The organism is Flavobacterium sp. (genome assembly GCF_024710485.1).
Taxonomy (GTDB): Bacteria; Bacteroidota; Bacteroidia; order Flavobacteriales; family Flavobacteriaceae; genus Flavobacterium.
On sequence record NZ_JANJUQ010000030.1, the window covers coordinates 1 to 57,281 of the forward strand.

58 protein-coding genes and 1 tRNA gene (1 of these 59 running past the window's edge) are annotated in these 57,281 nt (G+C 39.2%); 19 read left to right on the forward strand and 40 right to left on the reverse strand.

From position 1 onward, the window contains the following. Both Q0M21_RS06650 and Q0M21_RS06655 read right to left on the reverse strand, forming a co-directional pair. A partial coding sequence (locus tag Q0M21_RS06650) for a rhodanese-like domain-containing protein (RefSeq protein ID WP_295336014.1) occupies positions 1-470 on the reverse strand: 470 nt, incomplete at its 3' end. Positions 471-509: 39 nt separating this feature from the next. Further along, positions 510-1,589 carry a DNA replication/repair protein RecF gene (locus Q0M21_RS06655; RefSeq protein ID WP_295336016.1) on the reverse strand — a complete coding sequence of 360 codons (1,080 nt, stop codon included), beginning with the start codon at positions 1,587-1,589 and terminating at the stop codon, positions 510-512. A gap of 252 nt (positions 1,590-1,841) precedes the next feature. Here Q0M21_RS06655 and Q0M21_RS06660 point away from each other — a divergent pair, with 252 nt between their 5' ends. The 6 genes from Q0M21_RS06660 to Q0M21_RS06685 all read left to right on the forward strand — a co-directional run bounded on the left by Q0M21_RS06660 (position 1,842) and on the right by Q0M21_RS06685 (position 7,944). Next, entirely contained in the window at positions 1,842-2,630 is a 789-nt protein-coding gene (locus tag Q0M21_RS06660; RefSeq protein WP_295336019.1) for a tetratricopeptide repeat protein, read from the forward strand. A 73-nt stretch (positions 2,631-2,703) separates the two neighbouring features. Beyond that, complete coding sequence (gene ribH / locus Q0M21_RS06665; protein ID WP_295336022.1) at positions 2,704-3,198, forward strand: 6,7-dimethyl-8-ribityllumazine synthase; 495 nt, start codon at positions 2,704-2,706, stop codon at positions 3,196-3,198. A gap of 156 nt (positions 3,199-3,354) precedes the next feature. Beyond that, complete coding sequence (mutL, locus tag Q0M21_RS06670; protein WP_295336025.1) at positions 3,355-5,202, forward strand: DNA mismatch repair endonuclease MutL; 1,848 nt, start codon at positions 3,355-3,357, stop codon at positions 5,200-5,202. Next, positions 5,199-5,960, forward strand: coding sequence for a rhomboid family intramembrane serine protease (locus Q0M21_RS06675; RefSeq protein ID WP_295336028.1), 762 nt, complete (start codon positions 5,199-5,201; stop codon positions 5,958-5,960). Before mutL ends, Q0M21_RS06675 begins: the two co-directional genes overlap by 4 nt. Before the next feature lie 2 nt (positions 5,961-5,962). Then, the gene (locus Q0M21_RS06680; protein ID WP_295336031.1) at positions 5,963-6,826 is read left to right on the forward strand and encodes a rhomboid family intramembrane serine protease; all 864 of its coding nucleotides are present in this window, start codon (positions 5,963-5,965) and stop codon (positions 6,824-6,826) included. 68 nt (positions 6,827-6,894) lie between these two features. Continuing rightward, complete coding sequence (locus Q0M21_RS06685; protein ID WP_295336034.1) at positions 6,895-7,944, forward strand: endonuclease/exonuclease/phosphatase family protein; 1,050 nt, start codon at positions 6,895-6,897, stop codon at positions 7,942-7,944. Here Q0M21_RS06685 and Q0M21_RS06690 read toward each other — a convergent pair. The 15 genes from Q0M21_RS06690 to udk all read right to left on the reverse strand — a co-directional run bounded on the left by Q0M21_RS06690 (position 7,941) and on the right by udk (position 26,169). Beyond that, on the reverse strand, positions 7,941-8,555 hold the full coding sequence (locus Q0M21_RS06690; RefSeq protein WP_295336037.1) for a WbqC family protein: 615 nt from the start codon (positions 8,553-8,555) through the stop codon (positions 7,941-7,943). The genes Q0M21_RS06685 and Q0M21_RS06690 overlap by 4 nt on opposite strands. 70 nt (positions 8,556-8,625) lie before the next feature. Beyond that, complete coding sequence (gene lepB / locus Q0M21_RS06695) at positions 8,626-10,359, reverse strand: signal peptidase I (RefSeq protein WP_295336040.1); 1,734 nt, start codon at positions 10,357-10,359, stop codon at positions 8,626-8,628. 71 nt (positions 10,360-10,430) lie between these two features. Continuing rightward, positions 10,431-11,135 carry a 4-hydroxy-tetrahydrodipicolinate reductase gene (gene dapB / locus Q0M21_RS06700; protein ID WP_295336042.1) on the reverse strand — a complete coding sequence of 235 codons (705 nt, stop codon included), beginning with the start codon at positions 11,133-11,135 and terminating at the stop codon, positions 10,431-10,433. After that, complete coding sequence (locus Q0M21_RS06705) at positions 11,135-11,692, reverse strand: DUF5683 domain-containing protein (RefSeq protein WP_295336044.1); 558 nt, start codon at positions 11,690-11,692, stop codon at positions 11,135-11,137. Before Q0M21_RS06705 ends, dapB begins: the two co-directional genes overlap by 1 nt. Beyond that, entirely contained in the window at positions 11,692-12,591 is a 900-nt protein-coding gene (locus Q0M21_RS06710; protein ID WP_295336046.1) for a ParB/RepB/Spo0J family partition protein, read from the reverse strand. Before Q0M21_RS06710 ends, Q0M21_RS06705 begins: the two co-directional genes overlap by 1 nt. A 3-nt stretch (positions 12,592-12,594) precedes the next feature. Next, positions 12,595-13,362, reverse strand: coding sequence for a ParA family protein (locus Q0M21_RS06715; RefSeq protein WP_290873863.1), 768 nt, complete (start codon positions 13,360-13,362; stop codon positions 12,595-12,597). A gap of 159 nt (positions 13,363-13,521) precedes the next feature. Beyond that, positions 13,522-14,403, reverse strand: coding sequence for an SDR family oxidoreductase (locus Q0M21_RS06720; RefSeq protein WP_295336050.1), 882 nt, complete (start codon positions 14,401-14,403; stop codon positions 13,522-13,524). Between the two features lie 34 nt (positions 14,404-14,437). Continuing rightward, entirely contained in the window at positions 14,438-15,565 is a 1,128-nt protein-coding gene (locus Q0M21_RS06725; RefSeq protein WP_295336052.1) for a methionine aminotransferase, read from the reverse strand. 72 nt (positions 15,566-15,637) lie between these two features. Further along, entirely contained in the window at positions 15,638-16,771 is a 1,134-nt protein-coding gene (locus Q0M21_RS06730) for an efflux RND transporter periplasmic adaptor subunit (RefSeq protein ID WP_295336055.1), read from the reverse strand. Between the two features lie 2 nt (positions 16,772-16,773). Beyond that, positions 16,774-21,120, reverse strand: a complete 4,347-nt coding sequence (locus tag Q0M21_RS06735; protein WP_295336058.1) for a CusA/CzcA family heavy metal efflux RND transporter — start codon at positions 21,118-21,120, stop codon at positions 16,774-16,776. 71 nt (positions 21,121-21,191) lie between these two features. Further along, entirely contained in the window at positions 21,192-21,581 is a 390-nt protein-coding gene (locus Q0M21_RS06740) for a hypothetical protein (RefSeq protein ID WP_295336061.1), read from the reverse strand. A 117-nt stretch (positions 21,582-21,698) separates the two neighbouring features. Continuing rightward, entirely contained in the window at positions 21,699-23,822 is a 2,124-nt protein-coding gene (gene scpA / locus Q0M21_RS06745; RefSeq protein WP_295336064.1) for a methylmalonyl-CoA mutase, read from the reverse strand. Between the two features lie 2 nt (positions 23,823-23,824). Then, positions 23,825-25,186, reverse strand: coding sequence for a methylmalonyl-CoA mutase subunit beta (locus Q0M21_RS06750; protein ID WP_295336066.1), 1,362 nt, complete (start codon positions 25,184-25,186; stop codon positions 23,825-23,827). Between the two features lie 9 nt (positions 25,187-25,195). Continuing rightward, entirely contained in the window at positions 25,196-25,549 is a 354-nt protein-coding gene (locus Q0M21_RS06755; RefSeq protein ID WP_290873840.1) for a septum formation initiator family protein, read from the reverse strand. 11 nt (positions 25,550-25,560) lie between these two features. Further along, complete coding sequence (gene udk / locus Q0M21_RS06760; RefSeq protein ID WP_295336070.1) at positions 25,561-26,169, reverse strand: uridine kinase; 609 nt, start codon at positions 26,167-26,169, stop codon at positions 25,561-25,563. A gap of 141 nt (positions 26,170-26,310) precedes the next feature. Between udk and Q0M21_RS06765 the strand changes: the two genes are divergently transcribed. Next, positions 26,311-26,385, forward strand: a tRNA-Pro gene (locus Q0M21_RS06765). A 609-nt stretch (positions 26,386-26,994) separates the two neighbouring features. Next, positions 26,995-27,942, forward strand: coding sequence for a thioredoxin-disulfide reductase (trxB, locus tag Q0M21_RS06770; RefSeq protein WP_295336073.1), 948 nt, complete (start codon positions 26,995-26,997; stop codon positions 27,940-27,942). 52 nt (positions 27,943-27,994) lie between these two features. On the opposite strand, the gene Q0M21_RS06775 is transcribed toward trxB, so the two are convergent. The 5 genes from Q0M21_RS06775 to Q0M21_RS06795 form a co-directional block, all read right to left on the reverse strand. Further along, positions 27,995-28,831 (reverse strand): DUF2807 domain-containing protein, encoded by an 837-nt coding sequence (locus Q0M21_RS06775; RefSeq protein WP_295336075.1) that lies wholly within the window; start codon positions 28,829-28,831, stop codon positions 27,995-27,997. A 99-nt stretch (positions 28,832-28,930) separates the two neighbouring features. Then, on the reverse strand, positions 28,931-29,671 hold the full coding sequence (locus Q0M21_RS06780) for a DUF2807 domain-containing protein (RefSeq protein WP_295336078.1): 741 nt from the start codon (positions 29,669-29,671) through the stop codon (positions 28,931-28,933). A 2-nt stretch (positions 29,672-29,673) separates the two neighbouring features. Continuing rightward, positions 29,674-31,401 carry a PspC domain-containing protein gene (locus Q0M21_RS06785; RefSeq protein ID WP_295336081.1) on the reverse strand — a complete coding sequence of 576 codons (1,728 nt, stop codon included), beginning with the start codon at positions 31,399-31,401 and terminating at the stop codon, positions 29,674-29,676. A 5-nt stretch (positions 31,402-31,406) separates the two neighbouring features. Further along, on the reverse strand, positions 31,407-31,736 hold the full coding sequence (locus Q0M21_RS06790; protein ID WP_121314380.1) for a PadR family transcriptional regulator: 330 nt from the start codon (positions 31,734-31,736) through the stop codon (positions 31,407-31,409). A gap of 92 nt (positions 31,737-31,828) precedes the next feature. Then, positions 31,829-32,284, reverse strand: a complete 456-nt coding sequence (locus Q0M21_RS06795) for a DUF4870 domain-containing protein (RefSeq protein WP_295336084.1) — start codon at positions 32,282-32,284, stop codon at positions 31,829-31,831. A 199-nt stretch (positions 32,285-32,483) separates the two neighbouring features. Here Q0M21_RS06795 and Q0M21_RS06800 point away from each other — a divergent pair, with 199 nt between their 5' ends. The 7 genes from Q0M21_RS06800 to Q0M21_RS06830 all read left to right on the forward strand — a co-directional run bounded on the left by Q0M21_RS06800 (position 32,484) and on the right by Q0M21_RS06830 (position 38,950). Further along, positions 32,484-32,936, forward strand: coding sequence for a DUF4442 domain-containing protein (locus tag Q0M21_RS06800; protein ID WP_295336087.1), 453 nt, complete (start codon positions 32,484-32,486; stop codon positions 32,934-32,936). Between the two features lie 77 nt (positions 32,937-33,013). Then, a complete protein-coding gene (locus Q0M21_RS06805; RefSeq protein ID WP_295336089.1) occupies positions 33,014-33,919 on the forward strand; it encodes a TIGR01777 family oxidoreductase in 906 nt (301 codons plus the stop codon). A 274-nt stretch (positions 33,920-34,193) separates the two neighbouring features. After that, on the forward strand, positions 34,194-34,763 hold the full coding sequence (locus Q0M21_RS06810) for a nucleotide exchange factor GrpE (RefSeq protein ID WP_295336092.1): 570 nt from the start codon (positions 34,194-34,196) through the stop codon (positions 34,761-34,763). 63 nt (positions 34,764-34,826) lie between these two features. Continuing rightward, entirely contained in the window at positions 34,827-35,948 is a 1,122-nt protein-coding gene (gene dnaJ, locus Q0M21_RS06815) for a molecular chaperone DnaJ (RefSeq protein ID WP_295336094.1), read from the forward strand. Between the two features lie 244 nt (positions 35,949-36,192). Next, positions 36,193-37,113 carry an ABC transporter ATP-binding protein gene (locus tag Q0M21_RS06820; protein ID WP_295336097.1) on the forward strand — a complete coding sequence of 307 codons (921 nt, stop codon included), beginning with the start codon at positions 36,193-36,195 and terminating at the stop codon, positions 37,111-37,113. A 101-nt stretch (positions 37,114-37,214) separates the two neighbouring features. Continuing rightward, positions 37,215-38,522 (forward strand): ABC transporter permease, encoded by a 1,308-nt coding sequence (locus tag Q0M21_RS06825; RefSeq protein ID WP_295336101.1) that lies wholly within the window; start codon positions 37,215-37,217, stop codon positions 38,520-38,522. Beyond that, positions 38,519-38,950, forward strand: coding sequence for a nuclear transport factor 2 family protein (locus tag Q0M21_RS06830; RefSeq protein ID WP_295336104.1), 432 nt, complete (start codon positions 38,519-38,521; stop codon positions 38,948-38,950). The genes Q0M21_RS06825 and Q0M21_RS06830 overlap by 4 nt, the downstream gene beginning before the upstream one ends. 4 nt (positions 38,951-38,954) lie before the next feature. Here the strand turns inward: Q0M21_RS06830 and Q0M21_RS06835 are convergent, their stop codons facing one another. Continuing rightward, positions 38,955-40,382 carry an L-serine ammonia-lyase gene (locus Q0M21_RS06835; RefSeq protein ID WP_295336107.1) on the reverse strand — a complete coding sequence of 476 codons (1,428 nt, stop codon included), beginning with the start codon at positions 40,380-40,382 and terminating at the stop codon, positions 38,955-38,957. A 60-nt stretch (positions 40,383-40,442) separates the two neighbouring features. Further along, the gene (locus Q0M21_RS06840; protein WP_295336109.1) at positions 40,443-40,754 is read right to left on the reverse strand and encodes a potassium transporter KefB; all 312 of its coding nucleotides are present in this window, start codon (positions 40,752-40,754) and stop codon (positions 40,443-40,445) included. A 119-nt stretch (positions 40,755-40,873) separates the two neighbouring features. Between Q0M21_RS06840 and Q0M21_RS06845 the strand changes: the two genes are divergently transcribed. Further along, entirely contained in the window at positions 40,874-41,647 is a 774-nt protein-coding gene (locus Q0M21_RS06845) for an oxygenase MpaB family protein (protein ID WP_295336112.1), read from the forward strand. Between the two features lie 113 nt (positions 41,648-41,760). Beyond that, positions 41,761-43,218, forward strand: coding sequence for a DASS family sodium-coupled anion symporter (locus Q0M21_RS06850; protein WP_295336115.1), 1,458 nt, complete (start codon positions 41,761-41,763; stop codon positions 43,216-43,218). Between the two features lie 7 nt (positions 43,219-43,225). Here the strand turns inward: Q0M21_RS06850 and Q0M21_RS06855 are convergent, their stop codons facing one another. The 6 genes from Q0M21_RS06855 to Q0M21_RS06880 form a co-directional block, all read right to left on the reverse strand. Further along, the gene (locus Q0M21_RS06855) at positions 43,226-43,390 is read right to left on the reverse strand and encodes a hypothetical protein (RefSeq protein WP_295336118.1); all 165 of its coding nucleotides are present in this window, start codon (positions 43,388-43,390) and stop codon (positions 43,226-43,228) included. Between the two features lie 83 nt (positions 43,391-43,473). Continuing rightward, positions 43,474-44,106, reverse strand: a complete 633-nt coding sequence (locus tag Q0M21_RS06860) for a hemolysin III family protein (RefSeq protein WP_295336120.1) — start codon at positions 44,104-44,106, stop codon at positions 43,474-43,476. 5 nt (positions 44,107-44,111) lie between these two features. After that, positions 44,112-44,573: a hypothetical protein gene (locus tag Q0M21_RS06865; protein ID WP_295336123.1), complete on the reverse strand. Its 462-nt coding sequence runs from the start codon at positions 44,571-44,573 to the stop codon at positions 44,112-44,114. Positions 44,574-44,577: 4 nt separating this feature from the next. After that, a complete protein-coding gene (locus tag Q0M21_RS06870) occupies positions 44,578-44,982 on the reverse strand; it encodes an META domain-containing protein (protein WP_295336126.1) in 405 nt (134 codons plus the stop codon). A 46-nt stretch (positions 44,983-45,028) separates the two neighbouring features. Beyond that, positions 45,029-46,006, reverse strand: coding sequence for a YitT family protein (locus Q0M21_RS06875; protein ID WP_295336130.1), 978 nt, complete (start codon positions 46,004-46,006; stop codon positions 45,029-45,031). 78 nt (positions 46,007-46,084) lie between these two features. Then, a complete protein-coding gene (locus tag Q0M21_RS06880) occupies positions 46,085-46,558 on the reverse strand; it encodes a hypothetical protein (RefSeq protein WP_295336133.1) in 474 nt (157 codons plus the stop codon). Between the two features lie 164 nt (positions 46,559-46,722). On the opposite strand from Q0M21_RS06880, the gene yaaA reads away from it, so the two are divergent. Beyond that, complete coding sequence (gene yaaA, locus Q0M21_RS06885; RefSeq protein ID WP_295336136.1) at positions 46,723-47,481, forward strand: peroxide stress protein YaaA; 759 nt, start codon at positions 46,723-46,725, stop codon at positions 47,479-47,481. Between the two features lie 56 nt (positions 47,482-47,537). Here the strand turns inward: yaaA and Q0M21_RS06890 are convergent, their stop codons facing one another. Next, positions 47,538-48,458, reverse strand: a complete 921-nt coding sequence (locus Q0M21_RS06890) for a ClpXP adapter SpxH family protein (protein ID WP_295336138.1) — start codon at positions 48,456-48,458, stop codon at positions 47,538-47,540. Between the two features lie 316 nt (positions 48,459-48,774). Here Q0M21_RS06890 and Q0M21_RS06895 point away from each other — a divergent pair, with 316 nt between their 5' ends. Further along, positions 48,775-49,134, forward strand: coding sequence for a helix-turn-helix domain-containing protein (locus Q0M21_RS06895; protein WP_295336141.1), 360 nt, complete (start codon positions 48,775-48,777; stop codon positions 49,132-49,134). An 84-nt stretch (positions 49,135-49,218) separates the two neighbouring features. Here Q0M21_RS06895 and Q0M21_RS06900 read toward each other — a convergent pair whose 3' ends face one another. The 9 genes from Q0M21_RS06900 to trpB form a co-directional block, all read right to left on the reverse strand. Then, positions 49,219-50,040, reverse strand: coding sequence for a hypothetical protein (locus Q0M21_RS06900; protein WP_295336144.1), 822 nt, complete (start codon positions 50,038-50,040; stop codon positions 49,219-49,221). 50 nt (positions 50,041-50,090) lie between these two features. Continuing rightward, complete coding sequence (locus Q0M21_RS06905) at positions 50,091-50,528, reverse strand: VOC family protein (protein WP_295336147.1); 438 nt, start codon at positions 50,526-50,528, stop codon at positions 50,091-50,093. Positions 50,529-50,905: 377 nt separating this feature from the next. Beyond that, the gene (locus Q0M21_RS06910; RefSeq protein ID WP_295336150.1) at positions 50,906-51,256 is read right to left on the reverse strand and encodes a hypothetical protein; all 351 of its coding nucleotides are present in this window, start codon (positions 51,254-51,256) and stop codon (positions 50,906-50,908) included. Between the two features lie 101 nt (positions 51,257-51,357). Beyond that, the gene (locus Q0M21_RS06915; RefSeq protein WP_295336152.1) at positions 51,358-52,944 is read right to left on the reverse strand and encodes an MDR family MFS transporter; all 1,587 of its coding nucleotides are present in this window, start codon (positions 52,942-52,944) and stop codon (positions 51,358-51,360) included. 104 nt (positions 52,945-53,048) lie between these two features. Then, positions 53,049-54,128 carry an HlyD family secretion protein gene (locus tag Q0M21_RS06920; protein ID WP_295336155.1) on the reverse strand — a complete coding sequence of 360 codons (1,080 nt, stop codon included), beginning with the start codon at positions 54,126-54,128 and terminating at the stop codon, positions 53,049-53,051. A gap of 10 nt (positions 54,129-54,138) precedes the next feature. Next, entirely contained in the window at positions 54,139-55,461 is a 1,323-nt protein-coding gene (locus Q0M21_RS06925) for a TolC family protein (RefSeq protein ID WP_295336157.1), read from the reverse strand. A gap of 41 nt (positions 55,462-55,502) precedes the next feature. Then, a complete protein-coding gene (locus tag Q0M21_RS06930) occupies positions 55,503-56,144 on the reverse strand; it encodes a TetR family transcriptional regulator (protein WP_295336160.1) in 642 nt (213 codons plus the stop codon). A gap of 151 nt (positions 56,145-56,295) precedes the next feature. Further along, the gene (gene trpA / locus Q0M21_RS06935; RefSeq protein WP_295336163.1) at positions 56,296-57,057 is read right to left on the reverse strand and encodes a tryptophan synthase subunit alpha; all 762 of its coding nucleotides are present in this window, start codon (positions 57,055-57,057) and stop codon (positions 56,296-56,298) included. Between the two features lie 3 nt (positions 57,058-57,060). Beyond that, positions 57,061-57,281: the end of a tryptophan synthase subunit beta gene (gene trpB, locus Q0M21_RS06940; protein ID WP_295336166.1), read on the reverse strand. The gene runs 967 nt beyond the window's last position; only the last 221 of its 1,188 coding nucleotides appear in the window; its start codon lies off the right edge, out of view — the gene reads right to left on this strand; its stop codon occupies positions 57,061-57,063.

Here is a 57,281-nt window from a genome sequence, read left to right on the forward strand (position 1 = left end):
AAATTGATGAGTACTTTTTTATCGGAAGCTACTAATTTTTGATAATCGTCAACAGTCATGCCACCGGTTTTAGCCGTTTGTCCGGCTTTTGGCATACCGGCTGTAGTCCATTTCATGATGCCGCCTTCCAAGTTGTACACTTCGGTAAAGCCCATGGCGACTAATTTATCAGCGGCTTGAGCACTTCTTCCGCCTACTTTACAATACACGAAAATGGGTTTCGATTTATCGTATTTTGCCGCTTTGGATTCAAAATCAGCACTGTTGATGTTAACGTTATCGGCATTTTCTAGATGTTCAACGCCAAATTCTTCCGGAGTTCTAACATCGAGTAATTGCGGTTTTTCGGTGTTTTTTAATTTTTCAGCATACGCTTTAACATCAAGGGTTTGCACCGGTTTTGTGGCTTGGCCTTGGCAACTTAAAAATAAAAAACTGATGAATAATAGGGAAAATAATCTGGTTTTCATGATAAAAAATTTTTAGCTAAAGTACAAAATACCGCTGCATTAAAGGTTAAATATTTTATAACTCTGATGGGTGGTTTTTACAATATTTTCGGTGCGTTCCGGATGCGTGTCGGAGATGAATAGTTGACCAAACTCGTCGTTATTCACCATAGCTACAATTTTGCTCACGCGAAACTCATCCAGTTTGTCGAAAATATCATCAAAAAGCAAAATCGGTTTCTCGCCACTTTGTTTTTTGACGAAATCGAATTGGGCCAGTTTTAAAGCGATTAAAAACGATTTTTGTTGTCCTTGTGAACCAAACTTTTTAATAGGGAAGTGGTCGATTTCAAACGACAAATCATCTTTGTGAATGCCGACGGAAGTATATTGTAAAGCTCGGTCTTTGCTGAGGTTTTCTTCCAATAATGTCAGCGTATTTTTTTCGAACAAATCACTTTGATACACCAATTGAACGGTTTCGGCCGAATCGGAAATCGTTTGATGATACGCGTTGAAAATCGGCACAAAGTCAGCCAAAAACGCTTTTCGCTTTTCAAAAATAACTTGCCCTAAAGTCTCCAGTTGTTCATTATATATAGACAAAGTGTCTTTTTCAAAAACGTGATTCAAAGCAAAATACTTCAACAGCGCATTGCGTTGGCTTACGATTTTGTGGTACTGAATCAACTGTTGTAAATAACTGCTGTCTAACTGCGAAATCACGCTGTCAATAAATTTGCGTCTTGTTTCACTGCCTTCAATAATCAAATCTCGGTCGGCCGGCGAAATAATGACCAATGGTATGAAACCTAAGTGATCGGAGAACTTTTCGTAGAGTTTGCCGTTGCGTTTGAGGATTTTCTTTTGGCCTTTTTTCAAGCTGCACAGTATTTGCTCGGTACGATTGTTTTTCTCAAACTCGCCGTCTACCACAAAAAAATCTTCGCCGTGTTTGATGTTCTGTACGGCCAGCGGGTTAAAATAACTTTTCCCGATGGCCAAATGATACACGGCATCCAAAATATTAGTTTTTCCGATGCCGTTTTTCCCTACGAAGCAATTGATTTTAGCATCAAATTCGAAGGTGGCATCAGCAAAATTCTTGTAGTTCAGGACTGAAAGGCGTTTTAAAAACAATTCGGTATCGCTTGAATTAAGGTTAAATAATTGGTTTACTGTGATTTGTTTTCTTTTTGAAGCACTTAAAGAAAGTCCTGCAAATTATTCAAAATTATTGATAAAAAGAATGAACGTTAGAATTCTTTAGCGGTTGTTCTTTAGTAAGCGATTCAAAAACGAGTATTTTCTACTTAAAAAAATATTAAATCGATTTTTTTTATGGGAGTTTGAATAAAAATTTTATTTTTGCGCACACTAAATTAAAAATAAATGGCAACTTTTAACAAAAGAGGATATAAAGCACCAAAAGAAAAAGCGGAAAAAGTAGACGAAACTTTCATTGAAGATGTAAATATTGATGAAAAAGACAGTACTACGGCTAAAGCATTCGATACCTTAGATCAATCGGCTTCTAAAGCAGAAGATTTTATTGCTAAAAACCAAAAAGTAATTTTAGGTGGTTTGTTGGCAGTAGTAGTGGTATTGGTGGGTTATTTCGCTTATGACAAATTTATTGCTGAGCCTAACCAACAAGAAGCTGCTGATGAGTTATTCGTAGCCCAACAAAATTTCCAAAAAGCCGTTGATGGTGATGTGAAAGCGGATTCTTTGTTCAATTTGGTATTGAATGGTTCTGAAGGAAAATTTGGTGTACTTAAAATTGCAGAAGAGTATTCTGGTACTGATGCCGCTAACCAAGCTAATTTCATGGCCGGTATCGCTTACTTGAACACCGGTAAATATGCAGAAGCTATTGCTAGTTTGGAAAAATTCAACTCTAAAGATGTTACGTTAAGCATTTTGGCTAAAGGCGCTATCGGCGATGCTTACGCACAACAAAACAAGCAAAAAGAAGCGTTAGAGTTTTATGTGAAAGCTGCTGATGCAAGTCAGACTAACGATTTTACCAGACCAAGATATTTGATGAAAGCCGGTAAAACTGCTTTAGCAATGGGTAACAAAGCTGAGGCGTTGAAATATTTCACCGACATCAAAGAAAATTTTGATGCCACTCCTGAAGCACAACAAGTAGATGCTTTAATCGGATTAGCACAATAAATTTCAATTCAATAATACAGAAAAAGGATTAAGGAGTTATCTTTAATCCTTTTTTAGTTTAAAAGCATTAATTATGGCGACAGCAAATAAAAACCTTTCTAATTACGATAAAACCCAATTACCCAACGCGAAAGATTTCAAGTTTGGTATCGTGGTTTCAGAGTGGAATGATCATATCACCAACGGCCTGTACCAAGGAGCTGAAGCGGCTTTGTTGGATTGTGGCGCTTTGCCTGAGAATTTGATTCGTTGGAATGTACCCGGAAGTTTTGAACTTATTTACGGAGCGCAACGCATGATAGTTACGCAAGAAGTAGACGTTGTAATCACGATAGGTTGTGTGATCAAAGGCGAAACTATGCACTTCGAATTTGTATGCGAAGGTGTAACCCAAGGCATCAAAGATTTAAACGTACAAACCGATGTGCCGGTGATTTTTTGTTTGCTAACGGATAACAACGAACAACAATCTATCGACCGAAGTGGTGGTAAACATGGTAATAAAGGGACAGAAGCCGCCATTGCTGCCATTAAAATGGCTGATTTGCGCAGCAAAACGATGCAATAGATTCCCTTTTCGGATGTAAATGATAAGCCTATTCTTTTGTGAATAGGTTTTTTATTTTTAGGGAATGATTAACTATAAATCCCCGTACTTTTTCCTTAAATTTGCTTTGTTTGGGTGGTTGCCCAAGTCCTTAATTCAAAACACTGAAACTAAATAATGTCGAGTATCATTCAATTGCTTCCGGATCATGTGGCCAATCAAATTGCGGCCGGTGAAGTAGTGCAAAGACCGGCTTCGGTAGTCAAAGAGTTGTTGGAAAACGCTGTAGATGCCAAAGCTACCGATATCAAACTCATCATCAAAGATGCCGGAAAATCACTAATTCAAGTGATTGATAATGGCGTTGGGATGAGTGTCACTGATTCGCGTTTGTGTTTTGAACGTCACGCCACTTCCAAAATCCGCCAAGCAGAAGATTTATTTTCATTGCATACTAAAGGTTTTCGTGGTGAAGCATTGGCTTCCATCGCGGCTATTGCGCATGTGGAAATGAAAACCAAACAAGACCAAGAAGAATTAGGAACGCACATCGTGATAGAAGGCGGCAAGTTTATGTCGCAAGAACCGGCAGTGTCGCCCAAAGGGACTTCGTTTGCAGTCAAGAATTTGTTTTTTAATATCCCGGCACGTCGCAATTTCTTAAAATCGGAAACCGTAGAGCAGCGTCATATTGTAGATGAGTTCCAGCGTGTAGCGATGGCGCATCCGAACATCCATTTTACAATGTATCATAACGGTAGTGAGATGTTCAATTTGCCGATATCGAATTTCAGACAGCGCATCGTCAATATTTTTTCTGGGAAAACAAATGAAAAATTAGTGCCTGTTAAAGAAGAAACGGACATTTTAAGTTTACAAGGATTTGTGGGGAAACCCGAATTTGCCAAGAAAAACCGCGGCGAGCAATTCTTCTTTGTCAACGATCGATTCATCAAAAGCGGTTATTTGCATCACGCCGTTATGGCAGCTTATGAAGGTTTGCTGAAAGACGGTTCGCAGCCGAGTTATTTCCTGTATTTGACGGTTCCACCGCATACCATCGATATCAACATTCATCCTACCAAAACCGAAATCAAGTTTGATGACGAACACGCATTGTATGCCATTTTGCGTTCGGCCATCAAGCACAGTTTAGGACAATTTAATGTGGCGCCGGTGTTGGATTTCGACCGAGATCCGAATTTGGACACGCCTTATCAATACCAAAATAAGGAAGCGGAATATCCAACTATTCAGGTAGACCGCAGTTACAATCCGTTTGCTGAAGACAAGCCGAGTAAGTCGTTTTCAACACCATCTTATAAAAAGTCGGAAGCCCAGCCTAATTGGGAAAGTTTGTATGTTGGGTTGAAACAAGCCGGACAAGAATTGGCGGAAATGACTTTTGAAAATGATGCTGTTACGTCTTCTTTGTTTGAAGAAAATGAAGTGGAGCAGGAAGTTAAACGTACGTATCAAATTCATAAAAAATACATTGTCAGTCCGATTAAGTCCGGGATGGTTATCATCAACCAAAATAGGGCGCATGAGCGAGTTTTATACGAAGCATTCCTGACCAGTATGACAGTACACCAAGCGTCGAGTCAGCAATTATTGTTTCCGCTCCAGTTGTATTTTTCGGCACCCGAAATGGAGTTGTTGGCCGAATTACAATCGGCTCTAGAAAACACCGGATTTGTGTTTGAAGCCATGGCAGATGATCATGTATTGATTTCCGGTTTACCTGTCAATGTGACCGAAAGCGAGATTGCGATTGTTTTGGAAGAGTTATTGCGTGACTTGCAAGACGGTATTCCGGACAGTAGTTTTTCGCAAAATGACACCATCGCTAAGTCGATGGCGCGCAGTTTGGCTATCAGAACCGGAACCTATTTAACCGAAAAGGAACAGGAAAACTTGGTACACAACCTATTTGCTTGCAAAGAACCAGATGTGTCGCCATTTCAAAAACCAACTTTCATCACTATGAGTGTGGAAGATTTAGATAAAAAATTCAGCGTATGATGCGAATGACCGAGACTGTTAAGCAGTTACTGATTATCAATGTTATTTTTTATATCGGCTCCAATTATGTAGGCGATATGACTTATCAATTGTTTGCACTTTTTTCTCCGGATAATCCCAATTTCAACTATTGGCAACCTCTGACAAGTATGTTTATGCATGCGCGTTTTCCAAATTTGATGCATATTGTTTTTAATATGTTTGCTTTGGTTTCTTTCGGTAGTGCTTTGGAACACTTTTGGGGTGCGCGAAAATTTTTGTTTTTCTACATTTCTTGTGGATTGGGAGCGGCTTTATTACACATGGGTGTGAATTATTACCAATACCATCACGCTTTGGAAATTTTGCAAGAAGCCAATGTTCCTGCAGAAGTTATTACTACTATTGTAAAAGAAGGAAGGTACAGCAACGCTTTATTGGAGATTATTTCTTTATCAGATTTAGAAGCCATGTACCACGCTTACAATACACCAGCTGTTGGAGCATCCGGTGCTATTTACGGTTTATTGATTGCTTTTGCTTTCATGTTCCCGAATGCCGAATTGATGATGTTATTTATACCGGTGCCAATTAAAGCTAAATATTTTGTGCCGGGTTTGTTGGTATTGGATTTGGTTCTAGGCTTTAAAGGCAGCTCTATTTTTGGCAGCGGCGGAACAGGAGTAGCGCACTTTGCACACTTAGGAGGTGCTTTAACCGGATTTATTATGATGTGGTATTGGAAGAAAAATTCATTCAATAGAAATCGTTGGGATTAGCTATGAGTATACTCGAAGACCTTAAGTTACAATACAAAATCGGTGGCATTGCCAATAAAATGATTTATTGGAATGTAGGCCTATTTATCTTGTCGATTCCGTTGTTTTACCAATTTGCAAGTGGTTTTTTCGATTATCCTACTTGGTTGGCCGTTTCCTCCGAACCCATGGAAGCCTTGTACAAACCTTGGTCACTTATCACTTATGCTTTCTTCCATCAGGGTTTTATGCATTTGTTTTTTAACATGATGGTCTTGCATTTTTCGAGTCGTTTGTTCCTGACTTTTTTTACCCAAAAGCAATATTTAGGCTTGTATTTGTTGAGCGCCTTTTTTGCGGGTTTGGTTTATGTATTGAGTTTTTATATACTGGGTTTTTCTTCTTCTATGGTTGGTGCTTCAGCAGCCATAATGGGTATTCTGGTAGCCGCTACAACCTACCAACCCTTAATGGAAATCCGATTGCTTTTGATAGGGAATGTCAAACTATGGCACATTACCGGCGTATTGTTATTGCTCGATTTACTCCAAATCCAATTGGGCAATATGGGCGGACACATTGCGCATTTGAGTGGTGCATTTTTTGGATTTATTTACATCAAGTTGTTGCAAAATGGCACCGATTTGAGTCGCATTGTTACATCGTTTATTGATTTTTTTGCGAATTTATTCTCTGCTAAAAAAGCAACACCTTTCAAAAAAGTACACGTCAATCCTAAGAAGCCTGTAACCAAACAAGCGAGTAAGATTGTAACCAAAGATAAAACCCAACAGCAAATTGATGAGATTTTGGATAAAATCAGCCAATCGGGTTATGACAGCTTGACTGCCGAGGAAAAAGAATTTCTGTTCAAAGCGGGAAAATAGCAGTATAATTTTGCATATTTGTTAGTCGGATTTCCTAATTGAGGAAATGAAATTTTAAATCGATTTTTTTGAGAAAGCTATCTTGGTTTAATAAAATAATGTTCGGATTCAATATAGTGTTGACTGTGTTGACGTTCGTGGCTTATATTTTACCTTTCTTAGCGCCAAAGTTGTTTCCGTTATTATCGGTACTAACACTTATTTTACCGCTATTTTTGATTTTAAATGCATTCTTCTTTGTGTATTGGTTATTGCAGCTCAAACGACAAGTAATTTTGTCCGGACTGGTTTTGTTATTGGGCATTACTTTTATCAATAAGTTTTACAAATTTTCCTCCAGAGAATTACCGGAAGAGGAAAAAGATTTTACAGTGATGAGCTACAACGTTCGCTTGTTTAATTTATTCGAATGGCTGCCCAACGAGCACGTAGGTGATACCATTTTGTCTTTTATCAACGATCAAAATCCCGATATTATATGTCTTCAGGAGTATTCTGAAAATGCCAAAGTAAATTTGAGAGCTTACAAATACAAAGCCGTTTTCATGGAAGGCAAGCAAATCAGAACCGGTCAAGCTATCTTCTCCAAGTATCCGATTTTCAACCAAGGTGATTTTAAAATTCCCGATTTAGGGAATAATGTGGTTTATGCCGATATCAAGAAAGGGAAAGATACAATTCGCGTTTACAACATTCACTTGCAATCCATTAAGATTTCTCCGGATGTCAATGAGATCGAATCGCATGTGGATGCCATTGATAAAAACAAGTCACAACAACTGTTTGTCAGAATTCGCGAAGCGTTTAAAAAACAGGAAAAACAAGCGGAAAAATTGGTCAACCACAAGAATGAATGTCCTTATCCGGTAATTATTTGCGGCGATATGAACAACAGCGCTTTTTCGTATATCTACCGCAATATTAAAGGTGATTTAAGCGATTGTTTCGAAGAGGCCGGATTGGGTTTTGGGCAAACGTATCGTTTTAAGTATTATCCGGCGCGTATTGATTACATCTTTGCCGACAAACGCATGAAAGTGAAAAGTTTCCAAAGTTTTTCGCGCTTCGAAAATTCAGATCACTTCCCGATTATGACGCGCTTGGCATTTGCCAATTAAAGCGTTTGTTTTTTAAGATAATCTAAGGCGTATCGTCCTTCGTTGAACAATAAGTCGAGGATACTTAAATTGTTCAAATACCCGTGTTTCTCTCCGAAAACCTGCGTGTAAGGTTCGAAAACCGAAGTGTCTTTTTTACCGTTGATCAATCCGCGCAAATCGATTTTGTCAGTAACCTCATGGAAGTATTCCGCAGTTTCGTTGTAATCGAATTCCAAGCCCAAACATTTGGATACAATTGACATCGTTTCCAAATTCAAATCCATTAAAAAAGTATGCTTCTTTTGAAAAATAGGAGCAATGTCATCTTCAAAATACTCAAAGAAAGGCGAAGTGCGATAAGCCGCTTCTAAAGATTTGAAATGTTGTTTTTGCCAATCAAAAGCCGTTTCCAATTTGACATCTTTGGTTTTTTGATGCGCTTCTTTAGAATGCTTTATCGGAATATTGAGCAACTGAATGCCGTTCGGACTATAAATGTACATTCGGTTACGGTTGGTTTGCTTTTGAAAGTTATCGTCCATTTCAAAGGTCACCAAATCACTTTGGGCAATCGCTACAAAATGACTGATGGAAGGAAAATAACCGGGATGTATTAATATATTATTCATTAGTAATGATTCAATTTAGTAATGTAACAATATCCCAATTGTTACACTATTACATTAGTCAATTGTTACATTAATTCGCTTTTCTTTTTTTCCAGAAATATTCACCCACAAAGTACAATGCCAATAATCCTAAGAAGTATTTAAAGTAGGATTGCGGTTGGCCTTCGCCACTCACGGTAGTGAACAAGCGATCCCAACGAATTTTATCCATCCCTGAAGCGTTACTGTCCCAACTCATCCAAATAAACACCGGTTTCCCCACAATGTGGTCTTCCGGAGTAAATCCGTAATAACGTGCGTCTAATGAGTTGTTTCGGTTGTCACCCATCATCCAGTAGTAATTTTTTTTGAAGGTATAACTATTGGTTTTTATATCGTTGATGTAAATATCATCGCCAACCACTTTCAGAGTATTGCCTTCGTATTCAGTGATGATGATTTTGTATAACGGTAGGTTTTCTAAAGTCAGATTAATCGATTTTCCGACTTCAGGCATATAAATCGGTCCCATATTGTCGCTGTTCCAGCTGCGAGTTGTTGAAGGATGTCCGTCTTTGTAATCCGGGAAAATTCCGTCTTCGGCACCGGTTTTTAAATAGCGTTCTACTGCCGCTACGCGAGGGTCTTTTTTCAATTCATCGGCTTTCGCTTGGGTAAGATTGGCTTGGAATATTAGGTTGGAAGAGGATAGCTTTAACTTATTTGCCAAGTCTCTGTCAACCGGTCCTAAAAGAAATGTATTGGTGCTGTCTTTTTCAATTACAGCAAAACTATAGCCTTCTTTGTCTAAGTATTGTTGAACCAAATTATTCTCCCACAACTTGGTTTCCATTTGGATTAAGGTATTGAATTCGGTTACACCATATTGGTCAACAAACTCTTGCGTAATCGGTTCTTTCATTTTGATATTGAAACCGAATTGAGGTTTGGCCCTTTCCGGTAATATCAACTCTTTTCCATTGATGTAAACCACGCCCTTTTTGATCTCTAAATTGTCACCCGGAATGGCTACACAACGTTTTACGTAGTTGGTTTTCTTGTCTATAGGTTTATCATAACGACGGTCAGCCGGCAAGTACATATGAAATAGGGTGTCACGCGGCCAATTGAAAACTACGATATCTGCATTTTCAATTTTTTCAAAGCCCGGAAAACGGAAATAAGGCAATTGTAATTTATTCTGCCAAGAATTCGCATCGTGGTCGTTGTACAAATACGATTTGGTTTTGATAATCGGTAAGGTATCATGAACCATAGGCGCAGCCACTGATGTCATAGGCGTTCTGGCACCGTAGTGAAATTTACTCACAAACAAGAAATCTCCGGTAAGCAATGATTTTTCCAAAGATGAAGACGGAATTACATATGGTTGCATTACGTAAGTGTGCACCAAAGTAGCAACAATTACTGCAAATAATAACGAACTGATGGTGTCTCCGGTTTTGGTTCTAGGCGTTAAATCGCGATCAGAAATATGGGTAACTTCTTGAGTGTAGTTGATGTAATAAAGATAAAATCCGAATGTTAGCGCTCCCAACCAACTTTCGGCAGTCGAATTGCGTCCGAAGCTTCTCAAGGTTTCTACCCAAACTACCGGAAACATGAGTAAATTAATAATCGGTATAAACAGCAATACAGTCCACCAAGTTGGTCTTCCGATAATCTTCATTAAGATAATGGCGTTGTATACCGGAACAAAAGCTTCCCATCTTTTTCGGCCTGCTTTTTCATAGAGTTTCCAAGTACCTAAGCCGTGAATAACTTGAATTATCAAAACGAAAATTAACCATTGCGTTGCTGACATACTATATTTTTTTAGAATTTATGCAGTAATAGGTTGGCAATTACTGTTGTTTGTTACATTTTTTTGATGGTCTATTTCAAATCCAATACATCTTTCATGGAAAACACGCCTTTTTTGTCTTGAATCCATTCGGCGGCCAAAACTGCTCCTAAAGCAAAACCTTCGCGATTGTGCGCCACGTGTTTGATTTCGATAAAATCCACGTCAGAGCTGTAAAAAACACTGTGCGTTCCGGGGATGTTTTCGATGCGTTTGGCCTCAATGTGAATTTGATTGTTTTCGGCTTGATCTTCAGTCCAAGATTCGTAATCCGAATGTTGGATAATACCTTTAGCTAATGAAATTGCGGTTCCGCTGGGAGAATCCAGTTTTTGCGTATGGTGAATTTCTTCCATCGATACTTTGTAGACATCGGCAAAACGTGCCATCATTTTGGCCAAATATTCGTTCAGTTCGAAGAATAAATTCACACCCAAACTAAAATTGGAACCATAAAGAAACGTTCCATTTTTGGCTTCGCACAAACGAACCATTTCATCGTAACGGTCGAGCCAACCGGTAGTTCCCGAAACTACAGGAACATTCGCTGATAAACAAGTTGAGATATTGTCTACTGCCGCTGTCGGTACGCTGAAATCGATGGCTACATCGGCATTTTCTAATCCGTTATAAGTGTTGGATGCGTCCTTCCTTAACACGATTTCGTGTCCTCTTTCCAAAGCAATTCTTTCGATTACTTTTCCCATTTTTCCGTAGCCGAGTAGTGCAATTTTCATCAGAATCGATAGTTTAAAGTTAGTCCGAGATTGGGTTTGGCGGTAAAGTCATTTTGATACACATCTGGCGCTACCGACAGTTTTTCGTTTACGTTAAACTGTATCAAATGCGCGTCTACATTGGCGTCAACAATGTTCAATATGTAAAAGCCAAGTGTTACCATCAATGATAAATCGCGATTGCGTTGGTAAAAGCGTTGCGCCTGAATCAAACGACTATCGTCCAAATATTGGTATTGGTCGTCGTTAAAGCCGGCCAATCTCCTTTTGTAAGCGTCGCGGTAACTGTGGTATTTTTTGTTGTTGTCTAAATAGAAATACATACTGGTTCCCAAAGCACCGTAAACAATCGGGATTTTCCAATATTTTTTATTGTAAGCTTGTCCTAATCCGGGTAGTACAGCCGAATAGAAGGCAGCTTTGGAAGGTGTTAACGGGTCAATTTCTCTCATTTTAGTCGTGTCTTTGGCTACCAAACCTTCGGTTATTTGCTGGGCATGTAGCGATGGTTTTCCTAAAAGAAAACACAAGACCAGTATGTAGAAAAAACGACTCACTATCCTTGGATTAGTTTGATAATGCGATTGAAATCTTCTTCAGAATGAAACGGAATCGTGATTTTTCCTTTACCGTTTGCTGCTACTTTTACATCGATTTTGGTACCGAAGAAATTCACAAACGCCTTTTTCTGGTCTTCCGCTACATTGAAACTTTCGCCTTTTTTAGATTTCGGCGGAGCCGGTTTGCGGCTGTCCTGATAGTTTTTTACCAAAGCTTCGGTTTCTCGTACGGAAAGATTCTGGCTGATGATTTTGTGGTAAATATCGGTTTGGATGTCTTGGTCTTCAATGTTGATGATGGCTCGCCCGTGGCCCATACTGATAAACCCGTCACGAATACCGGTTTGGATAATCGGGTCTAATTTTAACAATCGCAAGTAGTTGGCAATAGTCGAACGTTTTTTGCCCACACGCTCACTCATTTGTTCTTGAGTCAATTGGATTTCGTCAATCAAACGTTGGTAGGAAAGCGCAATTTCTATCGGGTCTAAATCGTGGCGTTGGATGTTTTCTACCAAAGCCATGACCAACGATTCGTTATCATTGGCAATACGAATGTAAGCCGGAACCGTAGTTAAGCCAACTATTTTGCAGGCACGCAAACGGCGCTCACCTGAAATTAATTGGTATTTATTAAAGTCTAATTTACGAACGGTAATCGGTTGGATTAGTCCTAATTCTCTGATGGAAGAAGCCAATTCCTGTAATTGTTCTTCGTTGAAATTGGTTCGGGGTTGAAACGGATTGATTTCGATGGCATCGATATCCAATTCAATAATGTTTCCGACTACTTTGTCGGCATTTTTATCGTTTACTGATTTGATATCGTTTTCCGGATCTTTTAGTAAAGCCGATAATCCTCTTCCTAAGGCTTGTTTTTTTATTGCTTTTGCCATGGCTTAGTTGCTGTTTTTCTTGATGATTTCTTGCGCCAAACTCAAATAGTTGGTAGCACCTCGGCTGGTAGCGTCGAAGTTGATGATGCTTTCACCGAAACTTGGTGCTTCGCTCAATTTTACATTGCGCTGGATGATGGTTTTGAATACCATATCGTTGAAATGTTTTTGCACTTCTTCTACCACTTGGTTAGACAAACGCAAACGCGAGTCGTACATGGTGAGTAGTAAACCCTCGATGTCTAAATTTGGGTTGTGGATTTTTTGCACACTCTTGATGGTATTCAACAGTTTGCCCAAACCTTCCAAAGCAAAGTATTCGCATTGGATCGGAATTACCACACTATCGGCAGCTGTTAAGGCGTTTAGGGTAAGCAATCCTAACGACGGTGCGCAATCAATCAAAATATAATCGTATTGATCTTTCACACTTTCCAAGGCTTGTTTAAGCATGTACTCGCGGTTTTCTTTGTCCACCAATTCAATCTCAATTGCCACTAAGTCGATATGAGCCGGAATGACAGAAACATTCGGCGCCGAGCAAGTAATTGTGGCTTCCTGCGGCGTGTTGCTGTGTTCCAAAATTTGATAGGTTCCGATTTCAACACTTTCTACGTCAATTCCTAGTCCGGAACTGGCATTGGCTTGAGGGTCAGCGTCGATTAACAGTACTTTTTTCTCTAAAACTCCCAAAGATGCGGCAAGATTTACAGACGTTGTTGTTTTTCCTACACCACCTTTTTGGTTGGCAATTGCAATGATTTTACCCATTTATTTTCGATCAATTTTAAGCCGTAAAAATACGATTAATTATGGCTTTGTCAAGGCTTATTTGTTAACATTTAGGTAAAGTTTTTAAGCCCTTAGTTTTCAGTCTCAGTCTCAGTTTTCAGTCAAAAATCTCTAGACCGTGACTGCGACTGACCACTTTTATTTGTTTCCTTTGTTCTTAATCATCGCCTCTAACATATCCCACATTTCCTGAGGGATTTTTTCCAAAAGATTGAATTGCCCGGCGCCTTGCAGCCATTCGCCACCATCTATAGTCACCACTTCTCCGTTGATGTATGCTGAAAAATCAGAAACCAAATAGGCGGCTAAATTGGCTAATTCCTGATGGTCGCCCACGCGGCGCAAAGGTACTTTTTTCGCCATATCAAATTTTTCCGCTAAGTCACCCGGTAAGAGTCTATCCCAAGCACCTTTGGTAGGAAATGGTCCAGGCGCAATGGCGTTCATGCGTATGCCGTATTTGGCCCATTCTACAGCCAAACTGCGGGTCATAGCCAAAACACCGGCTTTAGCAGTAGCACTCGGCACTACATAACCCGAACCGGTCCAAGCGTAAGTGGTAACTATATTCAACACGTTACAATTGGTTTGTTTGGTGTTAATCCAATGTTTTCCAAAGGCCAACGTACAGTTTTTGGATCCTTTCAATACAATATCGATGATGGTATCAAAAGCATTAGCCGATAGTCTTTCGGTAGGTGAAATGAAGTTACCTGCAGCGTTGTTCAATAGCACATCCACTTTACCGAAGGTTTTTAAAACTTCAGCCAACATGGCTTCGACTTGGTCATAATGTCGCACATCACATTGCAATGGCAAGCATTGTCCACCGGTTTGGGTTTCCAATTCGGCTGCCGTGGTTTTTAGTTTCTCTAAATCGCGAGAGGTGATGGCGACTTTAGCGCCCAATTCTAAAAAGTATTTGGTCATGGCTTTACCCAAGCCGCTTCCGCCTCCGGTTACTACGATTACTTTGTCTGCTAGGGCGTTATCGCGTAGCATTTTTGCTGAAAAATCCATATCTTTTTTATTTTGAGTAAATATATTGTTTTAATTACAATTGGCGAAGTCTTTCGGCTGCGCTCATCAAAGTTTCATCGTCTTTGGCAAAGCAAAAACGAATGCGCTTATGGTCATCGCCATTGGCATAAAAAATAGAAATTGGTATGGTAGCCACACCCAATTCGGTGACCAATCTTTTGGTAAAATCGATGTCGCTTTCCTCGCTGATATCTGCATACGAAGCTACTTGAAAATATGTGCCTTCACAGGGCAAGAGTTTGAGTTTAGTTTCTTGCATCAAACCTTGGAAGAAGTCTCTTTTTTGTTGGTAAAATTGGCCTAAAGCTTTTACGTCGACTACCTCTATGTACTCATTTAAGGCATGTTGGGCAATACTGCTCACGCTGAATACCAAAAACTGGTGTACTTTTTTAATCTCACGCATTAAATCCTCCGGCGCAATCACATAACCAATTTTCCAACCGGTAATGTGAAACGATTTTCCGAAAGAAGAAATGGAAATGCTGCGTTCCCACAATTTAGGACGGTGATGGACTGAAATATGCGGTTGTTCAAAAGTGATGTATTCGTATACTTCATCGGATAAAACCAAAAGGTTAGGGAAGGCGTGGACGAGTTTTTCCAGCTGTTCAAAATCGGTTGCAGTCCACATTTTTCCGGTAGGATTGTGCGGATTGTTTATAATAATCAGTCGGGTTTTTTCGTTTACCGCTGCGGTTATAGTTTCCCAATTCGGCGTAAAATCGATGTTAAGGGCTACGCGAACGGGTTTGGCATTACTCAACAAAATCGGTGCTTCATAGCAATCGTAGCTTGGGTCTAAAATGATGACTTCTTCTTGGGCTATGACTAAGGCCTGAATGGTAGCAAAAATGCCTTCGGTAGCACCGGCAGTAATCAGGATTTCTTCTGTAGGAACCACTGTTCTGCCATAGGATTGTTGGGTTAAGACAGCAATTTTGTCCAACAACGACGGTAATCCGCTCATGGGTGTGTATTGGTGTACATTGGCAGTTGCCAATTTGGCTACAATCGCTGTCAATCGTTCGTCCACGGGAAAATTCGGGAAGCCTTGCGATAAGTTGATGGCTTGGTGTTCGGTAGCCATTTGCGACATTACGGTAAAAATGCTGGTGCCGATATGCGGAAGTTTTGACATGCCTTTGTTTTTGGTAAAGATAAAAAAAAGCACCTCGATTGAAGTGCTTTTTTAATGGTGACTTAGCAAATATTACTCTTCCGATTTGTTTTTTAGCTGCATGAGCAAAGTGTAGGCGCCTTTAACGGCAATGTTTTTGTTCTTTAAAACTTCATGATTCAAAATCTCGGTAAAGCCGTTTTCATTATCTCCGATTTTTACTGCGGTCATTTCAAATTGACGCTCATTTATTTTTACAAAAACATATTCTTTACCTTCAAAAGTTACTATCGCGTCTTCGGGTAAAGTAGGCACAGCATGTCGCTTCAAATCAACCACCGCATTCATATACATGCCCGGCAAGAGGGTTTTATCGTATTTGTCGAAGTGACAGTGAACTTCAGTGCTGTGTTCGTCGGTAGCGATGTCTTTACTGATGAGAATGATTTCACATTCATGTTTTTTATCGGGTTGACTGTTGGTGTAAGCCACTACTTTTTGGCCGATAAACAGTCCGTTAATGTCTTTTTCAAACACTTTTAGGTTCAAATGAATATCATCCGGATTGATGAGTTCGAACAAGATGTCGGCCGGATTAACATACTTCCCGATGTTCACATTCACCTTAGAAACAAAACCGTCAATAGGTGAGAGGATGTTTACGCTTTTAGAAATGGTTTTTTCCGACAGTGTTCTCGGATTAATGTGAATTAATCGCAGTTTTTCCCCTAAGGCATTAAGTGTGATGCGCAAGTTTTTGTATTCGGCATCGGCCATTTGATACACTTTGTCGCTGCTGGCTTTGTTCTGATTCAAATCGCGTTGGCGCTCGTATTCTTTTTCGGCGAAATACAATTTGGATTGCGTGGTTAAGTATTCTTGTTGCAACTGAATATACTGTTGGTCTTCCATCACGGCAATTACTTCATTTTTGCTAACGTGCATACCCGGAAGCAGTTTAGTACTTTTTAAATAACCGCCCAAAGGCATACTCACGGAAACCAAGTTTTGCGGAGGGACATCGATAACGCCGTTCAAATTGACAGTAGCGGATACCGTTCTTTCTTGAGTTGGTTCGATTACTAAACCTGCATTTTGATATTGTTTGTCCGTAAGGGTAACTATTTTTTCGGAGGCATTATTGGTGTTCGTTTCCGATTCGCTTTTATTTGAGTTGCAGCTCAAACTAATAAAGGCCAAAGCTGCTAATATGATGTTTGTTTTCATGTTTAATTTTTTGTAGTAAGGTAATTCCATTCGATGACACTTTCGTTGTATAGGTTTACGGTGTCGATGTAACTGTTATGGATGGTTAAGGCTTGGTTAATCAACATCACCCAGTCGAGGTAATTGATGTCGCCACCCAAAAACTGACGGTTAGCCGTTTCCGAAATTAGGATGGCATTCAGTAAACCGGTTTTCTCGAAATAGTTGAGTTTTTCAGCATTGTTTTTAACCATCAATTCAGTTTGAATGCGTTGTCGTTCTAAGTTGTTTTTCTCTCTTTGGTATTCTTCGGCAGCCATTTGTTCTTGTACTTTGGCTGCTTTAACTTTAGCACTTTGAGAACCGCCTAACAACGGAATGCCTAAGCCAATTTGCGCCGAGTGGAAACGATTTGACTTATCGTAAAAAATGTTATCGGCTCCTGTACCTGTAATCGACATATTATTGTAACCTAAAGTTAGCATCGGCAATTTTCGTGCTTTTTCTAACTGAGTCTGAGCGGCAGCAGTAGCTTTTTGTTGCTCTAAACTTTGCAATAACGGGTGCTGTTCTATACTCGATATTTCTTCGTCTTTGAATTCGATTTTGGATGAACCGGCTGTCGGAATGACGGTTTGTTCCGAATTTAAAAGCAATTGCAATTTACTGCTCCAAAGTTCTTTGTCTTGTTGTAACTGTAACAATTGCAGTTTTAATTGACCTAATTGCATTTCGGCTGTGGTTTTCTCCAAGATGTTACTTTCTCCTTTTTGAAGGCGCAATGCTGCTTTTCGCAAAAACTCGGTTAATAAAGTGTCACTTTTTTGCAGCAATTTTTCTTTTTCATTTAGGGTAAGTATGCTGTAAAAGGTCAGCGTTACTTCTTTTTTCAGCGCAGCTTCTTTCAAAGCTACTAATGCAGTGGCGGTTTTCCATTCTGAGGTCAGCACCTTTCTTTGACGATTGTATACGGTTGGAAAATCAAATGATTGTGCAATGCCGAAACGAGTATCAGTAAAACTGCTGTTGAATTGCCCGATTTCCGAATTGAGATTGGTCGCCGGCAAATTGGTCGCAGAGCGAATCAGTTTTTGTTGGTAATCGGCTCTTAATCGGTCAATCTTTACCGTTTGGTTATTGCTTAAAGCAGTTTTGAGGGCTTCATCTAATGTCATTTTAGTTTGGGCGTTGGTCGGAACTACTGACAAGAACAGCAATAAAAGAAGCAGAGTTGTTTTAGAAAATAGTTTCATTTTAAATCCTTTTTCAAAAGTAACATAGAGTATCGGTAAAACGAATAAGGTCAGTAAAGTGGCAATCATCAAACCACCAATTACTACGGTCGCCAGCGGTCGTTGTACTTCGGCACCTGAACCGTTGCTGATAGCCATCGGTAAAAACCCCAGAGATGCTACGAAAGCGGTCATCAATACAGGTCGCAAACGCACTTTGGTTCCCATTAGTACAACTCGGTTTAAATCGTTCATACCTTCTGCTTTGAGTCGGTTAAATTCAGATATCAACACGATTCCGTTTAATACCGCTACTCCGAATAGCGCGATAAATCCAATGCCGGCACTGATGCTAAAAGGCATGCCACGCAGGGCTAAAAAGAAAATACCACCGATGGCAGACAAAGGAATGGCCGAATAAATTAGCAAACCGTGTTTAACCGATCTGAAAGCAAAGAATAATAGGATGAAAATCATCAGTAAAGAAACCGGTACCGCTATCATTAATCGGTCTTTAGCTTGGTTGAGGTTTTCAAAGGCTCCGCCGTAGGTAGTATAATATCCGGTAGGAAGTTTGATTTGTTCATCGACTTTGGTTTTCAATTCGTTTACAATGCTTTCAACATCGCGCCCATGAACGTTGAAGCCTACAATAATTCTTCGTTTGGCATCTTCGCGTTGGATTTGATTCGGACCGTCTTTGATAGCCACACTGGCCAATTGCGACAACGGAATTTGCGAGCCATTTGGTGTTGGAATCAACAAATTTTTAACATCTTCAAGGTCTTTGCGTTTGTCACTGTCTAAACGGACGACTAATTCAAATCGCTTTTCGCCTTCAAAGACCAATCCGGTGCTTTGTCCGGCAAAGGCTGTGTTTACTACGCGATTGATATCGGCTATATTTAGGCCGTATTGTGCAATAACCGGACGATTGTAATCAATAATCACCTGCGGCATACCGGTAATAGGTTCCACATATAGGTTGGCAGCACCTTCCACTGTATTGACAATTTTACCCAGTTTTTCGGCGTAAACGGCTAAGGTATCCAGATTTTCACCAAATATTTTACAAACCACATCCTGACGTGCACCGGTCATTAATTCGTTAAAACGCATTTGAACAGGATATTGGAATCCGGTGGTTATTCCGGGTACGTCTTGCAAAGCTTTTCCCATTTTTTCAGACAATTCGTCGAAGGTTTCTGCAGAAGTCCATTCCGATTTGTCTTTTAAAATCACCATCATATCACTGGCTTCCATCGGCATTGGGTCGGTAGGAACTTCACCGCTTCCGATTTTGGTGACCACTTTTTCCACTTCCGGGAATTGGGTTTTTAAGATATGGGCGGCTTTTTGAGTACTTTCTATGGTAGTATTCAAATTACTTCCGGTCAAGACTCGGGTGTCTACCGCAAAATCGCCTTCCTCTAAAGCCGGGATAAATTCTCCACCTAAAGTACTCAGCACAAATAAAGCGGTAGCAAACAATGCAATCACACCGCCAATAATGGCTTTCTGGTGGTTCAATGCCTTTTCTAACCAATGTTGGTATTGGCGCTCCAATTTGAACATCATCCGATCGGAAAAATTTGGCTTGTGATTGATTTTTTTGCTTAAAAACAAAGCACTCATCATCGGAATGTAAGTCAATGACAACAAGAAAGCACCCAATAAAGCAAAAGCTACAGTTTGTGCCATCGGTTTGAACATTTTACCTTCGATTCCTTCCAAAGTAAAAATAGGTAAGTATACTATCAGAATAATAATTTGGCCGAAAACCGCACTGTTCATCATTTTTCCGGCAGAAGTTTCCACTTCTTGGTCCATTTTACTCTGCGATATTTTATTAATTTGACTGAACTTTTTACTGTGGGTAAGTTGGTGCATTACAGCCTCAACGATGATTACTGCACCATCGACTATCAAACCGAAATCGAGCGCTCCTAAACTCATTAAGTTGCCACTAACACCAAAGGTATTCATCAGGATAATGGCAAATAACATGGCTAGAGGAATCACTGAAGCCACAATCAACCCGGCACGGAAGTTTCCCAGGAATAAGACCAATACAAAAATTACAATCAGCGCACCTTCCAAAAGGTTCTTTTCAACTGTTCCTATCGCATTGTTGACCATTTTGGTTCGGTCAAGGAACGGTTCAATAGTTACGCCTTCCGGTAATGTTTTCTTGATTAATTCGATTCGGTCTTTAACATTTTTGATTACTTCACTACTGTTGGCGCCTTTAAGCATCATTACAATAGCACCGGCCACTTCGCCTTCATCATTGTAACAAAGCGCACCGTAACGGGTAGCGTGTCCGGTATTGATTTTGGCGATGTCTTTCAAAAATACCGGAGTACCGCTTGGTGTAGTTTTGACAGCAATATTTTCGATGTCTGCAATCTTACCGATTAGTCCTTCACTTCTGATGAATAGCGTTGTAGCGCCTTTTTCAATGTAAGCACCACCGGTATTTTGATTGTTTTGTTCTAAAGAGTTAAAAACATCGTTGATGGATAAGCCATGAGCGTGAAGCTTGTTGGGATCGATGGCAATTTCAAATTGTTTTAATTTTCCGCCAAAACTACTCACTTCGGCAACACCTTTTACGCCTAAGAGTTGTCGACGAACAATCCAATCTTGTATGGTTCTGAGTTCGGTTTCATCATATTGGTCTTCATAGCCTTTTTCCGGACGAACTACGTATTGGTAAATTTCACCTAAACCGGTTGAAACCGGACCTAATTCGGGTGTTCCGATACCTGCGGGAATTTGGGTTTGGACTAACTGTAAGCGTTCTGCTACTTGTTGACGTGCCCAATAAATATCGGTTTCATCGTCAAAAACGATGGTTACTAAAGACAAACCAAAGCGCGAAAAACTTCGGATTTCTTTTAAACCCGAAATGTTGCTGTTGGCTTGTTCTACCGGAAAGGTAACCAAACGCTCAATGTCGGTGGCTCCGAAAGAGGGAGCAATGGTGATGACTTGCACCTGATTATTGGTGATATCAGGAACGGCATCAATTGGCAATTTAGTGGTTTCATAGATACCGTAAAGCAACAATGCAATGGTAAACAAACCCACAATAAGCTTATTCCTTACGGAAAAAGCAATAATTTTATTTAACATGATTTTTTAAATAACTTAATTAATATTTTAATTGTTGGCACACCTAAAAGGGACCAATAAAACAAGTAGAATTAAGCTATTTTGGGCGGTTGCCAAATGGAACCTTGATCTGAGGAGTAAAGACGACTAATGTAAAAATCGGATGCAGTTTTAACTTCAGCCAAAAGTTTATGGTGACTGATTTCGTAATAATTTATTTCCGGTATAATCGTTAAATAAGTTAAACCATTATTACAGTCGGCACTTTTATAAGGAAGTTTCATGTCTTTGTCACGATCGCCATCGTTTACATCTCCGTGACCATAGTGTAAACAAAGAAAAGACCAAAGTGTCATGGATTGATTTTCTTCTTTGTGATCGTAAAAATGTTCCACCAAAGCCGGAATCTTCAACAACTCGAAGCATTCGGTGGAAGAAGAAACATATAACGACAATAAAAGTATTGCTAATACTCTTCGCATGGAAAATTGAGTTTACTGACACAAATGTACTAAAGTTTCACTTTTAACAAACATGACAAAAGTTATAAAAAAACTGTTTCAATACATTCTTAATCAAATCTTAATGGAAAAGACTGTTTACTCCTCCAACAACACCTCCAAAATCTTTATCGCCGCCTCACTAATCTTCGTACCCGGACCGAAAACCGCTACAGCTCCGGCGTCGAATAAGAATTGGTAATCTTGTGCCGGAATTACACCGCCTACAATCACCATAATATCGTCGCGACCGTATTTTTTTAATTCTTCGATTACTTGCGGCACTAAGGTTTTGTGTCCGGCCGCTAGGGAAGAAACGCCCAAAATATGCACATCGTTTTCCACGGCTTGTTTGGCGGCTTCTTCGGGTGTTTGGAATAGCGGTCCGATGTCGACGTCGAAACCTACATCGGCATAACCGGTGGCTACTACTTTGGCACCGCGGTCGTGACCGTCTTGTCCCATTTTGGCAATCATGATACGTGGTCGACGGCCTTCTTTTTGAGCGAAAGCGTCGGCTAATTGTTTGGCTTTTTCAAAGCTCTCGTCGTTTTTGATTTCTTTACTGTACACGCCGCTAAAACTTCTGATTTGTGCTTTATAGCGTCCGAAAACCGCTTCCAGGGCATCGCTGATTTCTCCCAGCGTGGCTCGGTTTCGGGCTGCTTCTACGGCTAAAGATAATAAATTTTCGCCACCATTTTGGGCACTTTCGGTAATCTTTGCTAAACTGGCTTTTACTTTAGCGGTATCGCGAGTCGCTTTGATTTGGTTTAAACGTTCAATTTGTTGTTGGCGCACCATTTGGTTGTCTACATCCAAAATGTGTAACGGATCTTCTTTTTCTAAACGGTATTTGTTAACCCCAACAATAATATCTTGCGTGCTGTCGATACGAGCTTGTTTGCGTGCTGCGGCTTCTTCAATGCGCAGTTTCGGAATACCGGCTTCAATGGCTTTGGTCATGCCGCCTAAGGCTTCCACTTCCTGAATCAAAGCCCAGGCTTTTTCAGCAATTTCTGCGGTTAAGCTTTCCACATAATAACTGCCGGCCCAAGGATCGACGGTTTTGCAGATTTTGGTTTCTTCTTGTAAAAAGATTTGGGTATTTCTGGCGATTCTTGCAGAGAAATCGGTAGGCAAAGCAATGGCTTCATCCAAGGCATTGGTGTGTAAGGATTGCGTTCCGCCAAAAGCCGCTGCCGCTGCTTCGATAGTCGTACGAGCCACGTTGTTAAACGGATCTTGCTCGGTTAAACTCCAGCCTGAAGTTTGACAATGCGTTCTGAGTGCCAATGATTTTTCGTCTTGAGGGTTGAATTGCTTTAACAGTTTCGCCCACAACATTCTTCCGGCGCGCATTTTGGCAATTTCCATAAAGTGGTTCATGCCAATCGCCCAAAAGAAAGAAAGGCGAGGCGCGAACTCGTCTATTTTCATGCCGGCAGCCAATCCGGTTCGAATGTATTCTAAGCCATCGGCTAAAGTGTAAGCCAACTCAATATCGGCGGTGGCCCCGGCTTCTTGCATATGGTAGCCTGAAATCGAAATCGAGTTGAATTTCGGCATTTTCTTGCTCGTATATTCAAAGATATCGGCGGTGATTTTCATCGAAGGCGTTGGCGGATAGATATAGGTATTGCGCACCATGAACTCCTTTAAAATATCGTTTTGGATGGTTCCGGATAGCAATTCGGGGGCGACACCTTGTTCTTCAGCCGCTACGATATAAAAGGCCATGATAGGTAAAACGGCACCGTTCATGGTCATGGAAACTGACATTTCGTTGAGCGGAATTTGATCGAAGAGCACTTTCATATCTTCTACCGAATCGATGGCAACACCGGCTTTACCAACGTCACCAACAACGCGTTCGTGGTCGGAATCATAACCGCGGTGTGTGGCCAAATCGAAAGCGACTGACAAGCCTTTTTGTCCGGCAGCTAAATTTCTACGGTAGAATGCGTTACTTTCTTCGGCGGTGGAAAATCCGGCGTATTGACGTATCGTCCAAGGGCGACGCACGTACATAGTGGCATACGGACCGCGTAAATTAGGGGCAAATCCGGCTCCGAACTCTAAGTGTTCTAAGTTTTCGATATCGGCTTCGGAATAGGTTGGTTTGACTTCAATGCCTTCGGCAGTTAGGAAGTTTTGCCCCTCGACTGCGCTCGGGGTGACAACTACTTTATCTAATTGTATATGTTGGATGTTTTTTCTCATGACTAGGCTTCTTGCGATAAACGTTCCTGTTCCAGTTTCTCGGCCAAACGCTTTTCGATAATCGGACTGATTAAGGTTTTGCGTGGATTTTGTTTGACAAACGGATACAACTCGAGGTCGTGTTTCATCTTGTCGTTTTTATTCGGGTATTTGTTAGTACCTAATAGTATTTCTTTGCCATTGTCGAAAGCCTCTTGCTCTTTGGCGGCACTTTCGCTGATTTTTCGTTGGATAGTACCTTCGATTAACTGGGTAATCAAACCGCCATTGGCTTCGATATCTTTAAATAGGAGTAAAGCCTTTTCGGCCAATTGTTCGGTTAAGGATTCGATGTAATAGGCGCCATCGGCTGCGTTGTTGACCTTGTCAAAATAACTTTCGTGTTTTAGCACCAACAATTGGTTACGAGCTATTCTATCTCCAAATTCATTGTCTTTGTGGTATAGTGCGTCGTAAGGTAAATTAGCAATGCTATCGGCACCGCCTAAAATGGCACTCATACATTCGGTAGTAGTGCGCAACATGTTGACGTTGTAATCATACAATGTTTTGTTGCGTTTGGTTGGTGTGGCGATGATATGGCAATCTGCAATGTGGTTGTATTCTTTCGCCAAGGTGTTGAATAATAGTCGTAGTGCGCGCAATTTGGCGATTTCGAAAAAGTAATTGGTACCTACGGAAACTTCAATCGTAATTGGTTGGTTTAGGTTGGTTACTCTATTGAAATATTCATTAACATGAGCCAAAATATAAGCCAATTGTTGCACCATATTGGCTCCGGCATTTTGGTAAATACCGCTTCTGATGGTTAAGAAAGGAACCGTTGCTTTGGAAGTGATTTGGTTGAGTTTTTCAAAATCCTTTTCTAGGTTTTCGAACCAGTTGCCGTCTTTTACCAATTGGCCGATAGGATCAATTTGAATTACCATATCCGCATTATGCTTAACAGCGAAATCATTGATTTTGGTTGCGAAATCGATGGAGAGGAAAGGTAAATAAAAAAAATATTGGGTGTTGGTAAGAGGCAGATTTTGCATCAGGGCTTCCAAGTTAACCGCATCATGTTCTATGGTAAAACGAATGCTTTCGGCACCGCGATTCAATGTGTCTATAGCTCTTTTATTGGATTTTACCACATCGTGTACAAAGATGTTTTGCAAAATCGAAAATCCGTTTTCCTTTGTTGGCGCGGAATAGTTGATTTCGGTTTCGTCTCTGTGGTAAAAAGGTTTTACTTTGATGCCTTCCGGACTTTCCCAAACGAGCGTTTCGTTATAGTCGGCGCCTTTAAGTTCATATTGAATTTGTTGTTTCCATTGTTTGGAAGACACCGGTTCGAACTCATTGAATAAATTATCGGCCATGAGTAGTAGTTATAAAGATTTTGACTTGGATTGTTCTTCTTTCAGGGAATCTTCTTCAAATTCGATGATATACACATCCTCGCTATCGCGTTTCATATAGTATTTTTCGCGCGCGTATTTTTCGATTTGGTCAGGGTTTTTGAGGAGTTTGATATTTTCTTCGTCCTTTTTGATTTCTTCCTGATAGTATTTTTTGTTGTCTTCGAGTTCATCTAGCTGTTGGTCTAGCACTCGATGTTCCATGTATGAAGTATTGTCTAAAAAAAGCATCCAGATGGTGAAAAAACACAACACGATAACATATCGGTTACCCAAGATTTTTAGGATAGGATAGGCATCGGTTAGGTTTTTAAAGAAGCTCATTTTGAATAGAATTAGATAATTCTTTGATTAATTACGGCTCTAACCACATCAATAGCTACCGTATTGTATTTGTCGTTCGGAATAATGATGTCGGCAAAAGCTTTGGTAGGTTCGATGAACTGTTGGTGCATAGGCTTTAGTGTAGTTTGATAGCGATTCAACACTTCTTCCATATCGCGTCCGCGCTCGGCGATGTCTCTTTTTAAACGGCGAATTAAACGTTCGTCTGAATCGGCGTGCACAAAGATTTTCACATCAAATAATTCGCGAAGTTCCGGATTGGTTAGGATTAGGATTCCTTCCACAATCATTACTTTTCTGGGATGTGTGATGATAGAATCGTCGGTTCTGTTGTGTGTGATAAAGGAATAAACCGGTTGTTCTATGGTTTTTCCGGCTTTCAAGTCTTTCAGGTGCTGTACCAAAAGTTCAAAATCGATAGCGCGAGGATGATCGAAATTAATCAAGGCTCGTTCTTCAAAGCTCAAGTTGTTGTTTTCTTTGTAATAAGAGTCTTGTGAAATGACGCCCACTTCGGTTTGGGGCAATTCATTCATAATTTGGTGAACCACAGTTGTTTTTCCGCTTCCGGTTCCGCCGGCAATTCCGATAATCAGCATAAAGAGTTGTGTTATTTTTACTGAACACAAAAATAGAAATTATATCGAAAGGGCTTTTGTTTTTTTGAAAATTAAAAAAATGGAAAAACTTTTTGTAAACTAATTTATAGTTTTATATTTGCACTCCCATTTGAGGGAATTCGGGGTGTAGCGTAGCCCGGTTATCGCGCCTGGTTTGGGACCAGGAGGTCGCAGGTTCGAATCCTGCCACCCCGACGAGTAAATCCTTTCTGCTTTGGCAGAAAGGATTTTTTATTTCCAAAAGAAACGAAGTTTACTTCGGATTTCTTTTGGAAATAAAAAAAATATCAGCGCTGAAAGCGCTGATAGATTTACTTGAGATAGAGCCCACATCCAGGATATCTAATCCTGCCCAACTCGTTGCGACTTTTTCTTATAATAAAAAAATCTTCGGATGGCACATCCGAAATGATTTACTTGAGATAGAGCCCAATTTCAGGATCACGAAGTAATCCTGCCTGTTATAGATTCCCGCCTGCGCGGGAATGACAAAGTGGTGAAAAGGATTTACTTGAGTTACCGCCTACACTCAGTATCACGGCGTAATACTGTGAAGCTGCTTTGCAACATCACTGTTTCGGAATGCTAAAAGTCAACTCTAGCCCCGATGGGAGCAAACTACCGCGTAGTGCGGACAGCGGGACGACTTGTCCTGAGAAAGCCAATGTGGTGCTCCTAATTATAAAACCAAACTTGTTTTTAACAATAAGGGCATCTTATTCACAAATTGTGTAAAGCGATTGGGTTGTCTTATTATTTTTTCTTGAAATCGCATACATTTGTATCCTAAATAAACTTCAAATCATGTCAGAGACTATAGAAAAAATCAAATGCCTTATTATAGGTTCGGGGCCTGCGGGTTATACTGCCGCTATTTATGCCGCCAGAGCCAACATGAATCCGGTGCTTTACCAGGGAACGCAACCCGGCGGACAATTAACTACTACTAATGAAGTAGAAAATTTTCCGGGTTATCCTGATGGTGTAACCGGACCGGAGATGATGGTCCAATTGCAAGCGCAGGCGCAGCGTTTTGGTACCGATGTTCGTGATGGTTGGGTGACTAAAGTTGATTTTTCGGGGCCTGTGCATAAAGTTTGGGTCAATGATACCAAAGAAATCCATGCACAAACAGTGATTATTTCGACCGGTGCTTCGGCCAAATATTTAGGATTGCCTTCAGAACAACATTATTTGCAAATGGGCGGTGGTGTTTCGGCTTGTGCGGTTTGCGACGGATTTTTTTACCGAAACCAAGAAGTAGTGATAGTAGGAGCCGGAGATTCGGCTTGTGAGGAAGCGCATTACCTTTCTAAATTATGTAAAAAAGTGACCATGTTGGTGAGAAGTGACAAGTTCAGAGCTTCTCGTATTATGGAAGAACGCGTTCGCAAAACCGAAAATATCGATATCTTAATGAATCATGATACGGTTGAGGTAGTTGGCGATGGGCAAGTGGTGACTGAAATCAAAGCGTTGAACAAAACTACGGGAGAAACCATTACGATTCCGGCTACCGGATTCTTTGTGGCTATTGGTCACAAACCGAATACCGATATTTTTGCCGATTATATTACTTTAGACGAAACCGGTTATATTGTTAATGTACCGGGCAGTTCTAAAACCAATGTTGCCGGTGTGTTTGTTGCCGGAGATGCTGCCGATCATGTGTATCGCCAGGCTATTACGGCTGCGGGAACCGGTTGTATGGCCGCTTTGGATGCCGAGAGATATTTGGCGGCTTTAGACTAGAACAATTTAATTTTATAAAAAAAATCCCGTCTTGAATAAAGACGGGATTTTTTTATTTACTCGGTTTTTTGTGTAATTCGGCGCTGTCTGCGAAGCGCTTCATTTCGATTTTGATGGGTTCACCGTAGAGTTCGATTTCGCTGTCACCCGAGGCATCGATGGTTACGATATTACTGACATTAATACTGCTTTTCGAATATCCGCCGGTTTCCAATAAAGCGTTTTTGGCGGTTAATTTTTTGCCGATGAAATCGGTATTGTTGTCCAAGCGTAATTTGAGTTCGATGATGTCGCCTTCGACTTCGGCGGCCGATTTTTGGTACAAATCGAATTTCATTTCAGCAGATGAAATCAAAGCTTTTACGTAAGCACTTTTACTTAAGTCGATGGCGGTTTTGGTTGATTTTAAATTCAACTCGACTTTCGATTTGTCGTTGGCCATTAAGGTAAAATTTTTGGTGTTGGCGTTGAGGAATAATTTGGCGTAATCGTAACTTTTAAAAGTGACATTGTCTAAAACCACATCTGACAAGGCTGTAACGTTGGTTTCATCTTTGGCGATTACCATGTTGAGTTTGTCGGTATACGTTATGCGAACGCTCAATTTTTTAAAACTTGAGATGTCTTTGGCCGTTGAAATTCGGAGGTTGCTGCCGTTTATTTTGTATTCGACGAACGGAATCAGGTTGTCATCGGCTTCAATTTCTAATGCACAATCGTTTCCTTTTACTAAAAATACTTCAATGTTGTCTTCGAGTTCGATGCTCTCAAAATTGTCGATGGTTTTGAGTTCTGATTTGACGATTTTTGAACCTTTTACTTTTTCTTTTTTTTGTCCGAAAGCAATAATGGTTAGTAAAAGACAAGTAATTAGTAGCTGTTTTTTCATGACTGTGGCTGTTTGGTTGTTACATCAATTGGGTACAATGACCTTGATGTAAAAATAGAAAAAAAAACATCCCAATGGGTATTGAGATGTTTTATTAACTTAATCTTTCGAAACACTGCCACCGGAGCTTTCTTCTACTCGGATTTCTTTAGGCGATTTGCTATAGCTGATGGAGCTGCCGCTGGAGGCTTTTCCGTCTAATAATACTATAGCGTTTACCGAGGTTGAACTGCCGCTGGAGGATTGAGCATACACTTCATTGGCCAACAATTCATCGGCATCGATGTGACTTCCGCTGGAAGAGGCTGTGTACAACTTTAAGGCTTTCCCGCTGATTTGTTGTTCGCTGCCGCTGGTAGATTCTAAAGTAACTTTATCTGATTCGACCTCGACTTCTATCGAACTTCCGCTACTTGATTTGATTTTAATGTCTTCACCGGTTAGCGAATTTCGAGAGTTTAGGTTGGCACCGCTGGTAGTTTCCAGACTCAATACTCTCGGTAATTTTACTATGATTTTTTTGGAAGTTACATTGATGTAATTATTGTATTCGGAGTAGATTACTAAAGTATTATTTTCCACTCTGGTTTTGATTTCGGCTATGATGTTGTCATCGGCTTCAACCATTACATCGAAGTTATCGGCTTGAATAACTTCACAATCCAACCCGTTAGCTACTGTTATTTTGTTGAAATCGCTCAGATTGCGTTTCTCGGTGATTACATTTCCGCTGCCTTTGATACTATTGGTAAAATTGAAATTGCCATTGCAAGACGATAGTGATAAGGCTACTAATGTTGCGGCTACTATCTTTGAAAAAAGAATTACAATTTTTGTCATGATTACTCGGTTTTAATGATTACGCCATCGCTCCCGATAGTCAATTTTCCTTTTTTACCCGATTTGGTGTTGATCACTTCTTTTCCGTTCACTGTAACCGTTACGGTTTTAGTGCTGTCGTTTTCTTCGACGCTGATGTTTTCGGTTTCTACGTCTTTATATTCGTTTTCATCAGCCGGACAATCCAAGCATTTCACTTTATTATCTTCAACTTTATAAGTGTATTTGTCTGAACTGTGGTGTAAGTTAAAGAAATCGTTATCGGATTCGTCAAAATGCTGAACGGTTTCATCCGCTACGAATAGTGTTCCTTTAGGCAAATACAAGTACAACTCAACGTTTTGGTTACGGTATTTGCTGGCCATTTCGGTTAACAAATAGTTGTCTAAAAGCAATTGATTGCCTTCTATTTTGAATCCGTATTTGATTTTCTCCGCTCTTTTGTTGGCCTCGTCAAACGATTTGCCGTCGGCTAACTTTTCGATTTGCAAGTAAGGTTGTGCTTTGTCGGTGCTTTTGATTTCAAAACTGATTTTATTCGAATAAATTACTTCATTTTTAGCAGAATCTTGGGTGAAAACAAAGTCTTCGTGTTCATAAACATTTTTAGAGAAGAAATCGTTGCTCACAAACTTGATTTGCAGCGTGTCTGTTGGTTGAATGTTGATGGTTTCTTTGGTAACCACTTTGCCTTCAAAAGCCGATTCGGTAGATTGTTGGATTCCGATAACCACTAAAGAACCTACTGCGAAAATCCAGATGGCTAACAAGCTGTATTTTACGGCAGCGCCTAACGATTTCATATTGGCAACCAATAATTTTAAACCTAGCAATAAGAAGAAGAACAATGGAATTCCGATGGCTAAGAATGTCAACAAACCAAACGCCCAAAGCGGAATATCGGTGTAATTAACAGCGTTTACATAACGTTGCCATGGTGCGTCAATGAAAGAAGTAGTTCCGAAAGTAAACAATCCGATAAACAATCCGGCTAAGGCTAATGCAGAGAATACTAAAATAATAGCGCCTAATACTTTGGCAAAGGCACCGAAAACTTTCATGATTACATCGCCTAAACCGCCGGCTACTCTTTCAGCACCGGTTTTTATTTGGTTTCCCATTTCGTCGTAGTTGGCATTTTTGAATTTGTTGGATACCGATTCAAATTCCTCTCTGACTTTCTTTTCGATGTTGGAAATGGTTACCGGCTCACCGGTCATTTCTAATTTTTCGGAGGTTGTTACCGCTTTTGGAGTAGCAATCCAAAGGATTAAGTAAGCTATGACTCCAAAGCTGGTGAACGCTAACAATAAGAAGATGATTTTAATCCAAACCGCATCTACCCCAAAGTAATGTCCTAAACCGGTACACACACCACCAATTAAACCTCTGTCTTTGTCGCGATACAATTTTTTTCTGCTTGTTGTTGCGAAGAAAGGTTCCGATTTGGTTTCGGTGCCGTCATCGTCAATGCGATAATCTTCCGGTTGTCCCATAACCACAATCACTTCGTCAACATCTTTATTATTGATCACGTGTTTGTCGGATTTTTGTTTTTCGGTCAAAAGTTCGGCCACACGCATTTCAATGTCCTTCATGATTTCGTCCTTACCGGAAGAATTAGAAAGCGAACGTTTTATAGCATCAAAATATCTTGATAATTTTTGGTATGCATCTTCATCGATATGGAAGAATAAACCACCTATATTAATATTTACTGTTTTGTTCATGATTGTTATTTTTGATTGGTTATGATGTTCACGGCGTCAGATAATTCGGTCCAAGTGCCGTTCAATTCAGTTAAAAATGTCTTGCCTAATTCGGTTAAACCATAGTATTTTCTTGGCGGCCCCGAAGTTGATTCTTCCCAACGGTAGTTGAGTAATCCGTCGTTTTTAAGTCTTGTCAATAGCGGATAAACGGTTCCTTCTACTACAAGCAGTTTAGCGTTTTTTAAAGTGTCTAAGATTTCAGAAGTGTAGGCGTCTTTTTCTTTTAGGACAGACAAGATACAAAATTCTAAAACACCTTTTCGCATCTGGGCTTTTGTGTTTTCAATGTTCATAGTACATGATTTTAAATTTTTCTGATTAACATTCGTTTTTTGATTTCGTGATGATTGAAACCGGTGATTGATTATGATTGATGATGGTATTTTTATTTGAAAAACGGAATACTTAACGGGTATTTGTAAAATTCTCCGTTTGATGTTTTCACGGCTCCGTAAATGATTAGCACAAATTCGATTACTTTAATGAAAAGGAATAAGAGCACAGCTATAATCCCTAAGATTGAAATACCGGTCAGATTGCCCATGCTTAAATTTTCCAGCACAAAGTCACCGTTAAACTGTATATTATGATCCGGTGCATTTTTGAAAATAGAGTAGATGAAAATCGGGATAGCAATCAAACACAATAAAACGGTATACAAAAAGATACTCAGTTGAAAATTCAATACTTGTTTACCATTGTAATCCACAAATTCCGATTCGTTTTTCTTGGTACTCCAAATTATAATTGGGAAGATGTAATTCCCAAATGGAATAACATACTGTGTCAAAGCACTAAGGTGCAGGAACGTAGCAATGTTTTTTTCGTTAGTAGTTGTCATTTTTTTGATTTTTTTAGTTGATGATTGAAACTTCGTTTTTTTTAATACTATAGATAAGCTATTAATTTCTTATACAAAGATAAAGCTAAAAAAAGGTATTATGCAATACAAAGTACTTAAAATTAACAAAATATTAACATTTAATTAAGTATCACAAAGCCGTAGCTTTTTTGTACTTTTATAGCAAAATCAAGTACTTATGGAATTTTCCCCTTCAAAATTGAATACTTTTTTATTTTTTAAGTTACCGTCGGCATTTTGGTGTGGTGTAAGGGTAAAATCGATTTCTAAGCAACAATGTGTAGTGACAGTCAAACACCGTTGGTTCAATCAAAATCCTTTTAATTCCATGTATTTTGCTGTACAAGCCATGGCAGCTGAGCTTACAACCGGTGCCTTAGTCATGATGCAAATCAAAAATTCGGGAAAAAAAATTTCCATGCTGGTGGCTAATAATAACGGCAACTTTACTAAAAAAGCTACCGGTCGAATTACGTTTACTTGCAACGATGGTCATTTGATAGATGAGGCCATTCAGCGAACCATAGCCACCGGTGAAGGACAAACTTTCTGGATGAAGTCGGTAGGGATTAATGAAAAAGGAGAACAAGTTTCTGAATTACATTTCGAATGGAGTATTAAGCTGAAGTAATTGACAAAAGTTAAACCCTTTATAATTAGCCTTTTTTTAGGAAGTTATCCTTGTAACTTTGATAAAAAATTAATGCAATGAAGATTCTAATCACCGGAGCAACGGGTTTAATTGGTAAGGAATTGGTTAACTTGTTGTTGACTAACAATCACACGGTACATTATTTAACAACCTCTGTATCTAAAATAGAAGATAAGCCCAACCTGAAAGGTTTCTTTTGGAATCCGCAAGCTGGTAAAATTGATGAGAGTTGTATTTACGGCGTGGATTCGATAATCCATTTAGCCGGAGCTAACATTGCAAAGCGATGGACTAAAGGTTACAAACAAGAAATCATTGAAAGCCGAACGCTGTCCGGAGAGTTGCTCTTTAATCTTTTGAAGAAAACACCGCATCAGGTCAAACAAATCATAGCGGCCTCGGGAACAGCCATTTACCCGGACAGCATTACAAAACAATACGATGAAACGACTGTTGAAACAGAGGACAGTTTTTTGTCGAATGTGGTTAAAAAATGGGAAGCTAGTGTCAACACCTTTCCGGTATTGGGCATCAAAGTTTGTAAACTCAGAACCGGTATTGTCTTATCTGATAAAGGAGGAGCCTTACCCGAAATGGTTAATCCCATCAAATTAGGTTTTGGAGCTACAATGGGTTCCGGTAAGCAAATACAATCATGGATTCACATTCATGACTTAATCGCTATGTATAATTTTGCCCTCGAAAACCAATTAGAAGGCGTTTACAATGCTGTTAGTCCAAATCCTGTTAGTAATGCCGTCATGACCAAAACTATTGCCAAAATATTGAAGAAACCTTTATGGTTGCCTAATGTGCCCGAATTTGTGATGAAATTAATATTAGGGGAGATGGCTTATTTGCTTTTCTCCAGTAAAAACCTTAGTGCGGATAAAATCAAAACTGTCGGTTTCCAATTTCAGTTCCCCGATCTGGAATCGGCACTTCACAATTTATATCCATAAAAAAAGAGCTGTCAACTGACAGCTCTTTTTTTACTATAAAGATTGTTGAATTAATAATTTTTACAGCTTTAAGCCAACCTGGGAATTTGTCTCTTAAATTGATTAATAACAAATGTAAAGGTTTAGAAAACGTAATAGTCTTAAAATTATATTAAAATTGTATTAATTTAAAGGATTGCGAATGTACAACTAGAACATTAAAATTAATGACAATTTGACATTTTAAAAGAATTGGCAGTACTTTTGCTGATTGAGGTTACGGAAAAAATCCAAAATGAAATTCAAAAATATTTTTAAAAATACAACACAAATGAATACGGATAACACAGATAAAGAGCCTATCGAAAGCGCTAATGAAAATGAAGCCAACGAAATTGAAACAGCTGAAGAGCTTAGTGTTGAAGCCCAATTACAAGAAGAACTAGCCAAAGAAAAAGATAAATTTTTGCGTCTTTTTGCCGAATTTGAAAATTACAAAAAAAGAACCGCCAAAGAAAGAGTTGATTTGTTCAGAACTGCCAACCAAGAAGTTTTACAAGCTATGCTACCAATTTTAGACGATTTTGACAGGGCTTTAGTGCAAATCTCCAAAAGTGAAGATGAATTGCTTTTGAAAGGGGTCGAATTGATTTACGACAAGTTAAAAAGCACCTTAGTATCTAAAGGATTAGAACAAGTAGAATTAAAGGCCGGTGACGATTTTGATGCTGATTTTGCGGAAGCGGTTACCCAAATCCCTGCGCCAAGTGAAGCATTGAAAGGGAAGATTGTAGATGTAGTAGAAAAAGGCTATAAATTGGGAGACAAAATTATTCGTTTCCCGAAAGTTGTAATCGGAAATTAAATCTGATTCCTATTGGATAATGCCGAAAAGAATTTCGGCTAAACAAAATTTGATAAGTACATTATGAGCAAAAAAGATTTTTACGAAATATTAGGAGTTTCCAAGAGCGCCAGTGCCGAGGAGATTAAAAAAGCCTACCGTAAAAAAGCCATCGAGTTTCATCCTGATAAAAATCCGGGAAACAAAGAAGCAGAAGAAAATTTTAAAGCAGCAGCCGAAGCTTATGAAGTTTTAAGCGATCCCGATAAAAAAGCCAAATATGATCAATACGGTCACGCTGCTTTCGACGGTGCCGGTGGTTTTGGTGGTGGTCATCACATGAATATGGATGACATTTTCAGTCAGTTTGGTGACATTTTCGGAGGTGCTTTTGGCGGTGGTTTCGGTGGATTTGGCGGTAACGGTGGCGGACAACGTCGCGTGAAAGGCAGTAACCTTCGTATCAAAGTGAAACTTACATTAGAGGAAATTGCCAATGGTGTTGAGAAAAAAGTGAAAGTGAAACGCAAGGTGCAAGCACCGGGTGTAAAATATAAAACTTGTTCAACATGTAATGGGCAAGGACAAGTATTGCGTGTTACCAATACCATTTTGGGTCGCATGCAATCGGCTACCACTTGTCATGTTTGTGGCGGCTCCGGACAAACCATAGAAAGCAAACCCAACAATGCCGATGCTCACGGTATGATTATGGAAGACGAAACGGTATCGATTAAAATACCGGCCGGAGTGGTTGATGGTATGCAATTGAAAGTATCCGGCAAAGGAAATGATGCACCGGGCAACGGAATTCCGGGCGATTTGATTGTCGCCATCGAAGAATTAGAGCACGAGTTTTTAAAACGCGAAGGCGAAAACCTTCATTACGATTTATACATCAGCTTCCCGGAAGCCGCTTTAGGTGTTTCTAAAGAGATTGAAGCGGTTAACGGAAAAGTCAGAATTAAGTTGGAAGAAGGTATTCAATCGGGTAAAATACTTCGTTTAAAAGGAAAAGGAATTCCTAGTCTGAATAATTATGGCAATGGCGATTTATTAGTGCATGTAAACGTTTGGACACCAAAGACTTTAACCAAAGAACAACGTCAGTTTTTCGAAAAGGCAATGACCGACGAGCACTTTACACCAAAGCCCGAAAAGAGCGATAAATCTTTTTTTGAAAAAGTAAAAGATATGTTTTCATAATTAAAAAATATGTTTTACATTTGGTTATTACTTGGAAACAAGTAATTTCTTTTTCATAGCAATTTTTCCCATCCTTTTGTAAAAATTAGGGTGGGTTTTTTTTGTAACAAAAATGAAGATTTGCTACTTATTGGTTACTTTTACAACATTCAACAGCAATGTCAGTAGCAACGGTAATGAAAACGAATAGTAGCGCCTGCTCATATTGCTAGTGACATTGTTATTGAAATTGAAATTTACAACCATGAGCAACATACTCGAAGTCAAACAAGTTGTCAAGCAATACGGTGATTATACCGCGCTCAACGAAGTTTCTTTAACAGTTCCTAAGGGCAGCATTTACGGTCTTTTAGGCCCGAATGGCGCCGGGAAAACATCTCTTATTCGCATTATTAATCAAATTACAATGCCTGATAGCGGAGCCATCATCTTAGATGGGGAAGCACTGAATCCGTCGCATGTTCACGCTATTGGCTACATGCCCGAAGAACGTGGTTTGTACAAAACCATGAAGGTGGGCGAGCAGTGTCTGTATTTGGCACAACTCAAAGGTTTGTCGAAAGCCGAAGCCAAAAGAGAATTAGACTATTGGTTTGACCGATTGGAAATTCAGGGTTGGTGGAATAAGAAAATCCAAGAATTGTCGAAAGGTATGGCGCAAAAAATCCAATTCGTGGTAACCGTTTTGCACAAGCCGAAATTGCTCATTTTAGACGAGCCTTTCTCCGGTTTTGATCCGGTGAATGCCAACTTGATTAAAGATGAAATTATTGAGCTGAATCGTCAAGGAACTTCCATTATTTTTTCAACTCACCGTATGGAAAGTGTGGAAGAAATGTGCGATTACATTGCCTTGATTCACAAATCCAACAAACTAATCGAAGGCAAACTTTCCGAAGTTAAAAAACAATACCGAACTAACAACTACGAAGTAGGCATTCTGACCAACAATGTAGAAGGTTTGATGTATGATTTGTCGCAAAAGTTTACCTTATCGCCAACCGATTTCAAATCACTGAACGATGAACTCAAATTGGAAATCAATCTCGGAAATGCCACGCCAAACGAGTTATTAAATACCTTGGTGCAACGCGGACAAGTCACGCATTTTGTAGAAAAGATTCCGAGTGTAAATGATATTTTTATTAAAACAGTAACACAATAGAGGGTTAGACTGACCTAGACAGCTTAGATTCTTAGTCACAATCTAAATAGTCTAAAGATCTAAGAAGTCTAAAGATCTAACAAATCCAAGAAATCCGAAATATGAGCAAACTAGCGCTAATCATCAAAAGAGAATTTGTGGCCAAAGTGCGCAACAAATCGTTTATTGTTATGACTTTTTTAAGTCCGCTCTTGTTTGTTGCCATCGGCGTTTTTGTGGGCTATCTCAGTACCATGAAAGCCGATCAAAAAACAATCGCCATACACGATGAAACCGGTTTGTTTGTCAACGAATTCAAAAGCGATGACGAATACCGTTACCTTGATTTGTCGAAATTAGATACTAAAATACTGAAAGACAGCATCGTCACAGAACATTATGAAGGCTTGCTTTTTATTCCTAACGTCACTTCCTTAGATTCCTTGCAGAAGAAGATTGAGTATATTTCTAATGACAGTCCGAGTGTGTTATTTGTAGAAGATTTAGAATCGGTAATCAACCATAAACTCACTGACGAAAATTACCAAAAAGCCGGATTAGATGTCAAAGCCATCGAAAAAGCCCGATCCAATATCAGTATCAATCTAACCAAGGCCTCAGGAGAGACTGCATTGAAAGGTTTGAACGAAATGAAAATTGCTATTGGCGGTGCTTTTGGCTATTTGATTATGATGTTTATTGTCATTTACGGCAATATGGTGATGCGCAGTGTCATCGAAGAAAAAGTATCACGTATTATCGAAGTCATCATTTCTTCGGTAAAACCTTTCCAATTGATGATGGGTAAAATTATCGGAACTTCATTGGCCGGAATATTACAGTTTTTGATTTGGGCGATTCTCGGATTAACGGCGATGTTTGTGCTGTCTTCCATTTTCGGAATCCAAGTAGGAGCCAATGCAGGTGTAAACGCACAAGCTGTTCAGGCAGCCCAACAAGAAATGGGCGGTTCTATAGCTTTATATATGAAAGAGCTTTGGAGTCTACCGATAGGCACTATCTTAGTTTCATTTATCTTTTATTTCATCGGCGGCTACTTTTTGTATAGTTCGTTTTACGCTGCTATCGGTGCCGCTGTGGATAACGAAACCGATTCGCAACAATTCTTACTGCCGATTATTATGCCTTTGATTTTAGGGGTTTATATTGGATTCTTTACCGTAATCAATGATCCGCACGGAACTGTCGCTACAGTATTTTCGATGATACCGCTAACGTCCCCTATCGTGATGATGATGCGTATTCCGTTCGGCGTACCTTTATGGCAAATTGCCGTTTCGTTAGTATTGTTGTTTGCTACTTTCTTATTGGTGGTTTGGTTTGCAGCCAAAATTTATCGTGTAGGGATTTTAATGTACGGGAAAAAACCAACTTGGAAAGAACTCTACAAATGGTCAAAATACGAATGATGAAAAGCCTTATTTTAGTAATGTTGTTGTTAGGGATTTCAGGGCATGCCCAAAAAGATGAAGTCCAACGAACGATACAAACTTTCTTCGAAGGTTTTCATGCCAAAGATACGCTCAAGATGAAGTCGACTTGCAGTGAAAAATTAGTACTGCAATCCATTTCTGAAAGTGCCAAAGGCAACCAATTCTCCACCGAAACGCCTAAAGAGTTTTACGTAGCTATGGCTACTATACCGACTGAGATGCAATTTGAAGAACGTATTTTGAGCTACAATATCCAAATCGACGGCACTATGGCACACGCTTGGACGCCTTATGAATTCTACATCAATGGTAAATTAAGTCACAAAGGCGTCAATGCTTTTACGTTGTTCAAAGAAGCAGAAAGTTGGAAGATTGTGCATCTTATTGATACCAGAAGAAAATAGCACTTTAGCAATCCGCCATATTCACCGCTACAGCCAATCCGCCTTCCGAAGTTTCTTTATATTTAGAATTCATATCTTTGGCCGTTTGCCACATGGTATCAATCACTTTGTCCAATGGCACTTTAGCATTTTTAGCATCGGTTTCTAAGGCCAACTCGGCAGCATTTATCGCTTTGATTGCGCCCATAGTATTGCGTTCAATACACGGAATTTGAACCAAACCGCCAATCGGGTCGCAAGTCAGTCCCAAATGATGTTCCATCGCAATTTCAGCAGCCATTAAAACCTGTTCCGGACTGCCGCCCATCACTTCACACAAAGCACCGGCGGCCATCGCTGAGGACACACCAATTTCGGCTTGGCATCCGCCCATGGCAGCTGATATGGTAGAACCTTTTTTAAAGATGGAGCCAATTTCTCCGGCTACCATCAAGAATTGTTTGATTTGTTTTTCATCGGCCTTGTGGTTTTCAATCACCATGTAGTACATTAAAACGGCAGGAATAACGCCCGCACTTCCGTTGGTTGGCGCAGTAACAACTCGACCTAAAGCCGCATTGACTTCATTGACTGCCAAAGCAAAACATGAAACCCATTTCAGGATTTGACGGAACTTTACTTCGGTTTTCCGAATGGTTTCCAGCCATTCTTGAGGCGAATTATAATTGGCTAACCCAATGAGGTTTTGGTGCATGTCAAAGGCCCGACGCCGAACGTTTAATCCACCGGGTAAGACGCCTTCGGAGTGACAACCGATATACATACATTCTAACATAGTGTTCCAAATACGGAGTAATTCGTGGTGTACTTCGGCTTCGGAACGCATCGAAATTTCATTGGCATACACAATTTCTGAAATCGATTTGTTTTCTTTAATGGTGTATTCTAACAATTCGGCTGCATTTTGAATTGGAAACGGAAAGGCGCATTTAATTTGGTGTTTCTTTTTGGCATTCGCACGCTCTTCTTTCACCACAAAACCACCGCCAATAGAGTAGAAGGTCGATACTGTGGTTTTGCCGTCGCCAGTCATGGCGGTAAATGACATACCGTTAGCATGAAAAGGTAAAAAGTTTTTATTGAAAACGATATCAATTTCCGGATTGAAAGGAATATCAAATGAATTCGCTAAACGGATTTGGTGATTTTTATTGATGGATTGAATGATGCTATCAATATTTTGTACCGGAATGTATTCCGGATCTTGTCCGCTCAACCCCAACATTACCGCATAATCAGTGGCATGTCCTTTACCTGTAAGTGATAATGAACCGTACAAATCGACTTTGATATGGGTAATCTTGTCTAACTGATTGGTTTCTTTTAACTCGTTTAAAAAACGTTCAGCTGCACGCCAAGGGCCAAGCGTATGGGAACTTGATGGTCCGACACCAATTTTGAGCATATCAAATACCGAAATGCATTCTTCCATTACTATATCGATTTAGTTAATCACAAATATAGATAAGAATTGTTGATTGTGAAAGCAGTTCTAATTCCAAAGTGTACCATCTAATCCAATCACCGTTCCCATCCAAATTCCGATGAGGTAAATGAGAATGCTAATTAAAGTAGTAACGATTTTCGGCCATCCTTTTTGTTTACTTAATCTTCCGATGAAATAAAATACTGCTCCACCAATGGCGCCTGCTAAAGGGACTATGATAAAAGGTTTAACCAACCAAAATTTACCCCAATCCGGATTTGGATTTTTTATGGGTAGTAAAAATAATGCAATTAAGGCGAAGGCTATAAGAGCGCCAATTGCCATAGGTCTTAATAGTGCTTTGTTTCCTGGTGTCATAATTTTCAGATTGAGTTAGTGAATCGAATTGTTGTTGCAAATATAAACAACTTTGAAATACAAAGTACTTTTTATTTGAAAATATTTTTTAATTTAGCTCCAAAAAAAAGAGGATACCTATGAAGTATTTTGTTGAACAACAGTCGGTTGTTAGAAAGATTTGGGGCAAGAGCGATACCATATTGTTTATTTTTGCCGGAGCGGCAGGTGAATTTGCTTTAAATAAAGCAGTGGATTGGCTTTACTATACCGGAAAGTTACCTTCCGATCCTTTGGGCAGATTGTTTTCAACGGTGCAATATGCTCGGAAGATAGTTTTTGCTCCCGAAGGGCAAGCCTACAAAGCTATCGAGAGTATGCGAAAAATCCACACTGCGGTTGAGGAAAGTCGTGGTGCTTCAATTCCGGATTGGGCTTACCGTGATGTATTGTTTATGTTGGTTCATTATTCAATAGCGGCACACGAGCTTTTAGAGCAAAAGTTATCAGACACCGAAAAAGCAGCCGTTTACAATGTGTTTTACAGAGTAGGTATTGGTATGGGAATAAAGGATTTGCCTGCCAATTACAACGATTGGTTACCGATACGGGAGGCGCATTTACAAGCTGATTTGCAAAAAAGTAATTATACCACAGATTTATTTCGGCAGTATAAAAAGCACCTTGGCGTTTTGCGTTATAAAGTTTTATTGGAATCTCAAAAATTAGTTTGTCCGAATAAGGTGAAGACTTTACTTGAGTTTAATGATTTTTCTTTATTAAAGCCTATCATTCCATTATATAAGTTAAGTCGCTTTATAAAATTAAACGGATGGATAAAAGAACTACTGCTTCCGGCGGCTTATAAAAAAGAGATACTGAGTTTGGACAAGTTTCACCTGCAGAACAAGTAGCTTTTTGTCTGATTTAACAAGTGTTCCCATGGTAATTGTCTATAGTTCTTAGCTTTGCGAAACAATATTAAGTGTTTTTTACTATATTTAATCCAAAGCTATCCAAAACAACCATGAGAGTTTATTTTGCAGCCCATAAAAAGGAAATAGGTTTAGCCTTAGGGGTCTTATTGAGCATTTTGTGCTTTGCCGTTAATCCATTTGAATTAGCACAACAACCCAATTTGGTTTTAGCTGTTACGGTTTTAATGATAGTGTGGTGGATAACCGAAGCTTTGCCTATGCCAATCGTTGCATTGCTCCCCATTATTTTATTTCCTTCTTTTGGAATAGCACCGCTTAAGCAGGTTTCAAAAGCATATGGCGACCCGGTAGTTTTTTTGTTTATGGGTGGTTTCTTTCTCGCTTTGGCCATTGAAAAATGGAACCTGCACAAGCGAATGGCATTAGGCATCATAACATTTACCGGAACTAATGGCAACCGTATCATCTTGGGATTTATCATGGCCACCGGTTTTTTAAGTTTGTGGCTCAGCAATACGGCCACAACGATGATGATGTTTCCCATTGCATTATCCGTGATTCACGTCATCAAAAGTCACAACAAAAATGAAAAAAATGTTCGTAATTTTTCGTTAGTACTAATGCTTTCCATTGCTTATGCTTCCAATTTTGCTTTGGGAACCGTGATAGCCACGCCACCTAATGTGGCTTATGTGGGTTATGTGGAAGAGCGATTCAATCACACGATTGCTTTTGTAGATTGGTTGGTGTTGTTTATGCCTTTAACCCTCCTGTTGCTTTTATTGTTATATCTGATTTTAGTGAAATGGTTGTATCCGAATCAAATTAAGCACAGTGCGGAAGCTTCGGGCACTATTAAGAAAGCCCTATTGCAATTGGGGAAGATGAATGTAGCGGAAAAACGAGTGTTGTTGGTTTTTAGCTTCACAGTTTTACTTTGGATAAGTAAAGATTTACTGAATAAGTATCAAAGTTTTGTGGTACTGGATGATACTATTATTGCTGTGATGGCGGCTGTTTTACTTTTTGTGATTCCATCTGCAACCAAAGATAAAGAAGGAAAATCAGCACGGTTGTTAACATGGGCTGATACCGAAAAAATGGCTTGGGATGTATTGTTGCTTTTTGGCGGAGGCATCGCTTTAGCCGATGCTTTGGAAGCATCACATTTGGTTCATGAATTCGGAATAGCGCTCAGTACTTTGGCCACTGATAACTTGTTTTTGATGGTAGTAATTGTGACTACCATTGCCGTGTTTTTGAGTGAGGTAATAAGTAATTTGGCTTTAGTGATTATTTTGTCGCCGGTGGTAAGTTCTATGGCTGTGGCTATGAATGTTAATCCGTTGTTATTGGGTATTCCAATGACGCTGGGTGCCAGTTGTGCTTGTATGTTACCCATGGGAACGCCGCCTAATGCCATAATATTTGCCAAAGGACATATTAAAATAGAGCACATGATGCGAACCGGATTTGTTTTAAACCTGGTTTGTATAGTGCTAATCAGTGTTTTTTGTTGGCTTTTAATGCCGTTGTTGCCTTTATAACAATCTTTTATCTTTCGTTGTTTAATTCTTCTTCCTCAGAAAGTTCAGTGGGATTGGCATTAAAATGTTCGGTAACTTTTTGTTTGTCTTTTTGGTTTTGTTTGACCAAATAAAGGACTAAACCCAAAACGGATGCTGCAACAATTCCGATAATTATCCAATTGATTTCCATGGTGTTTTGTTTTATTTAAAAGTAATAAACACCATTAAAGTATTTGTTGTAAATGCATTAAAAAATGGTTAACAAATTCAATGTCATATGCTTTTACAAATAGCAACGAAATGCAGTATCGTTCCAAGCAGAACAAAAACGTGCCAAATGGCGTGGAAGTAAAGCTTGTAACTTTTAACATAAAAGTAAACACCGACTGTGTAGCTTAATCCACCACCTATAATCCACCAAAAAACGTCCAGTGGTACATTTTGTATCAAAGGTTTGATTACAAATACAATCATCCAGCCCATAACCAAATAAACAATGACCGAAAACCATTTCAATTTATGAATGAAGAAAATTTTGAACAATGTACCTAAAAAGACCACTGTCCACATCACAGTCAGAAAAACAAATGCGGTAGAAGAGGGGAGATATTTTATCATCAGCGGCGTATAGGTGCCGGCTATAAGAAAGTAAATGCTGATGTGATCGGCAATTTTGAGACTGTTTTTAATTTTCTTTTCCTGAACAAAATGGTATAAAGTTGAGGAACTGTAAACCAATAATACACCCACTGCAAAAGCAGTAATAGCATAAAAAGTAGTCAAGTCATTCGGGTCAAAAGTAAGGGTCAGCACCACCGGCATAGCCAAAAGACAAAGCAAAACGCCTAAGCCGTGCGTTAGGGCATTGGCTAATTCTTCTTTACGGGTTTGCTCTCGGTGTTTCATGGTGCTTACGGACAGTTAACTTTTTTTAAAGGCATGTTATAATTAAAGGAAAGTTTTGAAATATCTTTAAACTGTGTACTGTTTTTAGCCCGTTCGCCATAACCTTCAACCAATTGGTCTTTGACTAGTTTAAAAACAACTTGTAGTTCCTTGATTTTTCCCTCCGATTGAAAGGTATAATTAGCAATTAACAAGTCTTTTTGCCATTGTCCTTTGAACCTTCCGTGGGAAACAGCTTGACCGGTGAAAGCATAAGTCAATGTTCCTTCGGTGTTTTTAGATAAGGCTTCCAATTGAAGTTCTACAATGTTCCCTTTCATATTGGCCTTATAGCAATTTCCAGCATTATTTGATTTTGTTGTGGTAACATTTTTAATCTCCGGCACTGTTTCAGGAATAGTTGTTTCTTTTTTTTGACAACTCCCTAAAAGTAAAATCGAAAAGGCCAGCGTGAGATATTTTTTCATTGGTTTAGGATTTATCGGGATTGATTTTCTTGAAACGCATCATTGGAACGTCATCAGTCAGTAAGAGTAATTTTCCGTCGTTATCTATGGCAAAGCGATTAATTTGGCTGAGCATTTTCAGAAAAGCCTCCTCACCACCGCTTTCACAATAAGCCATGGTTGTTCGCTGTATTTCAAATCGGACGGCATTGACTTTCTGATGGTATGTTCCGCCGAAATCATTACACCCGGTATTACCGCTAAACTGACTATTCGCTTTTTTAAGTTGAATAAACGGATTCCTGTCCGGATACATTTCTTTAAAATCTTTTTGGCTTTCCGATAAGTATTCTAACTCCCAAGTAGTATCGTATAAGGCAGATTCGCTACTTTTGGCGATGGCGCTTTTACTTCCGCAGCAACTTGTCATTGCCAAACAAAGTATCAGTAAAAATATCTCCGGTTTTATCACAGAATTAATGCTTTAGAGGTCTTTTTTTAATCATACCGCCTTTAGTGTCTTTGATACTGTTCATGACCACAAAAGCATCGGGCTCAATTTTTTCAATTTCGGTGTTAAGTTTATTGAGCTCTAAACGAGTTATGACCGTGTAAATAATATCGACTTCTTTGGTTTCGCCTCGCTTACCGTAACCACGTTTTCCGCTGTAAACCGTAACACCTCGTCCCATCACCTCAATAATCATCTGACGGATTTCATTGCTTTTTGAAGACACTATAGTTACGCCTATGTATTCATCAATACCTTCTACTATAAAATCTAAAGTTTTGGAAGCAGCTAAATAGGTAATCATTGAGTACAATGCAACTTCAATTCCTAAGAAATAAGCTGCCGTAGAGAAAATAACAATGTTTATCATTACAATAATATCCCCAATGGTCGTGCCGAATTTCTTGCTGAGGAATATCGCCAATACTTCAGTGCCATCAATCACAGCACCACCTCGAACGGATAATCCGATACCGGCGCCCAGAAAGAAACCTCCAAATATGGCTACCAATAAGTTATCGTTGGTAACATTAGGAAAAGTAACAGTAGCCAAACAAACGGCCAAACCGGAGATGGCTAAAGCTGTTTTGATAGCGAATGCTTTTCCCATCACTTTATATCCCATAATGATAAACGGCAGGTTTACGCCAATGATAAGCAAGTATAAAGGGATTTTTGTAAGGAAAGCTAATAGTAAAGAGATTCCGGTTGCACCGCCATCAATAAAATGATTGGTTAATAAAAAACCTTTGAATCCAAATGAAGCTGAGAAAATACCTAGGGTAATCAATATGAAATCTTTGGAGTTTCTTTTGGCCAATATAATAAACTCTCGATAGCCTTTGGCCAATTCGTATTTAGTGTAATTTTCGCTCTTACCGCTTTTTTTTCGCGGTTTTTTGAGCATAGTTTCAATAATGATTTTTTCCCAAAGTGAATTCATATAAAGATGTTGTTTTAAGTGCGTATAATATTTAATGGTGTTAATTTACGATAAAAGGAGCAATTTGACCAAATGTTTTTAAAAGGGTTTGCTTTTTATTTCCTTGGTTGAAATGGCCGAGACCTTATTGTCGGAGTTAATAGTGACACGCAGTTCTCGTTTAAAAAGTGGTTTTTCATACTTGATGTCGTACCTGAAAAAATACTCATCCGTGAGTTCGTTGTGCACAATTTCAATCAAATTTAGACCGATGAATTTTCCGTTTCTCAAGATGATTTTCTGACAAGTAGCTGATATTTTTTCGGCAGTGGCATTGGCAATAACTTTGTCTGTTGCTTCTATTGTTGTAAAAGCTTTAAATCGAGACGTGTTACAGGCTTCAAGTACTCTTTTGCCTAACTCATATGCCCTGTCTTTCTTGACGATTGCTACTTCTTCAGGTTTTAAAATCACGGCAGCTCTTTTTTCGGCTACCTTTGTTTCAGTGATGCTTTTTTGGGTTTTACAGGAAGCAAGAAACAAAATACTGAGGAGGATGATTGTTTTTCGCATAGTGTTTTTTTGAATTGGCAAAATACTTTTTTCTCACTAAAGCGCCTAACAGATTAACATTTTGATAATATCAATTCTGTTGATATAACTATTGAAACTATTCATTTTTTACCGAATAATTTCATTGTCGAATTTGTATTTTTGAGATGCTAAAAAAAAGTACTATGAAAATTGTTATTTCCCCTGCCAAATCGTTGAACTATGAAAAAACGGTTCCGGTAACAACGCATACTGAACCGCAGTTTTTAAAGCAAGCGGCTACCATTCAGAATACTTTAAAAAAGAAGAAGCCTAACCAACTGTCGGAATTGATGGATATTTCTTCAAAGTTAGCCGAACTCAATTGGCAACGCAATCAAGATTGGCATGTTCCTTTTACGCCCGACAATGCGCGTCAAGCGGTTTATGCTTTCGATGGTGATGTGTATACCGGATTGGATGTTTATACCTTGCCGGAAGATAAGTTAAGCGTTTTGCAAGATAAACTCCGAATCTTATCAGGGTTATACGGTTTGCTTAAACCACTCGATTTAATGCAGGCTTACCGTTTGGAAATGGGTACGGCTATGCCGGTAGGGAAAAACAAAAACTTGTATGAGTTTTGGAAGAAAACCATCACCAAGGCTTTGAACGATGAATTGCAAAAAGACGAGTTGTTCCTCAATTTGGCCAGTAACGAATATTTTAGCGCGGTTGATGCCAAAGCGTTAAAAGTACCCGTAATTACTCCTGAATTCAAAGATTACAAAGACGACAAACTCAAAATGATTAGCTTTTTTGCCAAAAAGGCAAGAGGTTTAATGGTGCGTTATATTATAGATACTAATGCCGAAACTCTAGATGATTTAAAAGGTTTTAACTACGAAGGCTATGCTTTTGATGCCAATTTGAGCAAAGGGAATACTTTGGTGTTTACACGTTAAGAAAGAGCAATCAGTGAGGTCAACAGCTTAATAAAACAATCTGTTGAGCTGTTTTCTTAATGATTGTTATGAATCAATGTCCAAATTGAACCGTTTTTGGTAGTTAGCTTTTTCAAAATGCCTTTGGCCGCTAGTTCATTTAAAAGTTTTTCACTCTCCGTTCTTGGTGTTCCCGATAATTCACTGAATTCCTTTGCGGTTAATGAGTTGTACTTTGAAAATAGTGTTTCCCAATTTTTAGAGTATTCGCTTTTTTTTGTCTCCGGTGATAGTTTTAAAATCGCGGTTTCATAAAAGGGATATGGTTTTGAACCATAAACGACTTCTTTTTCACCGGCTGAGTTACTAAAGAATAAAGTAGGAAAACCTCGAACACCATACTCTCGAGCTAATTTTAAGTCTTGTTCAAAAAGCAATTTGGCTTTGCTTTCGTAATCTGTCTTTAGTTGTTTAGTGTTCAATCCTACACTTTGAGCAGCGACTTCCATATTCTCCCATTTTGAAATGTTAATCTTCTTTAGAAAAACCATTTCTCTCAGAGCTCTTAAAAAAAGGAGGGCTTTGTCTTGATCCTGCAGTTGTGCTGCCTTAAAAGCGATAGAAGGCGGATAAGAGGAACTCAGAGGGTCGGTTAACCAAACATCACCATCAATAGGCATATCGTAGTAGTGACTTACCTCGTCCCAATGATGGGCCACATCAGAGGGTTTGCTAATTCCGCCATTGTTGTAACTCCAATCTGGGAGTAATCCACCCATTCGGTAATCAATTTGAACAGAACTACCGTATTCTAATTTTAACTTTCTCAATTGTGGTTCAATACCCCAACAAGACGAGCAAATTGGGTCGGTAAAATAAACAATGGTTATCAATTTTTGGCTGTTTTGTTGAGCATTTTTTTGAGTATTGGTGCTGTTGGGTGTGCCGCAAATCCCTTCAGTAGGGTCGCATATCAGCGGATGATTTTGATGTTCCATTTTTGGGCTCGTTTGGGCTTGGCCATTGATGTCAGCCAAGAGAATTAATAGTACAATTAGTTTTTTCAGAATCATTTTTAGCAAACGTTTTCTAATACAGGGAGTAATCTTGCAAAATGGTGTTGCTTGTACGCCATCTTCGTTGGATTAATACAGTTCGGGAGCTAAGCTCTGATTTTGTTTTCCATTATTAGTGGTGTAAAGGTAAATGACCGATGTAAAATTTAAACTATCAATTTCCCTTTGGAAAGTACTTTCCTATTGGAAACTACTTAGCTAAATAGTACTTTTACCAAAGGATAAAAACCGATTAAAAATGAAAAAAGAAGCACACATTAATGCTACTCCTGTTTGTAAAGTCAGAATGCAAGCCATAAGTGATACAATGAGTTTGTTGTCGGGAAAATGGAAATTTCATATTTTGGGAACTCTAATCGAAGGCAATACATTGGGATTCATGGATTTGCTGCGAGAGATAAATGGTATCGGAACCAAAATGCTATCCAAAGAACTCAGGGATTTAGAAATGAATAATTTGATTACCCGAACCGTTCACAATACCAAGCCTGTTACGGTTTCGTATTCGATAACCGAGTACGGTAAAACATTGGCACCGGTAATTGATGAAATGGCCAATTGGGGAATCAATTACAGAAAAGCAATTTATACTCTATAATGTCCAATAATTTTAGAATTACAGGATTATAATCCCTGTTGAATCATCTTTAAAATAGAACGCTCTACAATGTGAAGGTCATTTTCAAGGTGCTGATTTACAAAGAATACCTTGTTTTTTGAAAGCTTTAAGGATAAAGGATTTGTGAGCAAATCCAACCAAGATAATGATTTTCTTGTTCGGATTTTGCTTGATGATGGCAATAGAATTGTTGGCTAGGGCATTATTTCTCTGGTTCATTTCAAAATCCACATACAAATCAAAGTTTTCTTTGACTGACACAGAGTCTTTTTTTGCATCTAAAAGTTTTGTAGTCTTAAATATAACATGATTATCGGATATCTGCTTAAGCTTTAGATATTTGTAATGGTTTAAACTATCCACGATTAAGTCAGTTTTCGGATTATTAATAACACTCAGCTTTGCTTCTTTCAATCGGGTATTCAAACTGTCATAATAAAACAATTTTCTTAGGTACTCTTTTTCGTTGTTGTTAAGTCTGTTGGTTTGGGATAATTGTTGTAAAATACTGCCAAATTCAAGGGTTATTTCGGGATATATGCCAATTTGATCTCGGTAAGTTTCCCTTCCTTCAAATTCGATAGGTCTTAGTTGAACCTCAGGATGCTGCATTTTATATCGGGTGGTTGCAACCATTTCATTTCCATTGAACAGAAATTTATACGTAAAGTCTTCGTAAAAAAAGGTCGAGTCCAATTCCATCAAAATAATATCAGGTTTAAATTTTTGCAGGATGTCATAAATAGAATCGGCAGTGACGTTTTTGGTAGGGTTGTGAACAGTGCCTAGCAATAACACCTTAGGAGAGTCGTTTTTAGGGTTGTTACAGCTGATTAAGAAAAGTAAGCTTACTGCAAGTGAAATAAGTTTTATTAAGCTGTTCATCAGTTAAAAAGGTTAAAGATTAAGCTTGTGAATATAAGATTATGAGTAATTTACAGTGCCACAGCATCATTCGAATCGAAATTAATCATCCATTCGATGCCGTATCGGTCTCTAAACATTCCGAAGCAAGTACCCAAAGGGCTTTCGACTAAAGGCATTTCGATTTGTCCGCCTGCCGACAAACCATTAAATAATTTATTGGCTTCTTCTTTGCTTTCAGCACTGATTGAAATTTTACTGCGATGTTCATTTTCATTGGTTGTCCCCAAAATTTCGGGAACGTCATTTCCCATTAATAGGTTTGGACCAATAGCTAAGGCAATGTACATTATTTTATTGGCTTCATGTTCTTTTACCTGAAATTCGGCACTTGAAAAGTCTTTAAAACGAATGATTTTTGAAAACTCTCCTCCAAATACCGATTGGTAAAAAGTAAACGCTTCTTCGGCATTTCCATTAAAATTAATGTGAGGATGGATGATGGCCATACTTTGTCATGATTTTGAAACGATTGTACATTTTTTGTTGTTATACAAGAAATAATAATCTTCAGATGCTACTGTTGTAATAAGTAAGCATTAAATTACTCATTACTCGCTAAAGTAATATTTTTGGACTAAAATGCTGTAATTTCTCTATTTATTCTTAATATTTCTTTTGAGAAGTCTTCTTCAGATCTTCCTTATGGCAACTTCCATCCATAGCCCTACTTAAGCCGTCAATGGTGACAACTTAGACTAATACAGCACCAACTTCCAAACGCTGTTGATTCACAAATACAATATTCTATTTTTTACAGCGATTGATGAAACGGTGAGTGTTTGAAGGTGTGACAAAATAAAAAAGGCCCTGTGTAGGGCTTTTTTTATCGCATATAATAATACTCTTGGTATTCCAAACTGTTTTCCCTGCTAATCTTGCGTTGGTCACGGGCCAACTCGCGCATGGCTTCTACTCCTTTTTTTGCGCATCGTTTTACCCGGGTGAGGCGAAAGGAAAAGTCCAGTAGTTTTTTAGCATCTTCCGGACTCAACTTGTTTTGCAGTTCTTCGACAAAATTAGAGAACTCACTAACCACTTCTTGGTTTTCATTATACTCAGTAGTCAAGTCTTCGAGCAAGTCATCAATTTCTTTACTGATTTCTTGTAGGTGACTTTCGCTCTTTTGGTGAAGCTCTGTAATGAGTTTCTTTTCTCGGTTATTAAAAAGTCCCATGATCGTTTGATTTTAGTTGGTTGATTTTGACAGTGTTAATCAAATTTAGGAAATTGTTTCTAAAATCAATGCAGTTTGTTAATAACTTGTAAAAGAGTGTTTTAGTGCATGGCTTCGCTTGGGTTGACTTTGTTTTTACCTTTCTTGATTAATAAGATAAAGGGGATGCAAAACAAGAATAAAACACCCAAATACAGGAACACATCCATATACGAAAGCACAGTACTTTGTTTGGTAACGCCTAATTCTAAAACTTTGTAAGCTTTTTGCAAGGCAATTTCAGCGCTGTATCCTTTGGCCATAAAGGCGTTTTGTAAACCGCTTATCTTTTCCTGAACGGCCACTCGGGTAGGGTCTAAATAACCAATCAAGTTAACACGATGTTCTTGTCCGAAACGTGTCAAGAAAGTTGTGATAATGGCAATCCCGAACGAACCACCCAATTGTCGCATCATTCCCGTAAAAGCGGCTCCTTCTCCTATACTTTTGCCTTTCAAGCCCGAAAGCGATAAAGTCGTGATGGGCACAAACAAGAGTCCCAATCCCAATCCGCGGACAATTAACGGCCAAAACATGTGTTCTTCACCTGTATCCGGCGTCATGATGTTGTGCATCCAATAGGTGAAAATAAAGAACGATAAAAAGCCCATGGCCACTAAATAAGTTTGCGGAACACCGCGCTGAATCAGTTTACCGATAAACGGCATCATCACTGCTACCGTAATTGAACTCGGCACCAAGAGCAATCCGGCATCTGTGGCCGTCCAACCTAAAATAGATTGGGTGTAAATCGGAATAATAAAAGTGGAACCATACAATCCAAATCCCATAATAAAACTCATCACTACACCAACACGCAGGTTGCTATCTTTGAGAACTTTTAAATTTACTATCGGATAAGCATAAGTCAATTGTCGCCATATAAAGAAAAACAAACCAACAACGCTCAGTACTGATAATCTCACAATCCATTCGTCATTGAACCAATCGTCTTGCTGACCATGTTCTAAAACATATTGGAGCGAACCGATGAAAGCCGACAGCAAAACAATCCCAATCCAATCCACTTGATTCGATTTAAGCTTTTCACCATATTTCGGACTTCGCACAAACGATAAAGTCAAAAGTGTTGCAACAATTCCTATCGGCACATTAATATAGAAAATGTAGGGCCATGAAAAATGATCAACCAAATAACCTCCTAAAGGCGGACCCAAAGTAGGACCCACAATTACACCCATACCATAAATAGCCTGAGCCATACCGCGTTTTTCAACCGGATAACTTTCGGTAATGATGGTTTGTGCTGTCACTAACAAAGCACCGCCACCCAAACCTTGTATGAATCGAAACACCACCAATTCCCATATATTATCGGCATTGCCACACATAAAAGAAGCTACCGTAAAAATGATAATTGAAGCGGCAAAATAGTTTCTTCGGCCAAATTGTTGCGACAACCAACTCGTCATCGGAATCACAATGACATTGGCAATGGCATAAGCCGTTATTACCCAAGCCACATCGGTTAAAGACGCGCCCAAACTGCCTCGCATGTTGTTGAGTGCTACGTTAACGATAGTTGTGTCTACAATTTCCAACAGCGCACAAAGTACTGCGGTAATGGTGATAATTACCCTGCGAAAGCCATATTCAACCAAATCTTCCTGAACGACTGCTGTTGCCATTTTTTTTAACGATGAATTATGAATTATGAATTATGAATTATGAGTTGTTCTTATCTCTTACTTTTGTTGCCCTGAGCTTGTCGAAGGGTCTTTTCCTTCTTTACTTACTTCAAAATAACATCCACTTCGGCATTCATACCCGAACGTAACAATTGCAGTTTTGCCGCATCGTTATTAGCGGTAAAGTTGATTCTAACCGGAAGTCGTTGTACGGTTTTTACAAAGTTTCCGCTGGCATTGTCAGGAGGTAAAAGGGAGAATTTAGAACCGGTAGCCGGAGAGAAGGAAGTGATTTCACCTTCAAACTCGGTGCCCGGAAACGCATCGATTTTCAATTTTACTTGCTGACCCACACGCATTTTGTCTAGTTGGGTTTCTTTAAAATTGGCCACTACCCAAGTTTCTTGGTTGTTAATGATGTAAAACAACGATTGTCCGGGTTGGACTAATTGTCCGGGTTGCATGTCTACGGTTGAAACTTGACCGTCAATAGAAGCTTTTACAACAGTATACGATAAGTTCAAATGGGCTGCATCCAACAAGGCTTTGGCTTTTTTAACGTTGGCTTCGGCAACTAAAACCTGTTTGTTACTCACATTGGTTTTGGCCGAGGCTACGGATTTTTGATAAGCCGAAGCTTTTTGTTGCTCTTGTAAAATACGCAGTTGGCTTTCTGCTTCTTGTTTGGCCGCTTCCGCTTGTTCAAATTGCTGTTTGGTAATTGAACGGTTTTTGTACAAGTTGTTGTAGCGCTCGAAATCGGCTGTAGCTCTGCGCAATCTTATTTTAGCGGTTTCTATGGTTCCGGTAGCCGATTTTACATTGGCATCTGAAACGGCAACATTGGCTTCTGAGGTAGCAATATCAGCTTTAGCGGCTTCGTAGCTGTTTTCGGCGGCAACCAAAGCAGCTTTGGCTTCGGCTACTTTAACCAAAAAATCGCTGTTGTCAATGATGAACAGCGTGTCACCTTTTTTAACCATGGCATTGTCTCTCACCAAAACCTGACTAATGTAACCGCCAACTCTGGGGATAATAGGGTTCATTTTTTTAGACACTTGAGCGTCGTCAGTGGTTTCATGCGATAATGAGTGGATGTATTTGTACCCTCCGTAAGCAATTCCGAGTATCAGGAATGCAATGAAAATGAGTGTGAATTTTCTATTGGTTTTTGTAGCTGTCATATGGCTGTATTTAGTTTTGAGTGAGTTGTAAAGAATTCAGTAATTGTCCCGAAGCAAATTGCAGTTCGTAGTATTTCTGAGCCACATCGGCTTTCGAGAGCGCTTGGTTAATTTGCGCCTGAAGTTGTTCAAAATCGGCTTCCAGTAAATCATTGGTGGTCGACAAACTGTTGTCGTATTTGTCCTTTACAATGCGATAATTTTCCGAAGCTTGGGCTACGGCTTCATCGTAAACGGCACTTTGTTTGAGTGATAAGTTGTAGTTTTCATTGGCCTGAAATACGTCTTCTTTTACTTGTTCGTTCAGTTGCTCTAACGCTAAAGAAGTCTCTTTGGCTTTGCTTTGGGCAAATTGCACTTGCTTGCCGTTTTTAAAAATACTCGACAAATCATACGAAAAGCCCAACCCGAAGTTCATGGCATTTGTTACGGTTAACACATTGTTCAAGTCTAGCGCAATGTAACCACCGCTTAGGGCTAGGGAAGGATAGTAGTTGCTTTTGGCGACTTTAATCTCGCTTTCCGCTGCTGCTTTTTTCAGCGATAAGGCTTTGAGGTCGTTTCGTTCACCTTCCGATTTTTGGTACGGATGAGCCGCCATGTCTTTTTTGATGGCTTCAATATCGATATCAACCACCGTACTTTCCGGCAGTTTTAATAAAGTGATGAGTTGGTAATTGGCCACCGCAGCGTTCTTTTTGGCATTGTCTAAGGCCAGTTTTATGTTGGATACCTGCAATTGGGCTTTAAGCAAATCGTTTCGGGCAATTAAACCGTTTTCTTCCATCGCAGTAAAGTCTTTTACCCTTTGTTCCGCAGTTTTCAAATTATCGGCTATCAGCAGTGTCATTTGTTGGGCTTTGTAAAGCGAAGCGAACAATTCTACTACTTCCAATCCTAAGGCTTCATTAGAGTGCTTTTTGGCGAAGGTTTCGGCTTGGTATAAGCTTTCCGATGTTTTGATGCTGTTCTTAAGCTTAAAACCGCTAAAAATCGGCATTGTCACATTGGCTTGACCTAACAGTAATTGATCTACTTTAAGTGGCGCAGCAGGTTCTGAATTGGTATTCGATTGTAAATTGGATTCTACATTGGCACTCGACAGGCGCATGTATTGCCCTGAGATTTTGGTACCGGGATACTGATTGTTTTTGGTATTGGCCAACGCCAATTCGGCGCTTTTTACTTTTGTAGTAGCCAGTTCTGCAGAAGTACTGTTTTGCACGGCCATTTCGATGGCTTCTTTCAAAGTCAACTTTCTTTTCTCTTGGGCATATCCTGTGCCTAAACTCAGAAGAGCCAAGAGAAATAGAAGAGAAGCTTGTGTTTTCATGTGTTGCATTTTGTTATTGTTTGTGTTGAACATGGCTTGGTTTATCGGTGATCCGAATCAAAAACCAGCAATGCCTTTATGGTTTTCTGAATGTGGGCGGTGAGTTCGGTATGCACATAGTGTTCAAAGTCGGCTTCCGTATTCAAATTCAGGATTTCTTTGTAATACACTTTGTTCATGTGCATGTGAATGTAACTGCCCAGGATAATGGTAGGCAATAAAGTCACATTGATATTGGGTTGAAAAACGCCTTGGTCTTGGCCTTCTTTGATGATGTTTTCCAGAAATCGGAGGTTGTTTTTTTTGACTTCGGTAAAGGCTTGTAGGTTAATCTCTCTTTTATTGTTTGATAACTCGAAGTGCAGAATTTGGTAAATACTGCGATTTTGGTGTACGCGTTGGATGTAGTAGGCGATGAGCTTGTCGATTTTATCCAAAGGCGAAATGTTTTTCTGGTACAAATTCTCCAAGTGCATGCTCATCGCTTTGATGCGATAAATGACTAAAGCTTCCAGCAACTTTTCTTTGGAACCGAAATAATACGAAATCATCGCAATATTGATATTCGCCTTTTTGGCAATATCCCTAACCGAAGTACCATCAAATCCTTCTTCGGCAAAGAGCTTTTCTGCAACCTGAAGTATTTCGATTTGCTTTTCGTTAAAATCTGTCATATGTGTCATGAATAAATTTCGAGTGCAAAATTAAACAACTGTTTAAATTAAACGTTTGTTTAAATCAATTTTAACATATTTTTGAAGATAAAAACACTTATAGATAAATCTTATAGTAAGTAATTATAAAATTGTTTTTCAGTTGTATAAATAAAATTATCTAAAGTATATTATCGATAAAATTTTTTACATCGGATATTTTGTTTTTACTGATGAATTGGATAAAACTACTCCCGATTATAGCTCCTTTTTGGTGTTTTATGGCTTGTTGAAAAGTGATTTTGTTGCTGATGCCGAAGCCAATTAATTGCGAATTTTTCAAATTCATTCGAGCAATTCTTTCAAAATATTGCAGCTGATTTTCTTCAAATTGGTCTTTGCTTCCGGTTACGCCAGCGCTGCTTACCATGTAAATAAAAGCATTAGAATTATCATCAATTAGTCGGATTCTTTCTTCTGAGGTTTGCGGCGTGATTAGGAATGTCATTTGAATGTCATAAGATTCGAAAAGTTTCTTATAATCAGAAAGATAGACTTCCAGTGGTAAATCCGGGATAATCAAGCCGTCAATGCCGGTTTGCCGGCAAGCCTTCAGGAAGTTTTCTATCCCAAATTGCAGCATTGGGTTAAAATACCCCATAATGATTAAGGGAATATCCACTGTGTTTCTGATGTCTTTCAATTGCTCAAAAAGTAAAGTCGTAGTCATGCCCTTTTGCAAGGCTTGCATAGAGCTTGATTGTATCGTTGGGCCGTCGGCCAAAGGATCGCTGAAAGGCAGTCCGATTTCGATAATATCTACCTTGTTTCGGGCTAATTCTTCTATTAAACTTTTAGTATCGTTTACGTTAGGAAAACCTGCTGTAAAATAAACAGATAGAATTTTATTTTTAGCGGCTAATTGTTGTTGTATTCGGTTCATTTTTTATAAGTTAAAATAGTTAATGTAAGTGTTCAAATCTTTGTCGCCGCGCCCGGATAAATTGATGACAACGATGTCTTCCGGTCGGAATTTTTTTTGCTCTAAAACGGCAAAAGCATGAGCGGTTTCTATGGCAGGAATGATGCCTTCTGTTTGTGCTAATGCTATTCCGGCTTGCATCGCTTCTTCATCGGTTATGGCGATAAATTCAGCTCTTTTGGTCT

What these genes read in the sequence shown, in the direction of transcription:
- Q0M21_RS06660 (WP_295336019.1), top strand. Translation starts at nt 1,842, where the DNA reads ATGGCAACTTTTAACAAAAGAGGATATAAAGCACCAAAAGAAAAAGCG.
- ribH (WP_295336022.1), top strand. Translation starts at nt 2,704, where the DNA reads ATGGCGACAGCAAATAAAAACCTTTCTAATTACGATAAAACCCAATTA.
- mutL (WP_295336025.1), top strand. Translation starts at nt 3,355, where the DNA reads ATGTCGAGTATCATTCAATTGCTTCCGGATCATGTGGCCAATCAAATT.
- Q0M21_RS06675 (WP_295336028.1), top strand. Translation starts at nt 5,199, where the DNA reads ATGATGCGAATGACCGAGACTGTTAAGCAGTTACTGATTATCAATGTT.
- Q0M21_RS06680 (WP_295336031.1), top strand. Translation starts at nt 5,963, where the DNA reads ATGAGTATACTCGAAGACCTTAAGTTACAATACAAAATCGGTGGCATT.
- Q0M21_RS06690 (WP_295336037.1), bottom strand. Translation starts at nt 8,555, where the DNA reads ATGAATAATATATTAATACATCCCGGTTATTTTCCTTCCATCAGTCAT.
- lepB (WP_295336040.1), bottom strand. Translation starts at nt 10,359, where the DNA reads ATGTCAGCAACGCAATGGTTAATTTTCGTTTTGATAATTCAAGTTATT.
- dapB (WP_295336042.1), bottom strand. Translation starts at nt 11,135, where the DNA reads ATGAAAATTGCACTACTCGGCTACGGAAAAATGGGAAAAGTAATCGAA.
- Q0M21_RS06710 (WP_295336046.1), bottom strand. Translation starts at nt 12,591, where the DNA reads ATGGCAAAAGCAATAAAAAAACAAGCCTTAGGAAGAGGATTATCGGCT.
- Q0M21_RS06715 (WP_290873863.1), bottom strand. Translation starts at nt 13,362, where the DNA reads ATGGGTAAAATCATTGCAATTGCCAACCAAAAAGGTGGTGTAGGAAAA.
- Q0M21_RS06720 (WP_295336050.1), bottom strand. Translation starts at nt 14,403, where the DNA reads ATGGATTTTTCAGCAAAAATGCTACGCGATAACGCCCTAGCAGACAAA.
- Q0M21_RS06725 (WP_295336052.1), bottom strand. Translation starts at nt 15,565, where the DNA reads ATGTCAAAACTTCCGCATATCGGCACCAGCATTTTTACCGTAATGTCG.
- Q0M21_RS06730 (WP_295336055.1), bottom strand. Translation starts at nt 16,771, where the DNA reads ATGAAAACAAACATCATATTAGCAGCTTTGGCCTTTATTAGTTTGAGC.
- Q0M21_RS06735 (WP_295336058.1), bottom strand. Translation starts at nt 21,120, where the DNA reads ATGTTAAATAAAATTATTGCTTTTTCCGTAAGGAATAAGCTTATTGTG.
- Q0M21_RS06740 (WP_295336061.1), bottom strand. Translation starts at nt 21,581, where the DNA reads ATGCGAAGAGTATTAGCAATACTTTTATTGTCGTTATATGTTTCTTCT.
- scpA (WP_295336064.1), bottom strand. Translation starts at nt 23,822, where the DNA reads ATGAGAAAAAACATCCAACATATACAATTAGATAAAGTAGTTGTCACC.
- Q0M21_RS06750 (WP_295336066.1), bottom strand. Translation starts at nt 25,186, where the DNA reads ATGGCCGATAATTTATTCAATGAGTTCGAACCGGTGTCTTCCAAACAA.
- Q0M21_RS06755 (WP_290873840.1), bottom strand. Translation starts at nt 25,549, where the DNA reads ATGAGCTTCTTTAAAAACCTAACCGATGCCTATCCTATCCTAAAAATC.
- udk (WP_295336070.1), bottom strand. Translation starts at nt 26,169, where the DNA reads ATGCTGATTATCGGAATTGCCGGCGGAACCGGAAGCGGAAAAACAACT.
- trxB (WP_295336073.1), top strand. Translation starts at nt 26,995, where the DNA reads ATGTCAGAGACTATAGAAAAAATCAAATGCCTTATTATAGGTTCGGGG.
- Q0M21_RS06775 (WP_295336075.1), bottom strand. Translation starts at nt 28,831, where the DNA reads ATGAAAAAACAGCTACTAATTACTTGTCTTTTACTAACCATTATTGCT.
- Q0M21_RS06780 (WP_295336078.1), bottom strand. Translation starts at nt 29,671, where the DNA reads ATGACAAAAATTGTAATTCTTTTTTCAAAGATAGTAGCCGCAACATTA.
- Q0M21_RS06785 (WP_295336081.1), bottom strand. Translation starts at nt 31,401, where the DNA reads ATGAACAAAACAGTAAATATTAATATAGGTGGTTTATTCTTCCATATC.
- Q0M21_RS06790 (WP_121314380.1), bottom strand. Translation starts at nt 31,736, where the DNA reads ATGAACATTGAAAACACAAAAGCCCAGATGCGAAAAGGTGTTTTAGAA.
- Q0M21_RS06795 (WP_295336084.1), bottom strand. Translation starts at nt 32,284, where the DNA reads ATGACAACTACTAACGAAAAAAACATTGCTACGTTCCTGCACCTTAGT.
- Q0M21_RS06800 (WP_295336087.1), top strand. Translation starts at nt 32,484, where the DNA reads ATGGAATTTTCCCCTTCAAAATTGAATACTTTTTTATTTTTTAAGTTA.
- Q0M21_RS06805 (WP_295336089.1), top strand. Translation starts at nt 33,014, where the DNA reads ATGAAGATTCTAATCACCGGAGCAACGGGTTTAATTGGTAAGGAATTG.
- Q0M21_RS06810 (WP_295336092.1), top strand. Translation starts at nt 34,194, where the DNA reads ATGAAATTCAAAAATATTTTTAAAAATACAACACAAATGAATACGGAT.
- dnaJ (WP_295336094.1), top strand. Translation starts at nt 34,827, where the DNA reads ATGAGCAAAAAAGATTTTTACGAAATATTAGGAGTTTCCAAGAGCGCC.
- Q0M21_RS06820 (WP_295336097.1), top strand. Translation starts at nt 36,193, where the DNA reads ATGAGCAACATACTCGAAGTCAAACAAGTTGTCAAGCAATACGGTGAT.
- Q0M21_RS06825 (WP_295336101.1), top strand. Translation starts at nt 37,215, where the DNA reads ATGAGCAAACTAGCGCTAATCATCAAAAGAGAATTTGTGGCCAAAGTG.
- Q0M21_RS06830 (WP_295336104.1), top strand. Translation starts at nt 38,519, where the DNA reads ATGATGAAAAGCCTTATTTTAGTAATGTTGTTGTTAGGGATTTCAGGG.
- Q0M21_RS06835 (WP_295336107.1), bottom strand. Translation starts at nt 40,382, where the DNA reads ATGGAAGAATGCATTTCGGTATTTGATATGCTCAAAATTGGTGTCGGA.
- Q0M21_RS06840 (WP_295336109.1), bottom strand. Translation starts at nt 40,754, where the DNA reads ATGACACCAGGAAACAAAGCACTATTAAGACCTATGGCAATTGGCGCT.
- Q0M21_RS06845 (WP_295336112.1), top strand. Translation starts at nt 40,874, where the DNA reads ATGAAGTATTTTGTTGAACAACAGTCGGTTGTTAGAAAGATTTGGGGC.
- Q0M21_RS06850 (WP_295336115.1), top strand. Translation starts at nt 41,761, where the DNA reads ATGAGAGTTTATTTTGCAGCCCATAAAAAGGAAATAGGTTTAGCCTTA.
- Q0M21_RS06855 (WP_295336118.1), bottom strand. Translation starts at nt 43,390, where the DNA reads ATGGAAATCAATTGGATAATTATCGGAATTGTTGCAGCATCCGTTTTG.
- Q0M21_RS06860 (WP_295336120.1), bottom strand. Translation starts at nt 44,106, where the DNA reads ATGAAACACCGAGAGCAAACCCGTAAAGAAGAATTAGCCAATGCCCTA.
- Q0M21_RS06865 (WP_295336123.1), bottom strand. Translation starts at nt 44,573, where the DNA reads ATGAAAAAATATCTCACGCTGGCCTTTTCGATTTTACTTTTAGGGAGT.
- Q0M21_RS06870 (WP_295336126.1), bottom strand. Translation starts at nt 44,982, where the DNA reads ATGACAAGTTGCTGCGGAAGTAAAAGCGCCATCGCCAAAAGTAGCGAA.
- Q0M21_RS06875 (WP_295336130.1), bottom strand. Translation starts at nt 46,006, where the DNA reads ATGAATTCACTTTGGGAAAAAATCATTATTGAAACTATGCTCAAAAAA.
- Q0M21_RS06880 (WP_295336133.1), bottom strand. Translation starts at nt 46,558, where the DNA reads ATGCGAAAAACAATCATCCTCCTCAGTATTTTGTTTCTTGCTTCCTGT.
- yaaA (WP_295336136.1), top strand. Translation starts at nt 46,723, where the DNA reads ATGAAAATTGTTATTTCCCCTGCCAAATCGTTGAACTATGAAAAAACG.
- Q0M21_RS06890 (WP_295336138.1), bottom strand. Translation starts at nt 48,458, where the DNA reads ATGGAACATCAAAATCATCCGCTGATATGCGACCCTACTGAAGGGATT.
- Q0M21_RS06895 (WP_295336141.1), top strand. Translation starts at nt 48,775, where the DNA reads ATGAAAAAAGAAGCACACATTAATGCTACTCCTGTTTGTAAAGTCAGA.
- Q0M21_RS06900 (WP_295336144.1), bottom strand. Translation starts at nt 50,040, where the DNA reads ATGAACAGCTTAATAAAACTTATTTCACTTGCAGTAAGCTTACTTTTC.
- Q0M21_RS06905 (WP_295336147.1), bottom strand. Translation starts at nt 50,528, where the DNA reads ATGGCCATCATCCATCCTCACATTAATTTTAATGGAAATGCCGAAGAA.
- Q0M21_RS06910 (WP_295336150.1), bottom strand. Translation starts at nt 51,256, where the DNA reads ATGGGACTTTTTAATAACCGAGAAAAGAAACTCATTACAGAGCTTCAC.
- Q0M21_RS06915 (WP_295336152.1), bottom strand. Translation starts at nt 52,944, where the DNA reads ATGGCAACAGCAGTCGTTCAGGAAGATTTGGTTGAATATGGCTTTCGC.
- Q0M21_RS06920 (WP_295336155.1), bottom strand. Translation starts at nt 54,128, where the DNA reads ATGACAGCTACAAAAACCAATAGAAAATTCACACTCATTTTCATTGCA.
- Q0M21_RS06925 (WP_295336157.1), bottom strand. Translation starts at nt 55,461, where the DNA reads ATGAAAACACAAGCTTCTCTTCTATTTCTCTTGGCTCTTCTGAGTTTA.
- Q0M21_RS06930 (WP_295336160.1), bottom strand. Translation starts at nt 56,144, where the DNA reads ATGACACATATGACAGATTTTAACGAAAAGCAAATCGAAATACTTCAG.
- trpA (WP_295336163.1), bottom strand. Translation starts at nt 57,057, where the DNA reads ATGAACCGAATACAACAACAATTAGCCGCTAAAAATAAAATTCTATCT.